The organism is Photorhabdus sp. HUG-39, assembly GCF_963878365.1.
Lineage (GTDB): Bacteria > Pseudomonadota > Gammaproteobacteria > Enterobacterales > Enterobacteriaceae > Photorhabdus > Photorhabdus kayaii.
Window position 1 is genome coordinate 1 of record NZ_CAWNWY010000037.1, and the last position, 56,930, is coordinate 56,930.

The following is a 56,930-nucleotide window of genomic DNA, read 5'->3' on the forward strand; positions in this document are numbered from 1 at the left end:
TCTGAGAAATGTTCAGTAAAAATATCAAAGCACATGGTTTTTGCTCTCAAAAAGAGAGTATGAGATCATAACTATTACCGTCGGTCAAATCTGATTTTTTTAACAAAATATTCACGATCTTGCCCTGATGGTCAAGGTTTTTATAATTACTTATCGGAAATAAAGGATAAATATAAAGAAGAATAAAATGACTCTGATTTAAATCATAAAGTATATTCGGACGCAGCAACTTACATTGAAAAAAATTCAAGGAATTATTTAATTCAGGTAAAATATCATTAGAAGGATTAACACCAAAAAGAGTTTTTGATGAGGATATATCACCATTTAAGTATTCTTTATGCCAAAGATTTAAACAAAATAAATTAAAACCAAATATTAAAAAAGATGAACTTGAATCATTTAAGAGATTTTTAAAAAATGCAAAAATGATCATTACAACAAATTACGATTCATTTATTGAAACACTTTTGTCAGAGAAAAATGTTGAACCTAAAATGTATATTGGCAATGAAGGTTTTTTTGATGATACTATTGGATGGAGTGAGTTATATAAAATACACGGAGATATAGAATTACCTAATTCAATAGTAATTAATAGTTATGATTATGAAAGATATGATAGTAAACCTATACTGATTAGCGCAAAAATATTATCAAGTATGATAAAAAGCTCGATAATTTTTATTGGATATTCATTAACAGATAGAAATGTAAAAAAACTACTGACTGATTTTTCTTCACAACTTCCGAAAGAAGACAAAAGAAAATCTGCTGAAAGAATTATTTTTATTGAATTTAAAAAAGATGAAATGGATATTATAAAAACACATAGAACAGATGATAAATCACAAATAACGTATACATCTATAGAAACAGATAATTATAAAAAGATATATGATGAAATAAGTAATATAGATGAAGGGTTGCCGCCATATGATATCCTTAGATATCAAAGGGTGATAAAGCAACTTATACTAGAAGAGGGGGAAAAAGGAAATCTAGGTAGTATATTAGTCACACCTTCTGATTTGGATGAATTAGAGAAACATGCCAATTCTGGTAAAAATTTAGTTGTTGCCTTAGGTGATAAACAACTTGTTTATATTAGAGTAAAAGAAATGGAATATTTAGAAGATTATATCTTTGATAAAAGTGAAATACCAAATAAATCAGCTATTGAATTTCTTATCGATTGTCCTCCTCATGCCAGAACTCCTTTCTCAAAGTTAATAAAATCTTGTGATTTCCATAATATAAAAATATCAAAAAAAGAAATGAAAAAAATAGAAACAAGAATAAATATGCATGGAAAAATAGATAACTTAGTTAAATCTGTTAATCTGGATAAAAAATACTCAAGTATTGGGTTTAGATCAATTGAAGATATCAAATCCGAGAACTTATTAAAAAACAAAGAATTATTAGTTATAATAAAGAACATAAAATCAATAAGTAAAAATGAATTAAGGAAATATATCCAAGAAGAAGCCTTTCCATTATTTAAAAGAAGTGGAAAGGATGATCATTTAAAATCAAACTTAAGAAAGTTATTTTTAGCTTTTGATTTATTCATACATGGAGATGTAAGTTTAGATTTATTAAAACAAGGCGACCTAACTTCTCTTAACTAAAAGAAAATCTCTAAATAAAAATTAGTGGGGTGCTTAGTACCCCCACAAAAAAATATCCATTTAAATCGAGCCTCTTCTAGTTGAATACTTTTCTAGCCTTTCGCTCAATAAGTTGACCGTACATATCAAAATACCGACTAGGCCAAATTCCAGGTGGATGAATTTCGAGATAGTTAGCAATAATCCATTCGCCTTTAGGTCAAGGCCGACTGAGCGTATTGGCTAATGTAGATGAACTGAGTCCCGCTTCACGAAAAACAGGCGCTAAGGTTGTTCCACGCTTACGTAATGCAGCAATTATATCCGCTTGATGCCAGCCATTTCTAACATTATTTATTCCTGTTATCCCTTCCATTAATTAATATTGATGGTGGCGATTCAGACAGTGTTCGTGGACAGGGTAATTATGACCGGCAAGGCTAAGCCTTTCCTGCCTGAACCACCATTGCAAGCGATGGGATCTTTGTAGTAACAGGTTAATACGTTATCGATTAGATTTGTCGGGGCTAACTTTTGTTTGATGGTAAAAATAGCTTCATAAAAATTCACAATAATTACAATCTGTTGTGGTGTTTAAAACTATTGAAACGCATCAATTTGTGAGCCGAGGAAAGGTGAGATAATGATACAAATGGAAGAGGGAAAAATAGCGTACCAACCATCTAAACGTTAAGGTGTCTAGATGGTTGGTAAGTGGCTTATAATAGCTAGTAGTAGATCGGCTGTTGTATATTAGCTCACACCTATATTTGCCCACCTACCCCTTTAAACTTCTCAACAAATGCAGCAATTTTCTGGAAGACAGCCTGCTTTTTCGTTCTGTATTCTGGGTTAAGTGGACTTAACTTAGGTAGAGTGGAATTGAGCTCTGTGCCGTTTTCACTTGCATATTCTCGTTTTAATGATGCTGTAATATAGCGCTTAGCCGCCTCTTCGTTTAATTTCTCCGAGCTAATTAACTCTTCTGCTTCACGTTTTTGTTCAGCTTGAGCAAATTTGAAAAATTCATCAATAATACTGGCCTTGTCGATAATTTCGTCCAAGTTAGTTTGATTAATGAAATCAACAATTAAACTTTCTTTTGCTCGATTGCCAAGGCTGGAACGAATTAAACGGCGAACTTCATCAATTAATTCTGCCTTATTTTTATTCTTTTTATTGTTTTCAAAAATCAACTCAAGAATGTAATCTAAATTAATTTCCTGCGATTTGAGCAAGTCCACTTCAAAGACGACGTCATCCCAGTCAATAGTAGATTTATCTTTCTCGTTAGACGACTTTTCACGGCGTAACCAATCACGCGTATCATTATAGGTTGAGCGATAATCTTGAATAGTACGCTCAGTTGGCATCTCAATCGATTGCATCACGGCGATATCTTCATCACTCAGGTAATATTTAGCCTTAAATGCCTCAACAGCCTCCGGATTACTAATATCTACATGTTGTAGAGCCTTTAATCCTGCAAATTCATCATAGTTTTGCAGTACATTCTCCGCACGTAAATATTCACCAAATAGTTTGGCAAAATCCTTTTTATCTTGCTCTTTAATAATATCATCAGGATTAGGAAAGCGTCTTTGTAGCTCTGTCACTACCTCTAAAAATCCGCGACGTGCTTCGCCGGTGACTAAATCAGTAAAGCCTTCCATGTATTCTTTATAGCTTTTTTCCAGCACTACGTTTTTGGTGTTCTTATCACCAAATAAAGTGATGGCTTCAACTGTAGACTGTTCTAAATCACGGAAGGTGACGATATTGCCAAAGGTCTTCGTGGCGTCATAAATACGGTTAGTGCGTGAAAAAGCTTGCATTAGTCCGTGGTAACGCAGATTTTTATCGACAAATAAAGTATTCAATGTCGGCGCATCAAATCCTGTTAAGAACATGCCAACAACAATCAGTAAATCTACTTCTTGATTTTTCACTCGCTTAGCGAGGTCTTTATAGTAGTTTTGGAAACCTTTACTATCTACACCAAAATTCATTTTGAACGCTGCATTATAATCATCAATGGCCGCGCTTAAAAATTCTTTGGCACTGCTGTCCATTGCGGTGAGCTCAAAACTTTCATCAATAATCTCACCAATAGCATCTTGCTCTTCATTAGTGGCGAAAGAGAAGATAGTGGCAACATTAAGCGGTTTTTTATTTGCTTTATTTTCTTCAGTCTCTTTTTGTAAATTCTTGAACGCTTCATAATAAGCTTTGGCGGCATCCACGCTACTGACAGCAAACATAGCATTAAACCCCTTGCCACCGGCTTGGAGACGATGCGTTTTTTGCCTGAAGTTATTTAAAATATACTGGGAAATTTCACGAATACGAACAGGATGTAAAAAAGCTTGCTTGTTTTCTGCCGCTGTTAACTTTTTCTCGTCTTGTTCGGTTTCAATGGACTTAAACTGTGGTCTTACATCGTTATAATCAACTTTAAACTTCAATACTTTTTCATCACGAATGGCATCGGTAATCACATACGAATGTAATTCTCGGCCAAATACACTACTGGTGGTGTCTGCTCCTAAAGCATTTTGCGGGAAAATTGGTGTGCCCGTAAAACCAAATTGATAATACTTTTTAAATTTCTTCTTTAGGTTTTTTTGTGCTTCACCAAACTGGCTGCGGTGTGCCTCATCAAAAATAAACACTACTTGCTTATTGTATATTGGTAAATCGCTTTCACTTTTTATTAAGTTATTAAGTTTTTGAATGGTAGTAACAATAATTTTATTGTCATCTTTTTCAATATTCCGTTTTAGCCCTGCGGTACTCTCCGAACCATTAACGCTGTCAGGCGAAAAACGTTGATATTCTTTCATGGTCTGGTAATCCAGATCTTTACGATCGACTACAAAAAACACCTTATCGATAAAATCCAACTCAGTAGCTAAACGCGCCGCTTTGAAACTAGTTAAGGTTTTGCCCGACCCCGTGGTATGCCAAATGTAGCCACCACTTTCAGTATTACTCCAATTTTTAGCCTGATACGCACTTTTAATTTTCCACAAAATACGTTCAGTAGCCGCTATTTGATAGGGGCGCATCACTAATAAAGTATTGCTAACATCAAATACAGAATAATGAATTAACACATTCAGCAAGGTATTTTTCTGAAAAAATGTGGCTGTAAAATCTTTTAAGTCTTTAATCAGCGTATTATCAGATTTGGCCCAATTCATGGTGAAATCAAAACTGTTTTTATCACGCTTGGTAGTATTGGCAAAATAGCGCGTGTCTGTACCGTTTGAAATCACAAAAAGCTGTAAGTATTTAAACAGCGAGTTTTCTGTATTAAAGCTTTCTTTACTATAACGATGCACTTGGTTAAAGGCTTCACGGATAGCAACTCCGCGCTTTTTAAGCTCAACTTGTACTAATGGCAGGCCATTAACCAAAATGGTTACATCGTATCGATTCGCTTGCGCCCCTGTTTGCTTGAATTGCTTAATGACTTGTACTTTATTACGGGCAATGTTTTTCTTATCCACGAGATAGATGTTCTCAATATGCCCATCATCAAAAACAAAGTCGTAGATATAATCGTTATGAATCTTACGAGTTTTGTCTATGCTGTTATCATTGGGCTTATCTAAGTATTGCTCAATAAAGCGTTGCCACTCACTTTCTGAAAAATTAACATTATTCAGTATCTGCAATTGCTCACGCACATTAGCCAGCATTTTTTGGGGCGTGTTTAAGTCAGTAACATATTCATAACCTTGGTTGACTAAATCGTCGATCAATTCCCGTTCTAAATTATCTTCGCTTTGATAGGTTTCATTTAGCTGCAATTCCTTAGTGTATTTATCAAGTACGATAAAGTTATTTGATTCAGCAACAGTTTTGTATTCGTACATACTTCACCTATAAATTCGATTCACTCTAGTCTTCTGCCTGTTGGAAGCGGTACATAGTGTTAATTTCATTAACCAGATAGCGCAAAACACGCTTGTCATCTTCCGTAAGCTCAGCGACCTCTTCACCTGCATGTTTTGAATGACTAGAGATATTAATAATCCTGGCTTCATAAGGGTTAGGTCTGCCATCATCGTTTTTTGGCAATAAATCACCCCACTTTTTATAGCCAAGAAAAGTAGAGGTTTTTTCTAATATATTTCTTAAAAAGTTGAAGTGATATTTGCTCAATTGACCGCTTTCGATGGCTTTTTCGAGTTCTGACTTCAGATAAAGATGATATGAAAATGGTGAATCATTAGGTTGGATTGCTAGCTGATATGTGCCATCTTCATGCTTTGTCAGCCTATATTTCTCAAACCACTTCTTTTTATAGCTTTTATCATCACTGTTTAGCTCATTGTGTAGCACATTATAGAAAAGAGGGTTATGTGTCGTGATGATGAATTTAACGCTAGACTCGTTAGATTTAATAAGTTGCGCAAGATGTACTGCTAACTCAATCAAATGGTTTTCATCTAACGAGCTCACAGGATCATCAATAAAGACGCATTGCAATTGATTAAACTGATCTGTTTCTCGCTCACTGGGTTCAGCAACATTTAGCACGCTTATTACTTGCTCAATCAGTGTGTAAAACATACTCCAGATAAAGTTGCTTTCTTCGCCTTTTGATATTTTAACATTTTCAGTTGGTGCTTCATTACCACGTTCGAAAGAAAATGTGACCTCCGAGCCATTTTCGCTAAAATGTGGAGTTAATTTTTCATCAGTATAGCGTTGGAAGTTAGCAATGATATTTCGGTCTTGCCCCTGATCTTTCAGCACCCAATTTGTAAATGAATTCGGCTGGATTTTGAGTTTAGGCTCGGTATTCTCAGATAAGTCGTTATCCCAGTAAAACAAGTCTTCGGTAAAGGCGTTGTAATACAAAAAATTAGTACGCGTCAATGATAGTTCTTCATTGTTGCTACCTTCATCATTATCATTTTTAGGAGCAACAAGCTGTTTAAATTCCCGCGAAAGCCGGGTTTTACCCGTACCATTAAAGGCATAGATCAACTGCACTTTCTTGTTGGCATCTTTTAGCTGCTGTGCTATTTCCGTTAGCGTTTTGCTCATATTACGCCGCTACCTCTGGCTTGGGGAAACTCAACAGCAGATCGCGATAATATTCGTATTGCTTTTGACGTAGTTCAATTTCACGAGGCAAACCTTCGCTAATGGAGTTAGTTAAAGCGTCGAATTTATCTAATATAGCTACTATGCGGTCTTGTTCGGCAAGTGGGGGGATAGGAATTGGATATTTCTCAAACATTGGTTTTCTAAGTGATGTCACCGAAGCGTGGACGGATACTTTGGTTAAGTAATGAGCAAAATTATTTCTAATATAATAAAATAGAAATTTTGAATTAAAACGGTCGTCTCTAACAACAATACGATATGCTCTTTGATGTAGCGCATACTTTCCTGAAACATAATGAAAAACTTTACCTACACCTACTCCATCTCCGGCAGTAATAATTGCAGTTTCATCAAACTCAAAACTATCTATCGCCCGTGGTTCCTGAGAGCGAACAAAGAAAGGATATTGCCCATCTAAAACAGCTTCATTTGTATTACGACTGCCCGTTCCAATGGTTGCAATTTCCCCCAAAGTCTTCCACTCCACCTCACTTTCTTCAAAACTCAACAACTGGTCGCGATAATAGTTATATTGTTTTTTGCGTGCGGTAAGCTCGGCTGTAAGCTTAGCGGTAAGCTCGGTAAAGGTGTCCAAAATGCGGACGATTTCAGTTTGGAATACAAGCGATTTTTCTAGTTTTTCAGGATATGGAATAGGGATTTGGATTTTCGCCATATCAGATGCAGAAACATCAATAACTTTTGCTCCTTTTGCATATTTCCTTTTTTCATTTGCAAATTCGGTTGTTTGAGTGAAATAAGCAAAATATTTCCCTAAGATAATTGGGCTTGGTTTGAAAATTGTGGCATGCCCCCCGGTAACTGCTTGTTGCTCGCCCAGATAAACCAGAGCCTTACCAACGTCTTCAAGGTTTTCACTTGTGTTTGTGATTACAACATCACCTGTATTAACCTTCCTTAATTTTTTGGCCAGCTCAGGAGAAACAAATGATTTAGTTTTTGTCGTAGACAAACCGTAATAAGTATAAATTTGTCCATAGTGAATTGCAGGCACACCGGTTTCGGTAAAATCTTTTTTTTGTAATCCATTACCACGAACTAACTCACCAATTTCTCCCAAGGCCATCCATTCGACCTCAGCGCATTCAAGCAATTTCTCCATAAAACTCATATTGCTCATGCCTCACTCTCCGTACCTTCAATCTCAGCAATAATGGCATCAATATCCGCCCGCAGCTGGTCGATTTTTTTAACGGTAGTCTTTAGTTCAGCATTGAGTTTTGTAATATCAATCTCTTCACGATTGTTTTTGGCTTCTACATAACTACTCACCGACAGGTTGTAATCGTTAGCGGCGATGGCTTCAAAACTGACTGATTTTGCCAAATGCTCAACATCAGCTTTGCTATCAAACATCTGCATAATTTGTTCGATATGATTGTCGGTGAGTATGTTGTTATTGGTTTCTTTTTTAAACAGAGTGCTTGCATCAATAAACTGGGTGGTGGTGTCGGTTTTGTGTTTAGACAGCACAAGAATGTTTACAGCAATGGTCGTGCCAAAAAACAGGTTAGGTGCCAATGAGATCACGGTTTCAACATAGTTGTTATCTACCAGATATTGGCGGATCTTTTGCTCAGCTCCACCACGGTAAAAAATACCCGGGAAGCAAACAATTGCCGCGCGGCCTTTGCTGGATAAGTAACTCAATGCGTGCAGTACAAAGGCAAAGTCGGCTTTGGACTTCGGCGCTAATACGCCAGCGGGAGCAAAGCGGTCATCATTGATCAGTGTTGGATCATCACTGCCAATCCATTTCACCGAATACGGTGGATTAGAGACGATGGCATCGAACGGTTTGTCATCACCAAAATGCGGTTCGGTTAAGGTATTGCCCAACATAATATTAAACTTGTCGTAATTAATGTTGTGTAAAAACATATTCATACGCGCAAGGTTATAGGTGGTATGGTTAATCTCCTGACCAAAGAAACCGTCTTCAATAATGTGGGCATCGAAGTGTTTTTTGGCTTGTAATAGCAGTGAGCCCGAACCAGCGGCTGGATCATAGATTTTATTCACGCTGGTTTGCCCGTGCATGGCAAGCTGAGCGATTAGCCTAGAAACGTGTTGTGGTGTAAAAAATTCACCGCCTGATTTACCTGCATTAGCAGCGTAGTTAGAGATTAAAAACTCGTAAGCATCACCGAACAGATCAATCTTGTTATTTTCAAACTGACCAAATTGAAGCCCTGCCACGCCTTTTAATACGGCGGCTAAGCGGGTATTTTTATCTTTAACTGTATTACCTAAACGGTTATTGGTGGTGTCAAAATCGGCAAAAAGACCCTTAATCTCGGCTTCAGATGGGTAGCCGTTGGCTGAGTTTTCAATAGCGACGAAAATGGAATTTAAGTCTTTGTTTAAATTGTCATTTTTATTAGCACTTGCGGCAATATTAACAAACAGCTGGCTTGGGTAAATAAAATAGCCTTTGGTTTTAATAGCGTCATCTTTAATATCGTCAGTGATAACATCATCTGGAAGCTCGGCATAGTTAATGCTTTCATCACCGCCTTCAATGTAGTTTGCAAAGTTTTCACTTATAAAGCGATAAAACAGCGTACCTAGTACGTACTGTTTGAAATCCCAGCCATCCACCGAACCTCTCACATCGTTAGCAATTTGCCAGATTTGACGCTGTAGTTCGGCGCGTTGTTGGGTACTTGTCATTGTGAAACTCCACTTTTAATACGTTTTTGAATGGCCATCGGCCCATAATCATCCCAGTATTATAACGAGTAAAGACGTTCTAATCATTTTGAATCGTTACAAGTTTAGTCGTCATCTCTGGGGCATTTTGGACTGCTTCCAACCTGATAGGTAATCCACTTTTTTATATTTCTTTGAAAAATGCCTACATTAAGAAAAAATTACTCTTCTGGCAGGTTATTTCAGCGGATTTTACTCGACTTCTGGAGAACAAGGAGAGCCTAATTCTTTGTATTTACTAGATTTATGGGTTTTGCTAGACGATGAGAGAGGTTGATATGGCACGCCCTACAGGATTCGAACCTGTGACCTACGGCTTAGAAGGCCGTTGCTCTATCCAGCTGAGCTAAGGGCGCATCTTGAGAGATGAGCTGCATCAGTAGTGCTCTGATGCGGGGAGAGATTATACGGTGACAACTCCTTGAGTCAATGGCTTTTCTACTTATAAATCTTCATCTGGCTATTTTCTGATTATCAATAAAACTGACAGCACGTTCATGTTCTGACAAAATAGGTAGTATCCCAATGTTTGATTTATGGATTTATTCGTACATGCCAGCAAAAATTATTGACGGGAAAACGATTGCGCAGACAATCAGAAGTGAAGTCGCAGTGCGTGTTCAACAACGTGTTGCTGCGGGAAGACGTGCTCCTGGTCTTGCCGTTGTTTTAGTCGGCGAAAATCCGGCTTCTCAAATTTATGTCGCAAGCAAACGCCGTGCCTGTGAGGAAGTCGGGTTTGTTTCCCGTTCCTATGACCTGCCAGATACCACCAGTGAAGCCGAGTTGTTGAATCTTATCGATCAGCTTAATAATGATTCAGAAATTGATGGTATTTTGGTTCAGCTCCCTTTACCTGCCGGTATTGATAATGTCAAAGTTCTGGAGCGTATCCAGCCTGATAAGGATGTTGATGGCTTCCATCCCTATAATATTGGTCGTTTGTGTCAACGCGCTCCAAAGCTGCGTCCCTGTACTCCGCGCGGTATCGCAACGTTGCTTGAGCGTTGTGGAATCAATACTTATGGGCTGAATGCCGTCATTATCGGTGCTTCAAATATTGTTGGTCGCCCAATGAGCCTGGAGTTGTTATTGGCTGGCTGTACCACCACGGTGACTCATCGCTTTACTAAAGATTTACGCCACCATGTGGAGCACGCAGATTTGCTCATTGTGGCTGTTGGTAAACCAAACTTTATCCCTGGTGAATGGATTAAACCTGGCGCTATTGTTATTGATGTCGGAATTAATCGTCTGGAAGATGGAAAAGTCATCGGCGATGTTGATTTTGAAACCGCGTCAGAGCGTGCAAGCTGGATCTCTCCGGTTCCAGGGGGGGTTGGCCCAATGACAGTCGCGACACTTATCCAGAATACCTTGCAAGCCTGCGAGGAATACCATGATGTGGAAAAAATTGAAGGTTGTTAATGGAAATTTTTTATTTAGAAGGCCATCCTCATGTGGCGCTGTGTGATCTGTTAAAGTTTCAAGGGTGGAGCGAAAGCGGCGCTAGCGCTAAAGCGGTTATTGCTGAAGGTCTGGTTGAAGTAAACGGTCAGATAGAAACCCGTAAACGTTACAAAGCTATAACCGGGCAGGTTGTTACCTTTGATGGTAAATCTGTTCACATTAAAGAATGATTAAAACGGGCTCCCTTAAAAATGAAGGGAGCCGTAGATTGCGGGTAAAGTATTCGCTTTTTGGTTGGGATTGACCGAAAAAGTGTTTAATCGGTAATGGTTGGAAAGTGAGTTAAAGCACGATTAAGCTTGATTTAGGGACTTATACCCAATGGATTTCAAGATGCATCACGACGGCAAGGGAACGAATCCCCGGGAGCATAGATAACTATGTGACCGGGGTGAGCGAGTGCAGCCAACAAAGAGGCAACTTGAAAGATGACGGGTATATAGGTTGAATACCTTTGGATTAAATCCGATAGGTTATTGTTGTTAGTTAACCGAAGTATCTGTAGTTAAAAAGTACCTCGATGAAAAATAATGAAAATGTAAAAAGGTTATAATGGTAAATAAGAATTAAACCTTAAACTTAATGTACAAGTTAATCTCTGTTAAATGTGAAAAGCACTAATAAGTAGAAAAGGTTTTTTATATCGGAGATAAACGGGATGATGAAAAATATTTTAGCTTCGATATTAGCTTGAATAAACGGATGACCAAAATGGATATTTTTATTAACCTAAGTTGATTTTACTGGAAATTTTTATTTTACCCCGTAATTCTCTATTTATCTTGTCCACGATTATAGGTTTAAGCTGTAGGTAACCAACCTTAGTATAAGCGTGGTTTTAATCATCCAGTTTGACATTCGAGCTTTCTCATAGTGTTCTGTGCAGGTGGTATTTAGGTATTAAAAGGTCACTTATCAAATGGTATAAAATTTTAACCCTGTTTAGTGAATATGCAGTATTTAAGGTGTTGTGCGCTTTTAATACAATACTTATTGAAAAATGTGTAATCTGATGATAATTTAAACTTAATATGCTGATTTTAATGATAAAACAAACCAGTGGAGTAGATAGTTTGGAATTAAATCAAGTAATTAAAGCGCTTAATGAATCTGGTAACAACTGGACCGTAGAGCAAATCGGTGAATGTCTGGCAATGACTAACGAAGACGGAATTAAGGCTCATCTGGCTATTTGTGGAAGGCAAATTACAGTGGAAGCATTACTGTTTTCGGAAGAGAATGTTTTAGATCCTGCCGCCTTAAATCAGTTTATTTTAGAAACGCATAAGATGATTCCTCTGACTTCAGTTGGAATAACTAAAGTAGATGGTCAATCTTACTATACCGCTTTTGGTTCATTGTCATCAGAATCAAAACAAGAAAGCGTTGTCATCGAAGTCTCTACGTTGTTTGCCAACATCACTGAACTTCTTGATGCGTATTCTGAGTTCCTAAAATAACAATATAGAGGCAAATATTAATGAACGTGTGGAAAAAGCTTTTTAAGGCAATCAAAGGAACGGTAAATAACGCGGCAGAAGCTGTTGCTGATGGCAATGCTCTGACGATCCTTGATCAGGAAATTCGAGAAGCAAAAGCAGAAATCCGACGTGCGGATGAAAGCCTGGTTAGCATTATTGCTAAACGAAAAATGGCAGAGAAAAAGGTTGCGGATATCAAAAGCAGTATCTCAGAGTACGAGGGTTATGCTCGCTCTGCCGCAGGTAAAGGTGATAATGGGCTTGCTCTGGAGTGTGCTCAGAAAGTTGCGACCTTGCGTGACGAACAGGAAAAAGAACAAGGGTTGTTTGAATCGTTCCAGAAGGCTGAAACGATGCACCGACACAATGTACAAGAGGCGAAAAAGAAGGTGTCTCAGCTTGAGAACCAAGTTGATTTGGTTAAGGCAACTGAACAGGTGCAGAAAGCCCAAGCAGCGACTCACAGTTCTGTCGTTGGCGCTTCTTCAAAAACATCTACCGCCCTTGATTCTCTTGAGCGTATCAAGTCACGTCAGGCTGAGAAAGCGGCTCAGTTCGAGGCTCAGCAGGAGCTCCACGATAGTATGACTTCTAGCGATCTGGATAAAAAGCTTAAAGAGGCTGGCATAACTTCAAGTTCTATGTCTGCAGAAGATGAACTTGCTCGTATCCTTGGCAAGTAAATACCCAGTTGTTAAATCAAGATCCTGCTTTTTAAAGTGGGATCTTCCTATCAAGAGATATTTCTATGCTTTCCAAAATCGTAGATGCGTTTAAGAGCGCATTCGGGGGTAAGGCGGTTGCGCCTGTTGTTCCAAAGGTGCCGGAAGTATTAGGTTTGCGTATTGGTGGTGCACTTGAGATAGACCCGCTGATGCTAAAACTGATTGAATCTGACCTAACGATCGAAAATGCAGCTTCAACTCAGCTTATATGTTCCGTTGGTGTTGTCGATTTAGGTGATAACGTGCGTTTGGTTCGTTATTACACGGATGATGAAGGTTACCTTCAAGTGCTGCAAGAAGGGGAGGGGGATGACGGCGTGAAGGAAGTGAGCCTGTGGTACTTTTACGAAACTCAACCGATCGATTCACAAGCTCAATGGGATGCGCTGATTGAAAACGGTATCGTTACACCAGGCAGACGATATGATCTCGATGGTACCCAGTTCTCTCAGTTATGGGACAACATTAAGCCTGTGGCTGTTACCGAAAAAACTTACAGTAAAGAGGGACACATAACTGAAACTGATCAGTTTGTGATGGTGTATACGCGTCAGGTTGCTCATAACAGAACAGAAGAACTTCAGGTTGTGGGAGAAGAAAAAGTTGTAGGGAGTCATCTGGATAGATTGATGGTACTGAGCACCGGTATTCAACTTAACCAAACTGATTTTAAAGTGGTGGCATAAATGATCACATTGGAGAATGAAGAACAGGCTTTCACGCAATTTATGCATGGTGTAGGCAATTTTGGTTTATGTTTTGGGCTGGCGCTGGTTTTTTTCATCGTTTTCAAATTCATCTACACAATAATTACTCCGCATGATGAATGGAAACTTATTAAGGAAGAGAAGAATAGTGCCGCTGCGATATCGCTTGGTGGTGCGCTGGTTGGTTACAGCATCGCCATTGCAAGTGCAGCAAGCAACTCTGTGGGGGTTATTGATTTCGTGATGTGGAGTGTTGTTGCGCTGTTGGCTCAGATTGCTGGCTTCTTCATGGTTCGCATATTCATGATGCCAAAGATTGTATCCCGCATTGAGAATAATGAGGTCCCTGCTGCGGTTGTGCTGGCGGCGGTGTCAATTTCTGTTGGTCTTTTAAACGCAGCCTGCATGACTTACTGATTTAGGGATTGTATGACGAACGGGAATAAAAAGCGCAGAATGCGCAGCACAGCCATTAACATTGAGAGTAAGCGTAAATATTGGCGTGGTTTCTCATTCACGTCATTGGCGCTCAGTGTTGGTTCACTCGTTGGTTGTGGTCAATCGGCGGATGAGTTGTCAATTCATGTTTATAAGGATTTGGCGTCTTGTCAGAATAATCCGAAGAATACGATCGCTGCTCAATGTGAAACTACATACCAAGCGGCATTACGCGAAGCGGAGCGTACTTCGCAGAAATTTCGCCGGAAAGCTATGTGTGAGCTGGAGTACGGTGAGTGTGAAGCAATGCCGGGGCAAGTGGGTTATCGACCGAAGATGGCCGCCTTTATGATGGCGGAGGTGAAGCCAGAACAGTTTAGCAAGTACGACGTTGCTGAAAAGTATCGCAACGTGTTTTACCAGCCACTATTTACTTCAACATCAGGCTATAGCGACCTGTACGGTAAGCTTTTTTTCGCTGATGGCAAGGTCATTAGTACTTATTCCGATATTGGCAATATCCAGTACGAAATGAGCCGACGTTATTTGCAGCCGCTGGAGACGGTTCGCTTGCCAATGGAGAAACGAGAAGTTTCTCAAGTTGGAACAAATACAAATGTCGTTGCAGGTATAAACCCTGTACTGAACTCCCTATCAACTGCTTATATCGCATCTGAGATCGGTGATTATTCAGCGCGTAAGCATAAAGAGAGAATGTATCGAGAGCGCTTGATACGTGAAAAGGAACAAAAGTTTAAAAGCAGCGGTTCCCGTTATTCTGGCTATGATAGCAAGCCAATCGTCACGACCAAGTCTTCTGGTGGTTTTGGTTCAACATCTTCCGCTAAATACAGTTGGGGTGGTTAACCAGCGCTGACATTTTATTCTCAGGCCAGTCTCTTGCATGGAGTCATTATTGCCGCATTAAGCATTTGTGAGATGATTTTTTCCAAGATTCAAATAAGTATTATCAAAGGGTTAACGTCATGCTTCAGATCCCAACAACACCTCGTCATGATTGGAAAGTGCGAGCAAAAGAATTTGGGTTTGGTTTCCATACAATCGATAATGAGCCGTACTGGACGGAAGACCGTTATTACCAGTTTACTCTCAAGCAGATTGAAGAACATATTGAAGATCCGACAGCGGAAATCCACCGGTTGAGCCTTCAAGCAGTAGAGCAAGTGGTTAACAGTGATGAGTTGATGACTAGATTCCAAATTCCAGAAGCAATGTGGTCATTGGTTCGTGGATCTTGGAAGCGCAGAGATCCAAGTCTCTATAGTCGCCTTGATTTTGCCTATGATGGTAAAAACCCGGCTAAGTTATTGGAAATTAACTCAGATACGCCGACTTCTATTTATGAACATGGTTTTTTTAGCTGGCTGTGGTTGGAAGATAAGGTTAACCGTGGTGAATTGCCTCATGCTGCTGATCAGTTCAACTTACTACAGGAGTTGCTTGTTAATCGCTTTTGTGAACTGAAACCCTTTTTGCCATTCAACACGCTTCATTTTGCCTGCTGTAAGGGTACGGAAGAAGACAAGGGCTCGGTTGATTACATGGCTGACTGTGCCAAAGATGCCGGTATTCATACCGAGTTTGTCTACATTGAAGACATTGGGCTCAGCGAGTGTGGTCAATTTACGGATAGTAATAACAAGATCATAGACTCTATGTTCAAGTTGTACCCGTGGGAGTTCATGTTTCGTGAAGAATATGCTCAATACCTAGTCAGCGCGGGTGTTAACTGGTTTGAGCCAATGTGGAAATGCATCACTTCGAATAAAGCAATTTTGCCATTGCTTTGGGAGATGTTTCCAGGACACCCAAATCTGCTTGAAGCTTATTTTGCCGATGATCCGCAAGCCAAGTGCCTGACTTATTATGTTATGAAGCCGATATTCAGCCGTGAGGGCGCGAATATTAGTATTCATAAAGATGGCAAAGTAGTTGAAAAGGTAGATGGTCCTTACGGTGAAGAGGGTTACATTGTGCAGCAATACACCCCATTGCCAAAGATCGGTAATAGCCATGTTCTTATCGGTAGTTGGCTCGTTAATGATACGCCTGCGGGTCTATCGGTTAGGGAAGATATTGGCAGGATCACGAAGGATACATCACGATTTGTACCTCATATTATTTTAGGTTAATGATTCTATAACTGTTTATTTCTGGAGCAGGGTGGAATACCCTGCTTTCTGGCTCTTAGTAAACATCCAATTTTATTGCTGAAATGTCATGTTTGTATGATTTTTCATCCATTTTTTAACATGTATTCTCCTTCTTCTTTATTATTATGGTGAAGTACGGTACGCATCAGAAGTAAATCCAATTCAGTATCAGGGAGGTGTTTTTTGTCTTTGAGCTCGCAGCGGGTAACTGAATTATCCAGTTCGCGGCAGATAAAGTTATGAATGCGTTTAAAACGTGGGCTATACTCCGTTTCGTCAGCGTTACGCTTGATGGCAAGCAGAGTCTGTATTTCCTGCATCAGCGCTGCGTCTGTAACAGTTCCGGCCAGTAGGGTGTCGAAGCGCATTGGGGGGATACCTTTACCCGCTTCGATCCAACGTACCGCCAGCAATGGGCGTAGTACATAAAGGTATTTTTTCAGCCGAATTTTCTCGCCTTTTAGGTAACTACGAAAGTTTTTCTTTGCCATTGACAGATAGTGATATCGCGCTCTGTTGTTGGAGAAATAGTCTGGTAATAGGGCACGTAGTGCCGCCATGAACTCCACGTCTTCGTAGTAGATTACCGGTGAGTCTGCCCACTCCATCAGTGTCGGGTTGGCTCGTTTCAGCAGCCCTAAAGTTTTACGCAGTTCCCAACCACAGATATCCAGCTCGTTACTGATCGGTAGTTCAATGACATCCCGAGAGGGATCGACGCGTAAGTACCATGATGGCGTATGTACATAAATAAAACGTACATCGTAATCACTGTTTGTCGAGGCAAATCCCCAACCACGGCTACCTGATTCACAGGCGTAGAGTATTTGTATTTGCAGCTCTGTCTCAAGTTGCGCCAGTTTTTGGCATATGTGTTGCTTCATGATGTCACTGATACCAAATTTTTCTTTCATCTTGATTATCCTTTTACGCAAACCACTTGACGCAGGGTGTGAACGATTTCTACTAGTGAAGACTGAGCGGCCATTACAGCCTCAATGTCTTTGTAGGCCATCGGAATTTCATCGATGACGTCGCTGTCCTTGCGGCATTCCACGTGTGCCGTGGCACGCTTCTGATCCTCTATTGTGAAGCGTTTTTTCGCTGCCGTGCGGCTTACTGTTTGGCGTGGTCATTAACTCGTAATCGTTTGTTATCACATTGTTCTCCTGATTACTTAGCCGCCACCATTATTATATACCCGTCATCTTTCAAGTTGCCTCTTTGTTGGCTGCACTCACTCACCCCGGTCACATAGTTATCTATGTTCCCGGGGATTCGCTCCCTTGCCGTCGCGATCCATCTTGAAATCCATAGGGTATAATTTAAAGTAACGGATATTTTTCCTTTTTAATCAATGCTTCTGAATTTATTTTTTATCTTGGTCTTCTTTTGAACCATTAGGAAAACATTGTAAATAAAAACTTTATTCCACTATTAATATAGTATTATGTTTAATGGTAATTGCAATTATTTGATTTATTATTTTGTTGAGTAATGTTGAAATTGTGATGCTAATCTATATAAAAATGTGTTTGTAAAAGCATATATGAATTTATTATAGTTTTAAATTGTGTTGATAATTGTAAAGGAAATGTAAAACAATTAAATTATTTAATATTATGATACTGTTGTAATAGTATGTTTATATACTATTCAAATGGATGTATATTTGTGCATAATTATCATGTGGATGTGAAGAATTATTAAATGAGTAACATTATCTTTTGATGAAATAATATTTCTATGGTTGGAATAAAATGACAGTCTGAATTTAATATATTTTTTGAAAATATCAATATGTGTAGTGTATAGCCGATAACGTTTTTATTGATTTATTCTTGTGAAATTTTATTTATATCTCATTGATATAAATATTTGTAATCTATTGTTTTTATTGTATTTTTTGTTTGATTTATTTGCATTGTCAAGTGTGGAAAATAAACTTATACACTATTTATAACTGATAATTTATAATGAGTTAATGATTTCTTATTGTTTAAATATGTGTAAAAATAGTCACAAATTATTATTCTATTTGTCATTAACTAGATGAGTATATATGGCTGTTATCACTTTATAAGTGTAGGTAAATTACGGTTTTTTATTCTTTATTTGGTTTTTATATTCTTTTATTTATTATTGATTTTAATAATATCTCAATTTTCAATTGAAAAGCATGATATTAAAAATATTTAGTAAACATTTTTTCGGATAAAAAAAGAGTTTTGTTAATAATTTGTGGAGTACAACAAAATAAACAGGTGTTAAATTGTGTGATGATTTATTTGTCTTATTGTCAATCTTAACGAGATAATTAAAAAACTGCCCTTAATAGTTATTTTTTCCTATTCATAAAGGGGTTAATTATCTTCTTTTTCCCAATATTGCTTGCATTTTAATTTTAATCTCTTCATTAAAATTGTGCGGAAATTATCCGCGCAATTTGATGTTGTATTGGGTAATGTGAATTTATGTGTCAAATTAGCCAATTAATTTTGGCTAATTTGGCGATTATTAATCATCGTTAATACTTGCCAGCACATTTCCTGCCTGTTGATAACCGCCTTCTTCCGCATAGATAACGATTTTCCCAGAACGATGTGCGATAAGTTGCGTTTCCATTTTCATTGCTTCCATGACAGCAATGACATCACCTTGTTTAACTTCATCACCTTCCTGCACATACCAGGATTGTAAAACGCCGGATATTGATGCTAAGACGGGATTTGGTACCGCTATTGTCTCCTCAGCTTCATTACCTTTGCTCTCGGTGATGAAATTTTGCTCAGAATCAGGCAATGAAAGCCCTTTTAATAATTCGTCTGGTAGCCCTAGTTCATGCCGACGGCCGTTAATTTCAATAAAAGTACGTGTTACTTTTTCTTGATAATGGTTTTCCTGACGCGGAGATATTTTTATATCATTGATAAAATCAGTTTCGATCCAACGTGTATGGATGTTAAATGTGTCATCGGAAATAAAATCAGGATGCTCCATTACTGCTCGATGAAAAGGCAATACTGATGCAACGCCTTCAATGCTGAATTCTTGTAATGCACGTCGCGCACGGGCAATAGCTTGTTGTCGGGTTGGTCCGGTGACAATCAATTTAGCCATCAGCGAATCAAAAGTGTCAGGGATGGTGGAACCTGCTGCAACACCAGAATCCAATCTTATGCCTGGGCCGGAAGGAGGAGAAAATACCGTCACGGTTCCGGGCGTCGGTAAAAATCCTTTACCTGCATCTTCGGCGTTAATACGGAACTCAAAAGAATGGCCTAAAGGGATCGGTGTTGTTGTCAATGATAAAGGTTTACCTTCAGCAATCCGGAATTGTTCTATCACAATGTCGATCCCTGTAGTTTCTTCGGTGACAGGATGTTCAACCTGCAAGCGAGTATTCACTTCCAGAAAAGAAATTGTGCCGTCTACACTGAGGAGAAACTCCACAGTACCGGCTCCGATATAACGGGCGGCGGTGCAAATATCTCGTGCCGCTTGATGGATACGCTGGCGCTGATGTTCGGTCAAAAATGGCGCCGGCGCTTCTTCTACCAATTTTTGGTTACGCCGTTGCAGTGAACAATCACGTGTACCAAGTACCACTACATTGCCATGTTTATCAGCCAGAATTTGCGCTTCAATATGACGAGGTTTATCCAGGAACTGTTCAATGAAACATTCTCCACGGCCAAAGGCCGCTGTTGCTTCACGAACAGCTGAATTGTAGAGTTCGGTGACTTCATCAAGCCGCCATGCCACTTTCATGCCACGTCCACCACCGCCATATGCTGCTTTGATTGCAATTGGCAGGCCATATTGTTCGGCAAACGCCAGTGCTTCCTCTGCGTTTTTCACCGGTTCTTCTGTTCCTGAAACCTGTGGTGCGCCTACCTGTTGGGCAATTTTGCGTGCTTTAACTTTGTCACCCAGAATATCAATTGTCTCTGGTTCAGGACCAACCCAGATCAATCCCGCATTAATAACGGCACGGGCAAATTCTGCACGTTCAGCCAGAAATCCGTATCCGGGATGTACCATGTCGGCACCTGAACGTTTCGCAATATCCAATAATTGGGGAATATTAAGATAAGTATCTGCGGGGCTGTTTCCGCCTAAACTGTAAGCCTCATCAGCCAATTGTACATGTTGTGCATTGATGTCCGAATCAGCGTAGACGGCGATAGATGGTAAACCATAATCCCGGCAGGCACGGATAATACGGACGGCGATTTCACCGCGGTTAGCAATCAAAACTTTTTTTATGGGATGGTTTTTAATATTCATAGTCATTGTGATGCTCAGAGCGGCAATCGCTCTCTTTTATTTCGTGAAATTCAGTGATGGGATTGAAGCGAATACGGGCGTTGACAGAAATTTGTCCGGCAAGATCAAGATGATAGCTGGCAACGGAACCAATCACGGGGTAACCGCCGGTCAAAGGGTGATCTGCTAAAAACAAAACCGGTTGACCACTGGCGGGAACCTGAATTGCGCCGGTGGTCGTTCCCTCACTCGGTAACTCTTTATGGTTAAGACGCGACAGTGGTGTGTTGCCATACAGACGAATACCGACTCGATTAGATTGTGGTGTAACCTGCCAAAGTTGGCTTTTTAGCAGGGATAACGCTTCTGTTGTGAACCAGTCAGTACGTGGCCCCAGAATGATATCCAGTGTAATGATATCGTCAGAAGTAGGCATATTAAAAGCCGGCCTTTCATCCATTGATACCGCGCAACCCTGCGTCACAGTAAGAATATCCAAAATATCGCCTATAGCGATTGGCTTGGGGCCAATGTGTGCCAGCGTATCGTAAGAGAGGCTGGAGAGAATAGGTTGCTTGGCAAAGCCGCCACGCACAGCCAAATAAGAACGCACTCCCGCTTTGGGCGTTCCTAGTGTCACTGTATCACCTTCACTCAGATCAATAGGCTGATAGCCATCAACCTGAAACTTTCGGCCAGATGCTGTTTGAACAGTGATTGGGCAGTCAGCACCTGTGACAGCGATAATGACATTGCCATGAGAAATAAAGCTTAATCCTCCTTGCACAATTTCCAGACATGCGTTATCCGAAGGATTACCGACGATCCGGTTGGCACTTTTCAGCGCGGTTTTATCTAGTGCACCGGCAGCGGAAATACCTAAACTAGCTTGCCCTGAACGCCCTAAATCCTGAAAAAGTGTTTGTATTCCAGTGGTTAGGATTTCCAGCGAGGAGCGTTTATCAACCTGTGAAGATAGAACGTTCTCTATGGGGGCAACAGGGGTTTTGGGTTTAGTGATAGAGATTGCTGCGCCTTTGCCTTGATCTCTGAAACGTACCCGGAAACCGGGTTGTAACAGGGAAGAGGGAGAACGCGAGAGATCCCACATGCGCTCTGGCGTGATACCGATGATTTGCCAACCTCCCGGACTGGCTTGAGGGTATATCCCACTGAATTCTCCAGCCAGACCAACTGATCCCGCAGGGATGCGGGCTCTTGGTGCCATTCGCCGAGGAACATGTAAACAGTTTGAATCTGCGACTAAATAGGCGAATCCGGGGGCAAATCCGGTAAAAGCAACAGTGTACTCACTTTCTGTATGTCGCTTGATAACTTCCTGTGTGGTGATGCCGAGAGTTTCCGCCACTTCAATCAGATCTTCACCATTGTAATACACCGGGATTTCAACGAGTTTCCCTGTTGTCCTATCCAGTGTATTCAGGTTGCGCCCATTGATTTCTCTGGCAAGTTTGACGGTGGAAACAACATTGGGACGAAATCGAATCAACAGTGTTCTGGCTGCCGGAATAATTTCTTCTACGCCAGCAATGGGGCAGGCGTTAAGTGAATCAAATAACGCCAGCGTTTCATTCAGATCATGAAGCTCGACAATAATGGCACCTAAATTAACAGGTAAAAAACGCACTAGGTACTCCTGAGCATAATAAGAGAACTGCCACTTGCTTAAATAAAGGAGCGTACGGTGATCCCGGCTTGTTGCAGGGTTATTTTCACCTGACGTGCCATTTCTACCGCATCTGGGCTGTCACCATGAACACAGATGGAATCTGCCTGAATACGGGTAAAGCTACCATCAATGGCTTCAACTCCCCCTTCGGTCACCAATTGCAACATGCGTCGGGCAACGAGATTAGCGTCATGAAGCACAGACCCTTTTTCCCGGCGGGAAACTAGCGTGCCTTGTGGAGTGTAAGCTCTGTCAGCAAAGGCTTCCGCAACGGTACGCAAGCCTTTTTCCCTCGCTAAATCCAATAGTTTTGAGCCGGCTAATCCAACCAGCGCTAAATTGTCATCCACTTCGCGAATCGCTGTAATAACGGCAAGGGCTTGGTATTCATCATGGGCAATGGTGTTATACAGTGCACCGTGCGGTTTAACATAACTTACGGTGGTTCCTGCCGCCGCTGCCAAACCTTTCAACGCGCCAATCTGGTAAATAACATCCGCGATCAGCTCATTACTGGAGATATCCATATTACGGCGACCAAATCCGACAAGGTCTGGATAAGACACATGAGCACCAATAATCACTTGATTTTCACGGGCAGCTTTTAAAGTTTGAAGTATCCCGGCGGGATCACCGGCATGAAATCCACACGCTACATTGGCACTGGTGACAATGCTCAGCATGGTATTATCGTCACCCATTTTCCATTGACCAAAGCCTTCACCAAGATCGCTGTTTAAATCAATAACGTTCATAGTCGTAACCTTAATAAAATGATATTCAAAAAAGCAGTGAAAAATTTAGAGTGCTTATAACTCTATAGATGGTAATTTCCGCTACCCCAATGGGCGTTGAATTAATGTGTTGTACCTCCACCAATAACCATGTCCTCACTGTTATTTAATGCTTGCTTGATAGCAATTTTCAGTGCTGTTGTTATTGTTTCCAGAGCCATACTTGGCGTACCGGGGTGTTTTACCGCCTGTTCAGGCAGGTAGGGAATATGGATAAATCCACCACGTACTTTGGGATAAGTCAGTGCCAGATGGTGTAGTAGGCCGTACATGACATGGTTGCAGACATATGTCCCGGCACTCTGTGAAATCGAAGCAGGAATCCCTGCGGCTTGCAGGCCACTGACGATCGCTTTGATCGGTAGGGTGGAGAAGTAGGCCGCAGGGCCTGCTGCCACGATAGGGGTATCAATGGGTTGATTGCCCTGATTATCGGGAATACGTGCATCGTTGATGTTAATCGCTATGCGTTCCAGCGTGATATCTGGTCTGCCGCCTGCTTGTCCCACTGCAATGACGAGTTCAGGTTGTATCTCATCAATAGCTGCGTACAGATAAGTTAGAGAAGTGTTGAATACACATGGGAGCTGGCGTGTCTCAATATGTGCTCCAGATAGCTGTTGGTTTTGCAATTGTCTGACCGACTCCCACGATGGATTGATGGCTTCACCGTCAAAAGGTTCAAAAGCGGTAATCAGAACGGTTTTCATGGGATCTCTCCTTACAAAAACATCAAAAAATAGAGCAGAAAAACATTGGCAATCAGCAGCGCTATTCCCGTGGGAATTTGTGCTTTAATGACCGCATTGCGATTTGGTAATTCCAACAGAGCGGCAGGAACGATATTGAAGTTTGCGGCCATTGGGGTCATCAGTGTACCGCAATAGCCTGAGAACATGCCGATAGCGGCCATGACCGCTGGATTACCGCCATGTTGCAGTACCAGAATGGGAATGCCGATCCCGGCGGTAACAATCGGGAACGCGGCGAAAGCGTTGCCCATTATCATTGTCAATAACGCCATGCCGAGTACGTATGTCGTTACCGCGATCAATCGATTATCCACCGCTAAATAATGTTCAGTCAGGTGAGAAATTGCGGTACCGACACCGGCTACGGTAAATAATAGCCCTAGCGTCGCTAATATCTGTGGCAGGATAAACGCCCAACCGATAGCATCCAGTAGGCGACGTGCTTCTTGGGTTGATTGAGCTACGCCTTCACGGGTCATTCTCAATGCAACGCCATATCCGACTAAACAGCCTACCGTCATGGAAAACAGTGTTACCAGCGTGGCATGGTTGCCGCTACCGAACAGTGCTTGTTGTAACCCAGGGACGTGGTTAAACAGTAATACGCCGATCACGGTGACGATAGGTATCGCCAGTGCGGGAAGAAAGAGACGATTACCCAAACGGGAGGCACTTTCCTGCCGTTGCTGAGGTGTGCGTTGATGGTAGCTGCCCAATCGCACACCGCCAAAACCTGCCGTCAGTGCCATCAATACGACGATTAGCCCGACACCGATATGTAGCATCTTTTGGGCCTCGGCTTCGTTGTCTGCCCATAGTGCTATTACGCGATAGCTCCAGTCGCCTACTAGAAACACGATGCCATATAGCGCCCAGAACAGGCTGGTGGTCAAGCGGCGAGGGTTGGCGTGATCACGCCAGGACATCACCGCTACGGCCAGCAGAACTGTGCCGGCCAGCCAATAAAGATACTGTTGCTGAAACATTACTCCACCTTACTTCGATTTTTGTCCATACCATTCAGTGCTGCCAGTTTGGTTGCGATGTGGTGGTCAAGACGAGACAAGCGGAAAGCGTGGATCAGGAAGGCACAGATGGCGGTAGGGAGCCCCCACATAGCGATATGTAGCGGTTCCGTTTGGATGCCGCCAGACTCCAGCATAAAGTTATGCATAAAGATGATTGCACCAAAAGCGACGAAAATATCCTCCCCGAAGAAAAGGCCAACATTGTCGGTTGCTGCTGACATGGCCCGCAGGCGATAACGTACATCGTCAGGCAGGTCATGATGACGGTTTTCCGTAGCCCCTTCTACCATTGGCGCCAGTAATGGACGCACCATTTGTGGGTGTCCTCCTAAACTGGTCAGCCCTAGCGCAGCGGTTATTTCACGAATGAACAAATAGATGATTAGCAAACGTCCGGCGGTTGCTGTTTTAATATTGCTAATCCAGGTTTGAGCTCGTTCTTTTAAACCGTGCCGTTCTAAAAGGCCGATAGTTGCCAGCGGCAACAGCAAAATCAATGGCAAATTTCGGGTATTAAGGAAGCCGGAACCTAGCTTTTCCAGAATCGCTGTGATCGGCATATGTGCGGCCAGCCCGGTGATGATCCCTGCGACAATCACCACCAATACCGGGTTAAACCTGAGTAAAAAACCCACGACAATAACCGCTATGCCAATCAACGGCCATAGATTCACCATCTGTTGCATGTTGTGTCACCTCTGTACATGAAAATAGCTGTCGCCTGCTGTGTCGTCATAGGCTGAATTCCTGTGTGATAGATAAATGTATATCTAAGCAATATGCGTACCATCGTTGGATAATTTGTATTTATTGTTAAATAATTGTTTTTGTATTGTTGAGCAATAAATAGAGTGAGGCGAAAGAATAGGCAAATGAAATTATTTTTTAGTCATAAAAATAAAACGTAGATCACTTTTTACAATAGTGATGCTCTATGGTGGTGCGCTGAATGCACCATCATGAGGCAAGTTTAATTAACCTCAGCTTCGTTTAAAAATAGCGATATCACAATCCCGTAAATTCAAGCTCGGTTTTTTAGGTTGGAATGTATAAGCAATTAGGCCAGCGACGATTTCCAATAAAAAACCGAGCTGACTGCGGTGTCTTGAATGCGCTATCTGCGAAATATTTTTAAGCTGATCCACGACCGTTTCTATCAAAAATCTCCTTCTTAGCATCAGTTTATCCCAGAGAGATAACGCTTTTGCCTTCATGTTACTACGGACATGAGTGATTAACGTTATTCCTTCTGCTTCCAGTTCATCGCACAAAGCCTGCGACAAATACCCTTTATCGCCATATAAACATCCGGTTAATCCTTGTACCAGCGCTTTGACGGGATGGCGATCATCCTTATTTCCTGAGGTCAACTTCACTGCCAGAAGTTCACCACAATCATTGATAACCCGATGAAGTTTAAAGCCATAAAACCAGCAGATACTGGTTTTCCCTCGCTGTGCGACGCCCTGAAATACGCGATGACGGGGAATACGGAGATTGTGGCAAACGGCAATTTTGGTTGAATCAATAAAAGCGATCCCCTGGGTTTCAGCCTTGCGTGACGAAAGAAAAGCACAGAGGGGAATGAGCGCCCTTTGCTTCAAGGTTAACATCCGGGTGTAGCTGACCAATTTGGGAAAATCGGCCTGAAGATAGTGTTTAACATGCTGAATATAAAACGTTTTAAAATCACGATAATGGCTCATGTGGAATAAAATGAGGATCGTCATGACTTCACTGAGAGAAAGGGAAGCTTCGCGGCGACGTTTGAGCAAGCCATTTTCAATTAACTGTTGATGCCAGAGAGGAATAAATTTTTGGCAAAAGTCATCGACGCAGCAGTAAAGTTCTTCTAAATTAACCATGCCTGAGGATCTCCACGATTTTGTTTTCTTTGACAAAAACTTTGATCGTGTCTCAGGCACTTAGTTCCCTTCTTAAGCAAACCTCAGGTTAATTATGGCGCTGAAAACAGTGGATAGGGAGGGTTATCGTTTTTCCACCTTTCGCGTGCGTGCAGATAGCCGCCGGGGCCTGATAATGCCAGCATCTCTGACGGTCGGTTGTGGTATAAATCCGTTTTTCTCCCTGCGGGCAGACATAACAATTCTGCAACTTGTCATAGGTAAAATGTTTCTTCTGAAAGGTATTCGGCCAACGATAACCCATGATGGGGATAATGCCAGACATTTCCGTCAGGTAACAAACCGGAATTAAATGTTAATATTTTTAACAAGTTATATTGACAATGAATGATACCAAAGCTACTGTGTGTTTCGAGTTTAGGTAGATAAAAATATTTAATATAATCACCGCTGTAAAAGGAAATCATAAAAACTCTCAATCCATTATAAGGAAGATAGTAAACATGTCTTTTAAAGCAAAGCCCGATGGTCATCGAGTTATTCTTGATGGCGCGGATGTCGGTAACTTTTGCCCGGAAACCTCGTTACTAGAAAATTTTGATAAATACAACATCGATATTCCCAGTTTATGTCGAGCAGGAAAATGCGGCTGTTGCAAAATGATGTTAATAAAAGGTCAGGTGCGTCATGGGAAACAGAGCGCATTAAGCGAAGATGAACTAGAAGAAAATATAATTCTGGCTTGCTGTGCCTATTCAGAATCAGATATCGAAATCGAACTTTATTGAGTAAGGACTATTCTATGAGTCTTATTGAAACTACATTAAAGAAATGGGATCGCTCTGCTATTGTCCGTTCCCGTCCTCGCCGATTACTTAACGAACAAGACCATCATTCTACCCTTTTCTTTCCTCTTGAACGTCTTCCTCTGTGTACGCACCCGCAAGTCGACATATTAGGTGATGAAGCGCTGCGATATATCCAAGTACAAATGCTTTATCACTACTTGAGTGGCATAGCTAACATTGAACTGGATATTATTAACGATTCCAGTTACAAGCTTTACAAAAATGTTGTCGGTGTTTATTTCCCCACCGAGATGCGTCTAGATGCTCTAACTGTAGTAGTGGATGAGTCATATCACGCACTTGTCGCTCTGGATCTGATTAACCAAGTCGAACAGATGACAGGCGTTGTCCCTCTGCCTATGCCCAAAGATACGGAAGCTTCATACGCGCTTGCGATGGCGCTTGAACAATCAAGCGATCAGCTACGTGAATTGCTGCGGCTGGTATGCGTGTCTCTTTCTGAACAAGCGCTAACGACCGACCTGATCGATGTTATCAATAATGAAGATATTTTCCCGTCATTCTATTTGGTGATGAAAGATCATGTTGCCGATGAGGGCCGTCATGCACGATTCTTTCAACAGGTTCTAGGCCATATCTGGTGTCACAGTGACTCGAAAATGAAACAAGCGATGAAAACGCCAATTATAACATTTATTGAAAGCTATACGACAGATGTCATCGCTAAGGATTTTGGTACGCAAATTTTGCGACATTTAAATATGGAAGAAGCAGTCATTGCCGCAGTTATTAACGATACCTATCCTGAAACCACAGCCAAACCTTGGGAAACAAATAATATCGTCACAGAACAAATGTTATTGGCATTGGAAAAATCAGGTATCCTTGCCGAACTACCAATAGCTAAAGCAACACACGCGTAATCTTAACGCATAAATTGAATTAATGCTGAGGGTCATTTTTATGCTCCCAAGGGAATTTATTGTTCATAGGAAGTAGGGATGGAATTGCTGAATATTGGATATATTGGCGATAGCGCTAGTGGAAAAATAATTACCGAAGAAATCCGTGAGTATGGTCATAAAGTCATTATACTTGACTCAATAAACAAATCTGAAAAAAAATTAAATTTAATTATCACAACAGAAAATCAGGCATCCGTAATACAATTACTTGAAAAGCAATCAGAATATCTGATAATCATAGCCTCAAATAAAGAAATTATTAAAGACTTTGATACCCTACAAGCTCAAGAACGTTTATCTCTGTACTTTACATCGCCGGGCAGATCCGGTTATTTGTGTGGACATATTTCTCGTGAAAGCCATAGCGCGGTGGAGAGCTACCTTGAGAATATTAGGAACAAAATTACTGATATTGTTGTAGGGCTATCGCGTGGTGAACTTCCCATAATTCAAGATACACCGTATTGCCTCGGACGAAAATTCTATGCTGAAGCGCCAACCCGTATTCGTAGCCTGATTTCCCTCTTATTACAGCGATTGGGTGACCAGATGCAAGGGATGTGCGCGAGCGATCTCAGTCATATGATCTGGTATCCCAATGCTGATTTTCATATAATCCCGGCAACGGAGGTCACATCTGACAATCGGTATCTGACTCACTTTTTCTTTAACGAAACTGGGGTACTTAAACATCATAAGTATGCTAAATCCGGCGTAATGATAAGTGTCGTGGCAAACGAGGACGGAACACAGCTCACCGTTTGTGGTGACGATATACGTTTTAGCCATTTTACGGATTATTTGGATGCATTAGTGTCGCCGACCATTGACCCTATTAGTGCCCCTTTCGTAACTCAGCCTGATGAATTATATCGTCTGAGTGGGTTTAACGAAACCGATGATCCGAGCCTCTTGTCCCAAGATATTACCACGCTGTTTAATCACCATGCCAAGATACATCCAGAACTCACCGCGCTGCATGCAGACAATCGCAACTATAGTTACGGCGAACTTAATCAAGCATCAGATCAAATGGCGTGTTGGCTACTTGAGCAGGACAGTAATAATGGTACGTTGGTTGCGGTTGCGATGCAAAAATCAGCGCTATTGCTGATTGTCTTATTGGGTATTCTGAAAAGCAATAAAACTTACGTTTTGCTTGATCCCCTAGCGCCGAAAACACGCAATCAAAACATCCTAGATGACGTGCAGCCAACACTTATTTTGGCAGATTCATCGCTAAAAGCAGGTAATGCCCCTTGCATATTACCATCGGCTATCAATTATCAAGAACTGCATGTTTCTGTAAGTGACCTTCCTGCAGCAAATAAAGATTCATTGGCTTATGTGTGTTACACCTCTGGCACGACTGGCAAACCGAAAGGCGCTATGATTACCCGAGAGGGACTAAGTAACGTTGCACAAAACCACCGTGATTTTATGCGGCTAGGTATAGGCAGCCGTGTGTTGGCTATTGCATCACTTGGTTTCGATGCATTCGGTTGGGATGTTTATGGTGCACTCGTCAGTGGTGCCACATTGTATTTAGCTTCAGCAGAGCTGCATACTAACATTGGTGCACTGCATCATTATTTGGCGCAGCATGAGGTTGAGCATGTCACCATTACTCCGGCCATACTGGAACTTTTACCACGTGATGTCTGGCAAGGCTTACGAAGCATGATCGTTATGGGAGATGCCCCCCCATCAGACGTAGTTGCCTGGTGGAGTGATCGCACACGTTTGTGCAATGGCTACGGACCCACAGAGGCTACTATCGCCACCTCATTGTGTGAATACCGTCCTGGAGTTGTATGGAACTGTATTGGTACACCATTGAAAAACTACCGTTGTCATATTTTGGATGCATACCATAATCCAATGCCCGTGGGCTTTGAAGGTGAGCTATACATCGCTGGTAACGGTTTGGCACAAGGTTATTTGCACCAGCCCACGCTGAGTGCTGAAAAATTTGTCACTATGTGCCTGCCATATATGCCAAATGAAGAGCGTATGTATAAAACGGGGGATATCGCCAAGTGGGATGAGCAAGGTAATATCATTTTCATAGGACGCAGAGATCATCAGGTTAAAATTCGTGGTGTGCGTATTGAAATCGGTGAGGTGGAAAGCGCCCTACGCAGCCATCCACAGGTAGAAAGTGTTTGTGTTGTGGTCAGAACGCAATCTGTCGATAAAGGTAAAATTTTGGTCGCCTTCGTGCAATCGACTTCGACAGAATTAACGTCAGATACTCTTCGCCACGCAATGGTGACATTACTGCATCCCGCAGCTATTCCAACCTCATTTGTTTTCTTATCTTCGCTACCACTGACAATTAACGGTAAAGTTGCCCGCCAACTGTTAGAAAACTGGCCGCTTGACGATCTAATTCATCGTATCGCCCAGCCGGAAACCGAAACGGAAACCATTCTCGAACGGATTGTGGCAAATGCTATTGGGTGCTCACATGCTGATGTTAACCATGAGTTTATCAATCTTGGTGCTCATTCGTTGACTATGAGCAAAATTGTAGCTCTTACTGCGCGTGATCTCTGTTGCCGCTTGAATATCGCCGATATTTTTCAGCACAATACAATTCGTAAACTGGCTGAATATATTGAGAACAAGGCCGTCGCAGCAGAACGCTCCATTGTAATTACAGAGGAACGACGCGCATTGCTGAACCCACAACAAAACCTATTGTGGTACCTGAGTGCGCTTAACCCCGATGATTGTAGCTACAATCTCCCAATTGCCGTGGAAATTCGCGGTCATTTAGACCTCATAAATTTTGAACATGCGGTCAACTTAGTCTATGAAAAACATGAAAGCTTACGAACCCAATTTACCGAGGTGAACGGCTTATCCTATCAGTATGCACAGCCGCATATTCCAATAAACCTAGCCGACCATCGCGTAGATGGGCAAAAAATGCCGCTTGAAAAGCTAGTGAAATCACTGTGTGAGATGCCTTTCAATATTATGCAACGGCCTCCCGTCACACTACGCTTGGTGCATTACCATGACCAACACCATGTACTGATCTGGGTGAAACACAACATTTTGACCGACGCTTGGAGCGAACAACTGATCCTCAACGATCTGTGGCAACATTACAACGATTTGTGCCTTGGCGTACAACATGCACCTCTATTGCCGCAGATACAGACCATCGATATCGTCAACAATAGTGCGGAGTTTTGTACTCAAAACGAGATCACTTATTGGCAACAGCATCTGGAATGCTGTCGTGAACTCGATTTTCCCTTGGATAAGCTTCGCCCGCTGATGCCGACACACGCTGGCGATCGCATACGCTATCCACTGCAAGCCGACATTGCCATACGACTGGAACAACAGGCTAAAACATTAGGTGCTACGCCTTTTGTCTTGCTTATGGCCGCATTAGCTTATTTACTGAGCAAATATACTCAGCAGCAAGATATTGTGATCGGCACCGCTATTGCCGCGCGCGATAACTTGGATCTGGCACAGGTCAGTGGATTCCACGTTAATACTGTTCCATTACGCACCATGTTGTGCCCACAAGACACCATCGCCAACCTGATCAACAAAATGGCGGAAACCTGTATCGGTGCCTATCAGCACCAGCAACTATCTTTTGACCGCATTCTACACCTGATCGACTATGAACGGGTGTCGAATAAAAACCCACTATTCCAGATTATGGCGATCTTGCAAAACGCTGGCGACGTGTGCCAAACGGGCCTGTATGGCTGTACGCTACAGAGGCTTCCTGTGGCATCTGGTTTCTCAATGTTCGATATGACGTGGAACTTCAATCTGACTGAGGGAAACATCACTATAGAACTCGATTACGCCAGTGAGCTTTTCTACCCTGCGACCATGCAGATGATACTGGATAACTATGAACAGGTTTTGGAACAACTGCTCACCCTGCCCAATTCTGCCGTCCTTTCTACCGTTAACCCGCTCTGTGCTGCTGAACAGCGCTGGTTGTTACAACTGGCTAGCAATCCGGTAGCAAGCCAACGCGGTTCGTTGATTGAACAAATCCACAAACTGGCGCAAACACAACCGCATAATATCGCCGTTAGTTGTGAACAACAGCAGTACAATTATGGTCAGCTATGGGATGTGTCTGAACGTATCGCCAACGTGTTGCAGTCCATTGATAGCCAGGCGTTCTCTGTTGGCATCATGATGGAGAAAAATTGCCGCGTTGCCGCCCTGATACTTGGCGTGCTTAAGGCAGGCAAACATTATGTGCCAATTGACGTTCATTATCCGGCTGATCGCGTAAGTTACATGGTTGAAAACGCACAGACCCGGATATTGGTCACAGATGGTCATCCCGAACGAGCATTGAGTCATATTAAAACCCTCAACTTTGAGACGCTGACAACATGCCCTGTAACTGATAACCCGCTGCCAACGCTTTCTGACGAGCTGCTAGCCTATATCATGTATACATCTGGTTCGACCGGGAATCCCAAAGGGGTGATGATCACCCAAGGTAACCTGAATAACTTCACTAATGACTTTGTCGAACGCCTGGCATTGGAGAGCCAAGATAAGGTGCTCAGTCTGACCAGCATCAGTTTTGACATCTTTGGTCTAGAACTGTTTTGTTCATTGGCCAGCGGTGCACATGTAGTTCTATGTCCACGTGAGACAGCGATGGATCCCGTGAAGTTGTACCACCTTATTGAGCAACAGCAGCCTCGTGTTATTCAGGCCACGCCTACCGTATGGAGCACCATTGTTAACCATCTTTCCCCATCCACAGAGCGTCCGCTGACGGTGTTGTGTGGCGGCGAGAAAATGCCTGCAGCCCTGCTGGCGCAGCTGCGGCGTATCGCTACCCAGGTACTGCAAGTTTATGGCCCAACGGAAACCACTATTTGGTCTACCTGTGCCGATCTGACACACCACGGTGATAGTGCATGTATTGGTATGCCAATCAACATGACGGATGCTTTTGTTATGGATGAAACTGGCAACCTGATACCAAGTGGCGCTTTCGGCGAACTTTGTCTCGGTGGAGCGGGTGTTTCGCCAGGTTATTGGAACAACCAGACGCTGACTGACAAGGTATTCTCGCAGAGTCAAGTGCTTGGCACCAGACATTACTTGTACCGCACTGGCGATATTGTTCGCTTTACCCGACAGGGACAGTTGGAGTATCTCGGCCGTAACGATCATCAGGTGAAAATCCGCGGTCACCGTATCGAACTGACAGAAATAGATTTATGTTTGTCTGCTATCGGAACCATTGAACAGGCGTTGAGTCTGATTGTTGGTGAAGGGCAACATGCCCGGATTGTTAGTTATCTGCAGTTGGCTCCCGGGGCAACACTAAATGAAAAAATGGTGCGTACAGCATTGAAGGCCAAATTGCCGAATATCATGATCCCTTCCGGTTTTGTGGTATTGCAGACATTCCCATTAACTAATAACAACAAGATCGACATACGCAAGCTACCTGCACCAGAAATGAACTATTCGGCTTCAGAGGACGATTATACTCCTCCAGCTAACGAAGCAGAACACAAGATGCAGCAGATTTGGCAACAGGTGCTAGCGTTGGCACAAGTCAGTGTCACGGACAGTTTCTTCAGTCTTGGTGGTAACTCATTACAAATTCCGCAATTGCTGCACGCGATCCGCCTAGAGATGGGGATCACCTTAACGATCAGGGAGTTTATTCTACACAGCCAGATCCGCGAATTGACGGTGTTGGCGCAGAGCAAGTCCGGAGAAACCGCCCATGGAACGCATTGAAATACACTACCAAGGGCGTATGCACCATATCCATCACAGAGAGCCAATTCGGCTCTCTATACGGCTATGTTTTGCGGATAACCCTGTAAACCTTTATGGTGTCACGCCGGTCAGTGATGAGCCACTCCGCTATGGCAATGCCGTAGCCAGTGTGCAATTTGGGGGGGCATGCAATGCCTCCCGTATTAGCCTAGTACCACACTGTCATGGCACCCATACTGAGTGCATTGGGCACATTTTACCTGATGTACACAATGTAGCCGACCTCAACTTTGCCCCTTTTATTGCCGCCACCCTGATCCGAGTGCCGTTACAGCGAGCCTCGGCAATGAAGGATAGCTATAACGCCAGCGCTGAAGATGATGATTGGGTGATCACCAGAGAAGCTGTTGATGATGAACTGACTCTGCTGACTTCAGATTATCTGCAAGCATTAGTTATTGCAACCGATGAACTCCCTTGGCTCCCTGATGGCGGTGGTGCCCCCTACTTTAGTCATCAGGCGATGGTACGCATAACAGAGCTGGGCGTGCAGCACCTACTGGTGGATATTCCGTCCATTGACAGGCTAAACGACGGTGGGCGGATGGATAACCACCGCTGTTTTTGGGGGATGACCGATCCCGCTTCGCCCATTGCTGAACGCCAGTGTACTTCTGTGACGGAATTGATCCACATTCCATCGCATATTTCACCCGGCCACTATTTTCTTTCCATACAGTTACCGAATCTATCAGGGGATGCCCTTCCCAGCCAGCCGGTACTATTCCCGTTTTCATAAGGTAAGAACGCGTCATGGACTACTCAAGTTATCTGCAATTAAACCAGTTGTTGGCACTCCAGCAACCTGCCTCACCTTGCAGTGAGCACCGCAATGAAAATCTGTTCATTATCACGCATCAAACGTATGAGTTGTGGTTTAAACAGTTGATCGATGAGATCCATCAAGCAATTGATCTGATTGGTGCCGGTGAAATACCAGCAGCCATCGAAGTCATGATCCGCGTTAATGCCATTGCACAAACCGTGGTAAACCAGATTACGGTCATTTGTACATTGAAATTTCATGAGTTCCAACGTTTTCGCGGTTATTTGGGAACCGCTAGCGGTTTTCAGTCTTACCAATTTGCTGGTATTGAGGCGCTTCTGGGTAAGGCAAACAGCAAAAAATTTCAGCAATACTTAGATGATGATGTTATCCAGCAAAGGCTGGCAGCAATAGTACGGCCTATTTCGCTCTGGGAGACTGTACGAGTTCAACTCATGCAGATGGGCGACCCAGCACAAAGTGAGAAAGATATCATCAAGAGTATGTTAGAACGCCCTTCCTGCGAGTCACTATTACTTAATCAGTTGCTGGATCTGGATTCGTTGTTACAGGAGTGGCGCTATCGACATGTAAAACTGGTTGAACGCACGATTGGTCAACGTAAAGGTTCAGGTGGTTCTGCGGGCTCAGACTATCTAAAGTCCACGCTTTTTAACCCAGTATTTGATGAACTGTGGGATGCAATCAACTGAATCATAACACGAAATCCAATGCACAATGGGATCGCAAGATCCCTTTTTCAAGATCACCATTATTATAATGGCAGGTAAGCCTTATGCACACTGTACACTTCCCTTTACCACGGCGTTGTCTGAAAAAACTGACCCCAGAACGTCAGGGAAAACTGCGGATAATTGCTTTCCCACATGTGGGCGGTAGTGCCATGGTATTTCAACGTTGGGGCAAACTACTGTCTCAGGATATTGAGCTATTTGCCGTACAGTATCTGGGCCGAGCAGATTTGTTACTTTACTCCCAATTGTTGTTTCCGCAAAGCACCTGTTATTGGGCACCGTTGGCTGCTTCTCAGGGGGACCGTGATAACTGGATTTATGAGCAAGATTTATCTGATTGGTGCCAGATCGCAAGCAGAGAATTTCAACAACACAGCTTTGACAGTGGGCAGTATCTGGAAGAGCAATGTAACTCCGTAGTAGCAAGACTCCATCGGTTGTTGGCCGGCCATTTAGCACCGACCAACGTTTAAATACTCAGGCGCGTTTTTTTTCACCTTTTGGCAAGGTGAGTTGCCGTTCGCTACGTACGATACTCCCTGCCAGCATCAGTGCACAAATGCTGCTAATTGTCAGTACCACGCCAAGGCGTTGCGTCAACCCTGCCAGAACCAAACCGCCCCCTAACATCAGGTAATACATCAAACCAAGGATCGCCCCCGCCGTTCCCATGCAATCTTTATAGCGCCGCAGGGCACGCGCCAGAATATTGGGAATAGCAATCCCATATGCCATCACAACCAGCATCATTGGTAAGACAAACCATACCGTTTCTTCCAGTAAGAACACTAAGATACCGCCAGAAAGCAGCAGAACACACGCCAGTGTTAGCAAAGCGGTAAATAACCAGTGCTTGGTGATCAAAAGCTTGTTAATGGCTGCGCCAAGGGCCACACCTGCTGCCAACACCAGCCCGGTATAGCCAAACCATTGCGCAGGAAGACCCAGTGTTTCAAAACGGAACGGTGCTAATTGGTAATAACTGAACATGCAGATATTGAATAGAGCGACCAACAGCGCACTGTGCCAGATGTCACCATCTTTAGTCATACGCTCCAGAGTACCGAAGAAGAAGCTTTTCACGACCTCTTGCGGGCGCGTTTCTGGCAGTTGCCATGCAGCATAAGCCAGCAACGCCGCCGCTAATATCGCCAGACCGCTAAAGACGCCCTGATAGCCCCAATAATGGGTCAGTAACGCACCGCTCAGCACGCCGATCGCCGGGCTAACCGCCATCGCTATCCCCATCACCGAAAACACTCGCGCCAATTCGTAGCCGCTGAACTGATCACGAATGGCAGTCTGGGTGCCCACCGATCCCACCGCTGCACCAAAGGCGGCCAATACCCTCGCCACCAATAATATGGTAAAACTATCGCAGAAGATCGCTAAGATCGATGCCAACATATATAACGCGAGTCCGGTAAGGATCGTAGGGCGCCGTCCAATCACATCACACATCCGCCCCCACACCACAACGCCGAGGGCAAAAGCAAAGAAGTAACAGGACAAAGTTTGCGCGGCCATTTCTGCGCTGACATGAAACCCTTCAGCGATATGAGTAAGCGCTGGGCTGTAGATCGTTTCCACCACTTGGGGAAACATCATCATAGATGTTGCTAGTGTGAGGGTAAGTTTGCGTTGCATAGCAAGTCCTGTGACTAAAGGTAAAATAGGGACACCAAGGTACCACCTTCGCTCTGTTGTCTGTTACAATATAAAAGACAAAAAATTTACATAATCGGACAGAGTATGACATGGCTTAACGCTCAGGATGCCTTTGATCCGGATTCATTCGACAATAGCGTATTGGGCATCGCAGCCGAATTAGCTCAGCATGACTCTGGCCCACACTGGCATAGGATGGGGCAACTACTGTTTAGTCAGCGAGGCTGTATGCGAATTACGCTCAATGAGAGCATCTGCATGCTCCCGCCGGGTCGTATCGCTTGGATTCCACCGCGGCTGGAGCATCGGGTGCAAGTTAGCGGTGTAGTAGGTTATCGCTCGGTGTATCTCGATCGCTCCCATTACCCTAGTCTGCCTGAATGCTTAGAAGTCCTGACTGCTTCACCTCTGCTACGCGAAGTGCTGGAGCGCATTGCCATCGCTGAGTTCGACACCAACTGGCAGCACGGTGCTACCGCTAATATTCTAGCGGTATGCCTGGATGAGATACAACTGGCTCCACGCGAATTAACCCTGCTGCCCCTACCCAGTGACCGCCGCCTGAGAAATTTAGCCGATATGGTCACAATACCGCCGCTGTACGAGCTGGCTAGTTATATCGGCGCATCGGAAAAAACCATTAGCCGCATCTTCCTGCGTGAAACTGGGCTGAACTATCAACAGTGGCGGCAACAGTGGCGGCTAATCAAAGCAATAGAGCTGCTAGCAGAGGGATACAGCCAATCTGACGTCGCTAGCCAACTAGCTTTTTCCAGCGATAGCGCTTTCGCCACCTTTTTTAAAAATATGGCAGGCAATCCTCCACGGGCATATATGGCAATGCGCGGTTAAGTTTGCCATTTGTCATAGGTAATCAATCCGACACGCTGTGTTATCCGCAGTTAGAACGGAATGTGCATTGCTCACAGAATCGCCTTGAGTAATTATCAGTTACGCTCGGCTATCACTCGGGTTGATGGTAAAAAAGAATTTACTGGGCGAACCGATATTGAAACGGTGTGGCCAATTGATTGCCAACGTTATCATCTACCACCATAACTCGATCATTTTATTGCAGCTGCTGAATAAATTAACACCAAGGCAGTGACACTGCTGACCAAATGTTGCTGGTAGCTTGGCAGTATATATTACTGAACGGTCATTATTCTTTTCAGAGTAATGGTAAAATTATTGACCTTGATGAAGTTGTGGCAGGACTGGATTTAGTGTGACGAGAATTTCGTCAGCTCTGGTTTATAACCCCAGGATAATTTATTAAAACAAAATGTTACATAGTTAGTCATTTTCGAGGGGGGCCTCCACTGGCTTCCATAATGAATCAAATCTAATTATGGCGTAGAAAACAGTCAGTGGGGAGGAATCTCTATGCTTGCTGGCAGTAGATGAATGTGTGAATATGCCTGCCATTCTTATCTTTAGCAACCGGGAGCTTGTGGTCAGGTTTGCTACATTTGGTCCGTTCTTTCAATTAATTATTATGAAAAAAGATAATTCCTCTCCTAAGACGTTAAGTGAAAAAGTAACAAATATTATCCGGCAAAAACTGATTATTGGGGAGTTATCACCCGGTCAACGACTATCAGAAGCGGCTCTGAGCGAACAACTTAAAATATCGCGTAATACATTACGTGAGGTTTTTCGTGTACTGACGCAGGAAGGGTTACTGCGATATGAACCTAACCGTGGTGTTTTTGTCGCCACACCGAGTATTGCTTCTATTATCGATATTTACCGGGTCCGGCGGTTTATTGAATGTCAGGCATTAGCGCAATCTTATCCTCTGCATCCTGCGGTTGAACATATGCGCAGTGCAATCGAAATGGCTAAACAGTGCCGTAATACTCAGGACTGGCTTGGTGTTGGAACCGCAAATATGGCATTTCATTCAGCTATTGTTGAACTGACTGACAGTGAACGGTTGATAACATTCTATGGGCATATTTCTGCGGAATTGCGTCTGGCTTTTGGTTATCTGAACGATCCTGAACTTTTTTATGTTCCCTATATTGATCAGAATGCCCATATTTTGGCGTTACTTGAGAAAGGTGAACCAGAAAGTGCGGCCTCCGAGTTAAAAAGCTATCTGGAGCAGTCAGAGCGTACGGTATTAGCGGCTTATATGCGCAAAAATCGTGCTTAATAAATGTTAAGAAAAGATAATATCTGCGACTAGATTGGCAAGTTTATTGATAAAATAAATTAATTTAATTAATATGTTTAAAATTTTTTCATATTTTGGTTTGTAACGTTATGTTTGTTTGGTACCTCTCCAGACAAAGGCGGTAGTGTCTATAAGGATCAAGGAAGTGAATGATAAGAGAAGCTATATATGCCCTTTGTGCCATGATGTTGAACTTTTTAATCCTCCCAATTACAGATCACTTGGTTATTAAAAACATAATTCATCGTATTTTTGCGGTAAGTCATATTAGTAACACGAGTTACAGGAAAACGTGACTTATAGTCCGTGGTTTGATAAGTAACATCGTTCGATACTTATCGAATGAAAAAACCTAACACTATAAAATCCCTTTTTGGACAAAGAGTTAGATATATCAGAATGGCATCTGGTATGTCTCAGGAAGCTTTTGCCGATAAATGTGGGCTTGATCGTACTTATATCAGTGGCATTGAACGTGGCGTCAGGAATCCCACGCTTGAAGTTATCAATGTCATAGCAAGTGGTTTGCAGATCGAATTAAAAGATCTGTTTGACTTTGACGCGGAGAAAAAGAGTTAGTCGACTTTAATTCGTGCATCAGTGATTTTCTCTCCAATTACGCTTTCTGAGACACTTGAAAGTTCTGTTGTTAAAAGTCGGTAATTTTCATCTCTGATTTGCACTATAGGAAATAGATGACGACTCACCTTGCTTGAAAAATGATGCGCTTCAACCAAAGGAATAACCATACGTCTTCCTGGTGTTTCAATGATGTCACTTTGTACATCAACAAACATACTGTATTTGCTTTCGCTCCGTTTGTATTGATAAACAACAAATTGCATTTACCAGTTCCTGTTTTCATCAGCAAATGAACCATATTGTTCAATAAATTGAGCAACTTCTTCCATTCCTTTGCGATTATCTGCTTTCCAGCTTTCAGCTTTGATTCGTTGAGCTTCTCTGGTCATGACTTCATTAACAAAACCTGAAATGTTTACACCGGCTGAACTCATGATCAGATAATTTTCTTTATCAACTGTTATGTTAACTCTATGCTTCATAGCACACCTCAAAAACACACTTTAAGTACATATTAAAAGTATGTATTTCGTGAAAACAAAAGGCAACCTGATTTTTTACGTTCGCATGAAGAAATGGATTGCGAACAGGAAAAGATAAATGCAAGTAATCATTATTCTTACCGAGTGGTATAAAGTAGATCGGAGCAGCTTATCTTATTGATAAACTGCTCCATTTTTATCTACAGCCACTTACTTTGTGTACCTTGAAGGCCATATTTCAGCGGGATCGCGATCCAAAGCCGTGGCAATAAGCCGTTGACCTTTGGGCCAGCGGCGTTGCAGGGTATTAGCAAGGGTAGATGATGCTAACCCTGCTTCCCTTGAAACGGCTGCTAATGATGTTCCCCGTTTTTTCAGCTCGGCGATAATGTCTGCTGGGTGCCAGTCCTGATTTTTCATTATTAATCCTCCACGTTACGGATAACTTTGATATGAAAAGGTAAATCGTTACATAGTAGACTATAAGTCACATATGATAACATAACTTACCGCAAAAAGTGACTCATAGTCCGTGGTCTGATAAGTAACATAATTCGATACTTATCGGATGAAAAAGCCAAATGCTGTAAAATTCCTTTTTGGACAAAGAGTTAGGTATTTCAGGCAATCGTCTGGCATGTCTCAGGAGGCTTTTGCCGATAAATGTGGAATTGACCGGACGTATATCAGTGGTATTGAGCGTGGGGTTAGAAATCCTACGCTTGAAATCATCAATATTATTGCGAGTGGTTTGCAGATTGAGCTGACAGACTTGTTTGATTTCAGTGCAAAGCCAAAAGGCTAAAATAGTCTCTTTCCCCTTTATTTCTTGGAAATTTTCTTATCTTTTTGTTGGAATGAATTACTGTGCTAGCCTTGATAAAGGTTGAGAAAATGGGTTGGTGGTAACTGATAAATACGATTAAGGAAATGTTATTGTGAGTAAATTGCATAAAGGCATGAATCAGGAAGCGTTTGAGAATAGTTATTTTTACGTAACTGAACTTCGGCAGTTTGCTAAATCTTTAGGAATTGCAACAAGTCACTTAAAAAAGAATGAGCTTGAGCTGCATATTCGATCACGGCTATTTGGCTATTCAGGCGATTTGCCTATTGCTATTCCTAACAAAAGAGATTGTGCTAGTCGGGATTTACTCACCCTAGAAAGTTTGGTAATAAATTATGTGAGTGACAAGCAAACTAAAAATTTCTTATTAGAACAAGTGAACCGCCAATATGGGCCATTAGCGGATAAATCCGGCCAATGGTATTGGTTAAATCATTGGCGTAAAGCGCAAATTGCCAATAATAACAAAATTACCTATGGTGATTTGGTCGAGCACTTGGCTTCTTTGAAACAGCAGGAAGGAAGGCTTCCACAGATCCCTTCCGCTCGTTTGAATAATTTTATTAGTGATTTCATTGCTGATCCTGAAAATAAAGGTAAAGGGAAAAAACAGGCACTGGAAATATGGCAGGTGTTGAAAGAAAAAAATTTACCTAAAACGTATCTTGCTTATAAACATAATAAATACCAAATTGAAGAATAAGTTTATACCCAATGGATTTCAAGATGGATCGCGACGAAGAGGCAACTTGAAAGATGACGGGTATATTGAGGGAGAACCTATATCTCCCCCAATAAATGGCTTTATTAAATGGTAATAATTTTCTGGATGTTATTTCGTTCAATTTTTATTGTCAATTTACCTGATGGTGTTTCTGACAACTGATTACGAAGATAGGTGATATCCTTAGGAAGGGCTTGTTGACCATTAACTTCCAGGACAATATCACCGTTCTTTAATCCAAATTTTTCAATATATTTCGGATCGTTGTAAAATATCTCTACTTTGTTATTAAAATAACGGATTGCAATCGTGCGGAGTAATGGACTGTCATAACGGGTAAAGTTTTTGGCGTTAAAACAGAGCAGCATTTTATTTGGAATAAACAGATAATCATCAAAACGTGAGAAGAAATTCATACCAAGATTGTAGAGATCATTTTTATTTTCGCCAATTCTCAGACGACCTACCGGCAGTTGCTGTAAATAAAAGCCATCAATCAGATACTCTTTACTACTATCAAGCCCACTAGCGGACGCGTATTTGACATTGATTCCTTCAGAAATTTTATCTTTGTGCTCTTTTTTCAGATATTCAATAAATTCCTGAGAAACATAGCTGTAATCGGCTCCGGTATCTATATTAAAAACGACATTAGAAACCTGGATTGCGGGAGATCTACCGTAGCTATCACTGTAAGGTTCACATTGTTGATAATTTAGGATTGAAGGCGCATGTCGCCATACTGTCAATGTGTGGTTCAGATTATTTATTTCCCAGTTTAACTGACGAAAAGTGTCAATGCCGAGAATACCATCCAGATCCTGACCAATGGACTGATTAAAGAGGCTTATGTCAATGCCAATCCAGGGATCAGAGCCCGGCACCGTATGGTTACCGAGGGTAATCGCCAGGGGTTGCCATAACGTTAGGTCAGCTTTGTGTAAGCGTTTTTCACTGGTTGTAACCAGTCCATCGGACAGCATACGATGGAATGTAACCGGTATTTTTGATTCTGGTGTGGTTTGTGTCAGCGTTTTTGCCAGCTTATTATCGATGAAGGTATAACTGGCGCCAGTATCCAGTAAGAATTGATATTTTTTACCGGAGATAGTGACAGGAACAATGATCGATGTTGGCTGATGGATGTCCAGCTTAGTAGAAAGGATGGGTTTATTTTCTTCTGGCATATGGATTTTTTCCATATGGCTACAGCCCGTTATCAGTGTCAGCAAGCTGGCGGTAATAATTGCCCGTGTGGCTATCTTTTCCTGTTTTTTCATAATATTAGATTCCTTTTCTAGGGGATGGAAGATAAAAATCTGGGGTCCGGTAAAACCCAACATAATGCACTGGAAGCAATAAAATGTTGTGTATGACCTAGGATAGTACGCGTTACCAGTACAGCTCAGCTTCATTGCAAATATTATTATCTGCTTTTTGCTAAAACCAAAGATAAACAATAACATCATTACATTAGTTGATGTGAAATGTAGTGAGTAATTGTTTAACTGCGGTTGAACTATTATTAATTTCAGCGGTAATGTTGGTGAAAATGTCGGCTATTAATAAATTATCTGGATGTGTTTGATTATATAGTGTATATCAATGATAACAATTTTAAATAAAAATCACTATATACCCGTCATCTTTCAAGTTGCCTCTTTGTTGGCTGCACTCACTCACCCCGGTCACATCGTTATCTATGCTCCCGGGGATTCGCTCCCTTGCCGCCGCGATCCATCTTGAAATCCATAGGGTATAAATCATTAATATTTTATTTTTAGGTATAATGTAAAGGTAATAAATATTTATTGGGTTTATATTTATATGTGTAAATTATTTTTCTGATAAATATCCAGATGATCTCAATATAAGAAAATAACACCTTTGGGCTAAAGGAATATATTGATTTTATGTCTATATCACTAAAACTCAGCATTGTCGTAGCTATTTATAATGGAAAGCGGTTTTTACCGCAGTTTTTTGTCAATTTATCTCGGCAAAAGCTAACTGATTTTGAATTAATTTTGGTTGATGATGGTTCAACGGATAATAGTCGCCAGATTATTGAGCAATATGCCGAAAAATTCCCAAAGACAGAAATTATCACTCAGAAGAATCAAGGGGTTTCTGTTGCCCGTAACACGGGGTTAGCGAAAGCCAGAGGTGATTATGTGGCTTTCCCTGATATTGATGATGTCATTTATCCGGGTATGTATAACCGGCTGTTAGAGATTGCTCAGAATAATGATTTGGATATTGCTACTTGCAACGGTCATTATGTTTATGATGATGGTCGGCCTGCTCGAAAGATTTTTCCTTCCGAGCGCCTCTCTTCTACCGTGGTTCTGAGCGGGCCAGAATGGTTGCAACAAGCACTGAGTTCACGCAAATTCCTGCATGTAACTTGGCTGAATATCTATAAACGGGCTTTTCTGACAAAACATCATTATCAGTTTGAACCGGGGTTGCATCATCAGGATATTCCGTGGACAACAGAACTCTTGTTGACGGCAAATCGGGTGCAATATATTGATGAATCTTTTTATGATTATCTGATTCACACCGCTTCGGTGTCCCATGTTCCTGCGGATGATCGTATTAAGGTAAGAACAGCACATCACTATATGAAAATCTTGGAGATGCTGAATAAGATTAATCAGCGTTATCCACAACAAGTCAAGCAGGTGCCGGCGTGTCATTGGCAGATCGCGAAAGAGGGGCTAGGGATTTTGCATACGATTAATGAGATAGAATCCTCTACGATAAAACAACAAATCGTTCATGAATTGTTTGAGCGCGGTATTTGGTCAATGATCTGGAAAAATGCCCGTGGATTTAGATTGCGTTGGCGTTTGGCTCGTCGATATCCGCGACTTAGGGCGGTGTTAAAAGCCGTTTAATAGTGAAAATAACGGCTTTAATGATCGATCGCTCCTTACCTGTGGTTATTTTCCATCTTAATCGCAGGTATCGCCGATGTTTTTCAACGCATCAATAATCAATTGCCAGAATCGCTGTTGATCGAGTTTGACTGCAACTTGGGTATGGCAATCTTCTGATGGTGGATAACGGAAATCCGCTACGGTCATTCCCACAGTTAAGGTACCATTCAGTTCAATATTGACGGGGACTTTTTGCGTTGTCATCACGGTAGGGTCGATCACATAGGCGACGGCACAAGGATCATGTATTGGAGGGCAGTTGAAACCATGTCTCTTCTGATAACTTTCACCATAGTACTCCAGTAGCTCTACGACAAACCGAGACGCTTTGGTATTGATACGTGAAATTGCTTTGATGATTTCGGATGTGGCGCGTGCTTGATGTGTCAGATCCAGACCGACCATCGTCAGTGGCCATTTTTCATTGAAAACAATATGTGCCGCTTCTGGATCGGTTTTGATGTTGAATTCTGCCACTGCGCTTCTGTTAGCCGTGTGATATCCACCACCCATTAATACCACTTCTTTTACCCGTTCAACGATCTTCGGTGCTTTACGGACGGCGAGAGCAATATTGGTTAAGCTGCCAACGGGAACCAAAGTCACCGTTTTGGGCGGATGAGACATAATAGTATCAATGATCAGATCAGTGGCGTGGCGAGGATCTAGAGTTCGAGAGTGTTTAGGCAACTTCACGCCACCCAGACCAGATTCGCCGTGAATATCCGATGCCGTTTCGAGCTCGCGAACTAATGGCCGATGACAGCCTGCGGCAAAGGGTACGCCGGTAATACCGGCAATATGCGCTATCGCCAGCGCATTGTGAGTGACTTTATCCAGTGTCTGATTCCCGACAACCGTCGTGACGGCTAATAGCTCAATATGAGGGTTACCATGCGCCAATAACATCGCAATGGCGTCATCGTGTCCCGGATCGCAATCAAGAATAATTTTTTTGGTGGTCATTTTTACTCCTTGCCAGAGAAAGTGATATAAAAAATGAGCATAATCCAGTTAAAACGTCTATTCCGTGACAAAATCTTAGATCTGAGTGGGTGCTCTCATAAATAATTAGTAAAATGCTTCATAATTGTGATTTGATTAACACATAAACGATAATTGAGTTGTAGATCCAGTTTAAGTGTGATTTTTATATAGTTTCGCTATGGAATTGGCGGGCAATATCTGCTTCGGATTTATTATTAATTTATGAATAATTGCGAGGGATTGAATGGATATTCATGTAGATAGATTATCAACAGTGATTGAATCGGTGGCAACCAGTGAATTTTATCCTAATTTACTGACTTGGCTGGAACAATTTATTATTTTTGATAACGCCATTGTTTATGCCTTTGAACAAGGTTCTTCTCCGCGTTGTTTGAGTAAAACCGAGAAGAAAAACAGTGATGCAATAAATCAGATTTATCAACAGGGTGCTTATCTGCAAGATCCGTTCTATCAAGCCTTGATAGATGGGGCTGACACTGATCTATTTACCTTACGGGAACTCGTCCCTTCAGGGTTTTATCATACTGATTATTATCTGAATTTTTATCGTAAGACCGGTTGGCAGGATGAAACGGGGGTTTTACTGAAGCTCTCTTCCCAAAGGCAACTTGGCCTGTTTTTTGGTAAGGAAAATCAGCCATTTTTCATCCAGAAACAGCATCGGAAAAACCTGAAAACGACACTGGAAATTATCCGCAGTGTAGCGCGATTACATGATGATATGACGCAGCAAACACCTGCTGCTGAAATGGCTTATCTGGATACTCAGACTCGTTATTCCTTGACTCCGAGAGAATGTGAGATTGTGGAGTTGATATTGCAAGGTAAAGGCTCACCACAGATTGCTGAGAAACTTTTTATCAGTACGGGGACGGTGAAAAACCATCGGAAAAATATTTATCAAAAACTACAAATCAGATCACAAGCAGAGCTTTTTAGCCTGTTTATGGTGCCACCTACCCGTTATTTTGCCTGAGTCACAAATGTTAAAACTGTGTTGCAAATATCCCTAAAGGGACATGGTGATGTGACTCTGCGCTACAGATAATCCGGTGATTATGTTGGATGCTAATCGGGCTATCACATGAGCAATCATCTTGATTCATTAACTTATTACGCTGCGACCAAGAAATATGATCTTCGTTTTCCTGCATTACAAGAAGATCTGGATGTAGACGTCGTGATTATCGGCGGTGGATTTTCCGGTATTAATACTGCGCTTGAACTGGCGGAAAAAGGTATCACTAATATTGCGATCTTGGAAAGCCGTCATCTTGGCTATGGCAGTACAGGTCGTAATGGTGGTCAGGTTATGGCGGGTATCGGTCATGATTTGGAGGTGATCAAACGCCATATTGGTGAGCGAGGGTTGGAAACGATCTTTCAGATCAGTAACCTGGGTGCCGGCATCATTCGTGATCGTATCGCTAAATATAATATTGATGCTGATCTCTGCCGTGGTTATGGCTATCTTGGCATGAATAAGAGGCAGGAAAAGACGTTACGTAGTTGGTTGCAAGATTTTAAGGCGGTTTCTCCTGATGAAGAGATTGAGCTTTACACTGGCTCCGATGTGAAAAAGGTGATTGGTTCTGATGTTTATACTTGCGCGTTGAAGCATATGGGGGGTGGGCATGTCCATTCCCTAAACCTGTTGCTAGGTGAGGCAAAAGCGGCGACAGACCTTGGCGTAAAACTCTTTGAGAACAGCCAAGTACTGAATATTGAATATGGTCCCAGAGTAACGGTTCGTACCGCGATGGGATCGGTTCGTGCTAATAAAATGTTGTGGGCCTGTAACGCCTTTCTTAATAGTGGTCTTGAGCCATATATTTATAAAAAGGTGGTCAACACTTATGCCTTCCAATTAATGACGGAAGTGTTGCCGGATGATTTGATTGAGAAAATCAGCCCGATTCGCGGTGCATACAGTGATATTCGTCCGGTTATTGATTACTTCCGTGTGACGAGAGAAAACCGTCTCTTATTCGGTAGCGCAACCCCCTTCATTGAGCATATCCCATCTGATTTGAAAGCCTGGAACCGCCACTTGATGCTGAAAGTTTTCCCTTATTTGAAAGATGTGAAAGTTGAACTGGCATGGGGAGGGCCGTTGTGTTGCAGTGCAAACTTGTTCCCACAGATTGGCTCTTTGCCGCAGCACAATAATGTGTTCTATGTGCAGGGATATTCAGGTTTTGGGGTCACGCCAAGCCATATCGTTTGTAAAGTGTTGGCGGAAGGGATGAGTGAAGGATCTGAACGTTATGACCTGATGAGTTCAATTCCTCATGTGAATATTATTGGCAAAGATAAGTTGCGACATCTGATGGTATCAGCGGGAAAAATTTGGCATCAGACGTCAGGGTATTGGAAAGGTCGCCGTTAATTTATTGATCTCAATAGTATTCATTGGACAATTCATAAATTATTTTATTTGGAACGAGAACATTATGATTAAATCATTTTTACTGAACAAATCCCTGCCTGAATTATTGGACATTGGTAGCGTAAGCAATCTGGGAGCGACTGTGTTGGAAGGCGATCCGCAGGCCAGTATGGCAATGATATTTGGTGAACCAACGGATAGCCTGACATGTGGTATTTTCGCTTGTACTCGTGGCAAGTTTAGTATGGTGTATCCGTTTGATGAGCACGCAACCGTGACAGAAGGTTCGGTAAAATTGACCGATGTGAAGAGCGGTGAAACCGTTGAATATCATCCGGGGGATTCCTGGTTTGCGCCGAAAGGAACGGAAGTACTGTGGGAAATCACCGCTGACCGTTTTGTGAAGCATTATCTGGCTTGTATTAGAGGTTAAAAAAACTTATACCCTACGGATTTCAAGATGCATCGCGACGGCAAGGGAGCGAATCCCCGGGAGCATAGCGAACTATGTGACCGGGGTGAGCGAGTGCGGCCAACAAAGAGGCAACTTGAAAGATAACGGGTATATTTGATAGAGGTAAATAATGAGTGATATTAACTTATTACCGTCAGTTACGGCCTTTTTGCAGCATAATCATGGACATTATATTAATGGTCAGCCGGTCATTGGTCAGGGGAGTGAAACATTTTCTGTCATAAACCCTGCGACTGATGAAATCATTGCAACGGTTAATCAAGGCGGTGAAGCGGAAGTTAATGCGGCTATGCAAGCGGCACATGAGGCATTTCATGGGGTATGGGCCCAAACTTCACCGATGGAGCGCGGTCATTGCTTGAATCGTCTGGCAGATCTATTGCTGGCACATCGGGAAGAGTTGGCGCAGTTAGAAACCCTTTGTTCCGGTAAAACCATCCAATTATCCCGTATGCTAGAAATTGATTCTTCTGCTCAATTCCTGCGTTATTTTGCCGGATGGTCAAGTAAGATCAGCGGTGAAACCCTGAATGTCTCTTTGCCCTCTTTTAAGGGTGAACAATACACGGCGTTTACCCGTCGCGAGCCGATTGGTGTTGTGGTAGGGATTATTCCGTGGAATTTCTCCATCATGATTGCCATCTGGAAAATGGCGGCTGCACTGACTTGCGGCTGTACCATTGTGTTGAAACCCAGTGAATACACCCCGTTGACCATGCTCAGAGTGGCTGAATTAGCCAAACAAGCGGGTATTCCTGATGGTGTCATTAATGTGATTAATGGTTCAGGTTCGGTGCTTGGTCCTGCGCTGATAGGTCATCCATTATGTGCTAAGGTCACTTTCACTGGATCGGTGCCAACGGGTATTGCTGTTGGTAAATCAGCAATGGAACAGGGATTGACTCGTACCACGTTGGAATTGGGTGGCAAGAACGGTGCAGCGTTTTTAGCGGATATGCCTGTTGAAAAAATTGTCGATGGTGTTTTAGAGGCTGGTTATCTCAATCAAGGGCAGATTTGTGCGGCGGCGGAACGTTTCTATATTCCTGCAAGCCATATGGATGATGTGCTGAAATTGTTGTCTGAAAGACTCTCGGCAATGAAGATTGGCTTGCCTCTGGATGAATCAACAGAAATGGGGCCGTTGGCAAACAAAGCACACTATGACAAGATCCTGTCCCTGTTTGAGCAAGCTCGTCAAGAAGGCAGTGAGATTGTTTACGGTGGTCATGCTCTGGCCGGGCCGGGTTTCTTTGTGGCGCCAACAGTGATTCGTGCTAACAGCCCAGAAGATTCATTGATGAAGGAAGAGACATTCGGCCCTGTTGGGACTTTCCTCAGCTATAACGATGAAGAAGAACTCATTGGATTGATGAACAATACTCCATTTGGTTTAGCGGCGAGTTTGTGGACCAATGATCTCAGCAAAGCTATGCGCATGATCCCGCGTATCGAAGCGGGGACTGTTTGGATCAATATGCATACATTCCTTGATCCGGCATTACCATTTGGTGGTACCAAATCCTCAGGTATTGGTCGTGAATTCGGTAGCGCCTTTATTGAGCACTATACTGAATTGAAATCCGTGATGGTTCGCTATTGATTTGATATTCGGATCAAAATAAGCAAGGCCCCTTGATTGACGGGGCCATTTCAAACCTAAGGTCATCACTGGCATTTTATCCAAGAGAGGGCTACTCAGGGCAGCAGGTTGATTGTGTACTACTCACACTATAATTCAATACTCGTGATTAATAAGGTAACGAGTGCTACGACCACCAGCACCAGTACTTTCTAAACAACCTAGCTCAACCAAATGTGTCAGGTGTCTGGTTGCAGTGGCGCGACTTACCTTCGCTACCTTTTGATATTGGCTGCTGCTAATGCCTTGCTCAAAATTGCCATCCAGCATACGGTTTAGCACCTTCGTTTGCTCTGCTGTAAGTTGAGTCTGGTCTATCCGGCGCCAAAATTTAGCTTTTTGTACAACCTGATTAATTTCTTTCAATTTATTTGTTAAGGTCTCATTCAGTATTTTCAAAAACCAAACCAACCAATCAGTAATATCCAAACCGCCATGTTGAGTATTTTCAAGGATTTCGTAATACGCTTTACGATGATGACAAATACTTACCGACATTGCATAGAAACGAATTGAACGGTTTTCGGCTTGAGCAAGTGCAAGGTCTGTTAAAAATCGGGTAATGCGCCCGTTTCCGTCTTCTAAAGGATGGATTGTTACAAACCATAAATGGACAATTGCTGCTCTGATGATGGGATCGAGCCTAGTATCTGTTCGGGATTGATTGAACCACGTTATAAATTGGGGTACTTCATCGACCATTTTTTCTGGTGGTGGCGCCTCAAGGTGAACAGTTGGCTTATCCAAACGACCGGATACCACTTCTATCATCCTTTCGCGTAATTTGCCTCCTTGTATCGGATTGAACATGGTATAGCCTTCGGGGAATATCAACTGATGCCACTTGAGTATGCGTTCAAGGGTTAAATCGGAGTGGCTATTTTCTATCACATCAAGAGCAACCTTTGTAATGCCGTCACTCTTTTCTACGATTGGATAAGGTTTTTCTTCCGTAATACCTAATCTGTTTGCCAATGATGAACGTATCGAAGCTGCATTCAGTCTTTCTCCTTCAATTTCACTTGAATAGAGTATGCTAGATAGAAGGCTATCAAGCGTTGCCTGCTTGGTGTCTTCATAATCAGATTTGCCTAATAACAGTCCCTGATTGAAATGCACATCTCGCAGTAATGGTGCAATAGTATTGACATTCCAATGGAATTCCGGCCAGTTCGGTTGTTCCCATATCCACATTTGCTTCACCCGTGAGTCAAATAAGGCTTCTATTCTACTCACCAAATGAGGCGAATAGTAATATTATTTGACTCATTCTGGGTTTTTCACTTGGTATTTTGTCAACATGAGGTGAAATCACCAATATCGGGAAATAATTAAGTCTCTGTGTGCTTGTTCTTTAGCGATCAGAATAAGCATCAAGCGTGAGAATTGTTTAATTAAAGATGACTGTTAATGGTTAATGACGATATAACTATTTAATTTGTTTTATAGTTATTGATATGTTAAAAAGATTGATAGATTTTTATTCGTAAATTAGCTTGTTGATTAATAGGAATTAACAACTCTGGTGCTTCCAATAAGGATATTTCATTTATACGAGAATACTTAATCATGGTGGTTTTAACTAATAATACTATGGTGATGACGGAGGTAAAAATAGATGGATAATCATCTCCGTTGTCGGTTTAGTGAAGGCAGCATTACCCTACCAGAAGGTTATCAAGAGCAAACCGTTAATATCATTACAGCCCCTAATGCCCCTGCATTGAACATTTCCCGTGATAGTTTGGATGAAGGTGAAAGCCTGACCGACTACTTGGTTCGTCAAAAAGAGTTACTAAAAAAAGGATTGCGAGATTGGCAATTACTTGACGAACAGCCTGCGGTTCTTGGTGACAACCTGTTATCCGGCACTGCGCTGTTTTCCCGTTATCGTCCCAAAAAAGAGCAACAAGTTTATCAATATCAGGCGGTGTTTCTATTAGATGACCGTAAGGCGCTGATTTTCACTCTGTCGGCACATCAGGCCCTATCTGAGTCAGAGCGCCAATGGCTGGATGGTTGTCTGAAGAGTTTTCAATTACCACACTGATTTTTTTGATAAGGGGATATCGCCATGCCAGAAGCTGCACGGTTGGGTGATACAATAGGCCATTCTGGCGCTTTAGCTGGATTGATTGGTGGAACGATTTTAGGAGCAGCTATCTCTGCAATTGGCGGTATTGTAGGTGGAGCGCTGTTTGCTGCGGGTATTGCGTCCTCCTGCTTGGGGGTAGGTATTCTACTTATTGGCCTGTCTGTTGCGGTTGGGATGTTGGCAAGCCATCTGGGGGAAATGGCCCGAGATGACTGTACCAAATCGGGGGCAGCGTCGCGAAGTCCCTGTGGAACAATTACCCGTGGTTCCTCTAATGTATTTATCAATGGCAAACCGGCGGCTATCGCAACCTATAGTCAGGTTGGGTGTGACAAGGATGGCATACGCCAGATGGCTGAAGGCTCCAGTTCTGTTTTTGTTAATGGTTACCCATTAGCACGGGTCGGGGATAAGACTACGTGTGATGCGGTAGTCATGACCGGTTCTCCGAATGTTTTTATCGGCGGCGGCACGAAGACTACCGAAGCGGTGACGCCAGAAGTGCCGCATTGGGCGTATCAGGTGTCTGACCTCACGATATTGGCGGCTGGGCTTATTAGTTTTGGCGGGGCAGCGGCTAACGGCCCCAGTGCTGTAAAGAAATTGTTTAGTAAAATCCCTGGCGCGGGGAAAATTGGCAGGATACTGTGCCGCCTGAGTCCGTTGGCTATTGGTGCGTCAGTAGTGGGTATCCTGATGAATCCAGTAGAAGTGGTAGCCGGACAGAAATTTCTTAATGACGACGACGAACTGGACTTTATCATTGAAGGAGAATTGCCGCTGTATTGGCAGCGTTCGTACCTGAGTAGTTATGACTATGACAGTGTGTTAGGGTGTAGCTGGAGCCTGTCTTGGGAAAGTACGCTTACGTCTATTGAAGAGGGAATATTATGGCGTTCACCACTGGGTGAAATTATCCCTTTTCCTGATGTGCCCATCGGCTATCGTTGTTTCTGCCCGGAAGCACAAAGCTGGCTGATGCATACCCCAGAAGACACTTGGGAAATTCGTGATGCCAGTGAACATATTTATCATTATCCTGAATTTGGAGCTGATAGTACCAGCCGGCTGAGCCGTATTAGTGATAACGTCGGTAATGAACAGGTATTCCATTACAACGAATTGCAGCAGATGGTGAATATTACTGGCAGTGGTAAATTAAACCTGCATTGTGACTATCTTCCCATTGAACTTGGCGGCAAATCCGTTTCCCGCCTGACCGCCGTCTGGCAGGCATTGTATAACGGCAGCCGTGTACTGCTCTGTCGCTATCACTACAATGAACATGCTCAACTGGTGGGTGTCAGCCATCGGGATGACCATCTTAAGCGCCAGTTTGGCTGGCATGAAGGGGGATTACTGGCATGGCATCAGGATGCACGTGGGTTACGCTGTGACTACCAATGGGAGCAAACGGAAGAAGCGCTGTGGCGGGTGATTTCACAGCAGACCAGCGAGGGAGCGGGTTACCGTCTGCATTATGATGAGGAACACCGTGTTCGTACTGCGCAATGGTATGACGGTACAACGACGGTCTGGACACTCAACGAAGAGCATCAGATTATTCACTGTATGGACCGTGCGGGCGTGGAGCACCATCTGTTATGGGATGAATTTGGCTTACCGACAGGCTATCGAGATGCCGATGGTAACACGCGACGGTGTGAGTGGGATAATCTGGGGCGACGGTTGAGTTTTACTGATGGCAATGGTCATCAGACGGGCTGGCAGTATCAAAATGACACTGATCGGGTGACGTTTATTTTGTGGCCGGATGGCTGCCAGAGTGTTTTTGAGTATGATGACCGTGGTCGATTAGTGAGTGAAACCACGCCACTGAAACAGACTACCCGTTACTGTTATGGTCACAATCAGACCTTGCGTCCTTACCTGCGCATCGATGCCCGGGGCGGAGAGAGCCGTTTTATGTGGAACGATCAGGGGCAGCTTATTCGGCGAACCGACTGTTCGGGCCAGGCCAGTGAGTGGGGTTATGATACGCAATACCGTGTCAGTCGCTTTACCAATGCCTTGCTGGAAACGACCCGCTATCATTATCACGATGATGGACAACTAACACAGGTTACCTATCCTGATGATTCTACTGAACGAATGACTTGGGATAGCGCCGGTCAACTGTTGAGTTACCAGCGTAACGAAAACGAAGCCCGTTACTGGGAATATAATGTATTGGGGCAGGTGGTTTGTACTACCGACCGTTTACAGCGGCAAATCCGTTATCATTACACTCCCGAAGGATATTTGGTCAAAATTGACAATGCCAATGGTGACAGTTACATCCTGACCCGTGATGCTGAAGGTCGGTTAACGGAAGAAATTCGGCCGGATGAAACCCTGATTTATTATGAATACAACGCCGCTGGATTACTCAGTACCGAAAGACGCATGGGTGATAGAGTGTTTAAGTACCCGGAGCGTCGGGTACACCACCGTTATGATGGCGCTGGAAATCTTATTCAGCGGGAAACGTATACTGATAACTATCAATATCAATGGGACAGCTTGGGGCGGCTGCGACAGGCAGAGCGCCAGCCCAATGAAGTTGGAAAAAAACTGGATATTCTGCCGAATACGGTGTGTTTTGAATACGATGCTTTGGGGCGGATAACCCGGGAACAAAATGGTGAAAATATCCTCCAGTTTGGTTATGACGAATTAGATAACCTGACGGAACTGACCTTACCGCAGGGAGAGACGTTGCACTGGCTCTATTATGGTTCCGGTCATCTCAGCGCTGTTCGTTACAACCAGCAACTGATAACGGAATTTGAACGTGATGCCTTGCACCGGGAAACCTGTCGCACACAGGGGGCCTTATTCCAGTATCGCCGCTATGATCCGTTGAGTCGTTGTATCAGCCAGTACAGTGTGCCGCAGGCTAACGTTCAGACGGATATAAAACCGGAAATCTGGCAGGGTAAACCCTGGCGGGCGTGGCATTATGACACTCAGGATGAGCTGTTCCTAAGGGAAGATCATTACCTAGGGAGGGTGAATTACTCCTATGATTTAGAAGGCCGTTTGAAAAGCGTAGATAGCACGGATAGTTATCAGGAAATGTTCTGGTATGACGGGGCGGATAATCTGCTTGAACACCCGCAATCACAGAGAGAGAGGCAGCCGGTAGGGAGCCTTACTCCCCCGGGAGACAGATTAAGTCAATGGAACAACTGGCAGTACGAGCATGATGAACATGGCAACGTGATTAGCCGTAAAAATATGCAGGGGCAGCGTTACCGGTACGATGGCGACAACCGACTGACGACAGTGGAAGAGCTGAGTATGAAGGTTGTCTATCACTATGATGCGCTTGGACGCCGTATCAGTAAGGTGGTGAAAACCGGGATTGGTGGACAGGCACGTTATGAACAAACGGATTTTGTCTGGCATGGTTTGAGGTTGTTGCAGGATCATGAGTTAAAAACCGGTAAGAGGCAAACCTACTGTTATGAATCTCATGACAGCTACACCCCGCTGGCGTGTATTGAATCAAGAGGGACCGTGCGTGAGTATTTTTGGTATCACACCGATATTAATGGTGCGCCACTGGAAGTCACGAATGAGGCGGGAAAAATCGTGTGGTCGGGGAAATACGATGCCTTGGGTAAAATTAGTGGTCTGGCGCTGGCCTATTTTGTCGATACTGATCGTTCATTCCATGATTTCAAGCAAAACCTGCGTTATGCAGGGCAATATTTTGACAAAGAGACGGGGCTGCATTTTAATACGTATCGGTATTACGCCCCGGAGATTGGCCGGTTTATCACACCTGACCCGATAGGATTAGCAGGGGGTCTGAACCTGTATGCGTACGTGCCTAATCCGGTGTCGTGGATCGACCCATTAGGGTTAGCAGGTAAAAATTGCCAAGATGTTGGTAATAAGTCTAAGAATGCTC

At 42.8% G+C, this 56,930-nt stretch carries 46 protein-coding genes, 1 tRNA gene and 5 pseudogenes; 28 read left to right on the top strand and 24 right to left on the bottom strand.

Annotated elements, in window-relative coordinates; genetic code table 11:
- Positions 1–138 precede the first annotated feature (138 nt).
- Positions 139–1,634: pseudogene (locus tag AAC155_RS19650) on the top strand (SIR2 family protein); the annotation flags it as partial.
- Positions 1,635–1,710: 76 nt separating this feature from the next.
- Here the strand turns inward: AAC155_RS19650 and AAC155_RS19655 are convergent.
- The 6 genes and pseudogenes from AAC155_RS19655 to AAC155_RS19680 all read right to left on the bottom strand — a co-directional run bounded on the left by AAC155_RS19655 (position 1,711) and on the right by AAC155_RS19680 (position 9,826).
- Positions 1,711–1,989 (bottom strand): annotated as a pseudogene (locus AAC155_RS19655) (helix-turn-helix domain-containing protein).
- A gap of 388 nt (positions 1,990–2,377) precedes the next feature.
- Positions 2,378–5,494, bottom strand: coding sequence for a type I restriction endonuclease subunit R (locus tag AAC155_RS19660; protein WP_113043817.1), 3,117 nt, complete (start codon positions 5,492–5,494; stop codon positions 2,378–2,380).
- Between the two features lie 25 nt (positions 5,495–5,519).
- Positions 5,520–6,674, bottom strand: a complete 1,155-nt coding sequence (locus AAC155_RS19665; RefSeq protein ID WP_113043818.1) for an AAA family ATPase — start codon at positions 6,672–6,674, stop codon at positions 5,520–5,522.
- Position 6,675: 1 nt separating this feature from the next.
- On the bottom strand, positions 6,676–7,878 hold the full coding sequence (locus AAC155_RS19670; RefSeq protein WP_113043819.1) for a restriction endonuclease subunit S: 1,203 nt from the start codon (positions 7,876–7,878) through the stop codon (positions 6,676–6,678).
- Positions 7,875–9,431 carry a type I restriction-modification system subunit M gene (locus AAC155_RS19675; RefSeq protein WP_113043820.1) on the bottom strand — a complete coding sequence of 519 codons (1,557 nt, stop codon included), beginning with the start codon at positions 9,429–9,431 and terminating at the stop codon, positions 7,875–7,877. Before AAC155_RS19675 ends, AAC155_RS19670 begins: the two co-directional genes overlap by 4 nt.
- A gap of 318 nt (positions 9,432–9,749) precedes the next feature.
- Positions 9,750–9,826: transfer RNA gene (locus tag AAC155_RS19680), tRNA-Arg, on the bottom strand.
- A gap of 196 nt (positions 9,827–10,022) precedes the next feature.
- On the opposite strand from AAC155_RS19680, the gene folD reads away from it, so the two are divergent.
- The 8 genes from folD to AAC155_RS19720 all read left to right on the top strand — a co-directional run bounded on the left by folD (position 10,023) and on the right by AAC155_RS19720 (position 16,444).
- Positions 10,023–10,898: a bifunctional methylenetetrahydrofolate dehydrogenase/methenyltetrahydrofolate cyclohydrolase FolD gene (folD, locus tag AAC155_RS19685; protein WP_113043821.1), complete on the top strand. Its 876-nt coding sequence runs from the start codon at positions 10,023–10,025 to the stop codon at positions 10,896–10,898.
- The gene (ybcJ, locus tag AAC155_RS19690) at positions 10,898–11,110 is read left to right on the top strand and encodes a ribosome-associated protein YbcJ (protein ID WP_113043822.1); all 213 of its coding nucleotides are present in this window, start codon (positions 10,898–10,900) and stop codon (positions 11,108–11,110) included. The genes folD and ybcJ overlap by 1 nt, the downstream gene beginning before the upstream one ends.
- A gap of 873 nt (positions 11,111–11,983) precedes the next feature.
- Complete coding sequence (locus AAC155_RS19695) at positions 11,984–12,400, top strand: DUF2170 family protein (RefSeq protein ID WP_191214888.1); 417 nt, start codon at positions 11,984–11,986, stop codon at positions 12,398–12,400.
- A gap of 20 nt (positions 12,401–12,420) precedes the next feature.
- Positions 12,421–13,104, top strand: coding sequence for a PspA/IM30 family protein (locus tag AAC155_RS19700; RefSeq protein ID WP_113043823.1), 684 nt, complete (start codon positions 12,421–12,423; stop codon positions 13,102–13,104).
- Between the two features lie 65 nt (positions 13,105–13,169).
- Positions 13,170–13,832, top strand: a complete 663-nt coding sequence (locus AAC155_RS19705; RefSeq protein ID WP_113043824.1) for a YjfK family protein — start codon at positions 13,170–13,172, stop codon at positions 13,830–13,832.
- On the top strand, positions 13,833–14,270 hold the full coding sequence (locus tag AAC155_RS19710) for a DUF350 domain-containing protein (RefSeq protein ID WP_112879697.1): 438 nt from the start codon (positions 13,833–13,835) through the stop codon (positions 14,268–14,270).
- Between the two features lie 12 nt (positions 14,271–14,282).
- Positions 14,283–15,158 carry a DUF1190 domain-containing protein gene (locus tag AAC155_RS19715; protein WP_113043825.1) on the top strand — a complete coding sequence of 292 codons (876 nt, stop codon included), beginning with the start codon at positions 14,283–14,285 and terminating at the stop codon, positions 15,156–15,158.
- 119 nt (positions 15,159–15,277) lie between these two features.
- Complete coding sequence (locus AAC155_RS19720) at positions 15,278–16,444, top strand: glutathionylspermidine synthase family protein (RefSeq protein WP_113043826.1); 1,167 nt, start codon at positions 15,278–15,280, stop codon at positions 16,442–16,444.
- A gap of 104 nt (positions 16,445–16,548) precedes the next feature.
- On the opposite strand, the gene AAC155_RS19725 is transcribed toward AAC155_RS19720, so the two are convergent.
- From AAC155_RS19725 to AAC155_RS19770, 10 genes and pseudogenes are all read right to left on the bottom strand, one after another.
- Positions 16,549–17,379: a nucleotidyltransferase domain-containing protein gene (locus AAC155_RS19725; RefSeq protein ID WP_113043827.1), complete on the bottom strand. Its 831-nt coding sequence runs from the start codon at positions 17,377–17,379 to the stop codon at positions 16,549–16,551.
- A gap of 5 nt (positions 17,380–17,384) precedes the next feature.
- Positions 17,385–17,591: pseudogene (locus AAC155_RS19730) on the bottom strand (RtcB family protein); the annotation flags it as partial.
- Between the two features lie 1,391 nt (positions 17,592–18,982).
- On the bottom strand, positions 18,983–20,755 hold the full coding sequence (locus tag AAC155_RS19735) for an acetyl/propionyl/methylcrotonyl-CoA carboxylase subunit alpha (protein ID WP_229015661.1): 1,773 nt from the start codon (positions 20,753–20,755) through the stop codon (positions 18,983–18,985).
- Positions 20,745–22,382 (bottom strand): 5-oxoprolinase subunit B/C family protein, encoded by a 1,638-nt coding sequence (locus tag AAC155_RS19740; RefSeq protein WP_113043829.1) that lies wholly within the window; start codon positions 22,380–22,382, stop codon positions 20,745–20,747. Before AAC155_RS19740 ends, AAC155_RS19735 begins: the two co-directional genes overlap by 11 nt.
- Positions 22,383–22,420: 38 nt before the next feature.
- Positions 22,421–23,179 (bottom strand): LamB/YcsF family protein, encoded by a 759-nt coding sequence (locus tag AAC155_RS19745; protein WP_113043830.1) that lies wholly within the window; start codon positions 23,177–23,179, stop codon positions 22,421–22,423.
- A 101-nt stretch (positions 23,180–23,280) separates the two neighbouring features.
- Positions 23,281–23,928, bottom strand: coding sequence for a pyroglutamyl-peptidase I (gene pcp, locus AAC155_RS19750; RefSeq protein WP_113043831.1), 648 nt, complete (start codon positions 23,926–23,928; stop codon positions 23,281–23,283).
- An 11-nt stretch (positions 23,929–23,939) separates the two neighbouring features.
- Positions 23,940–24,956, bottom strand: coding sequence for a DUF979 domain-containing protein (locus AAC155_RS19755; protein WP_113043832.1), 1,017 nt, complete (start codon positions 24,954–24,956; stop codon positions 23,940–23,942).
- Entirely contained in the window at positions 24,956–25,684 is a 729-nt protein-coding gene (locus AAC155_RS19760; protein WP_113043833.1) for a DUF969 domain-containing protein, read from the bottom strand. Before AAC155_RS19760 ends, AAC155_RS19755 begins: the two co-directional genes overlap by 1 nt.
- Before the next feature lie 294 nt (positions 25,685–25,978).
- Positions 25,979–26,863, bottom strand: coding sequence for an IS982 family transposase (locus tag AAC155_RS19765; RefSeq protein ID WP_113043834.1), 885 nt, complete (start codon positions 26,861–26,863; stop codon positions 25,979–25,981).
- A gap of 121 nt (positions 26,864–26,984) precedes the next feature.
- Positions 26,985–27,209 (bottom strand): annotated as a pseudogene (locus AAC155_RS19770) (IS5/IS1182 family transposase); the annotation flags it as partial.
- Positions 27,210–27,366: 157 nt separating this feature from the next.
- On the opposite strand from AAC155_RS19770, the gene AAC155_RS19775 reads away from it, so the two are divergent.
- From AAC155_RS19775 to AAC155_RS19800, 6 genes are all read left to right on the top strand, one after another.
- Positions 27,367–27,651 carry a 2Fe-2S iron-sulfur cluster-binding protein gene (locus AAC155_RS19775; protein ID WP_113043835.1) on the top strand — a complete coding sequence of 95 codons (285 nt, stop codon included), beginning with the start codon at positions 27,367–27,369 and terminating at the stop codon, positions 27,649–27,651.
- A 14-nt stretch (positions 27,652–27,665) separates the two neighbouring features.
- Complete coding sequence (locus AAC155_RS19780; RefSeq protein ID WP_113043836.1) at positions 27,666–28,595, top strand: diiron oxygenase; 930 nt, start codon at positions 27,666–27,668, stop codon at positions 28,593–28,595.
- A gap of 78 nt (positions 28,596–28,673) precedes the next feature.
- A complete protein-coding gene (locus tag AAC155_RS19785) occupies positions 28,674–34,406 on the top strand; it encodes a non-ribosomal peptide synthetase (protein ID WP_113043837.1) in 5,733 nt (1,910 codons plus the stop codon).
- On the top strand, positions 34,393–35,187 hold the full coding sequence (locus tag AAC155_RS19790) for a cyclase family protein (protein WP_113043838.1): 795 nt from the start codon (positions 34,393–34,395) through the stop codon (positions 35,185–35,187). The genes AAC155_RS19785 and AAC155_RS19790 overlap by 14 nt, the downstream gene beginning before the upstream one ends.
- 14 nt (positions 35,188–35,201) lie before the next feature.
- Positions 35,202–35,927 (top strand): tryptophan 2,3-dioxygenase family protein, encoded by a 726-nt coding sequence (locus AAC155_RS19795; protein WP_113043839.1) that lies wholly within the window; start codon positions 35,202–35,204, stop codon positions 35,925–35,927.
- An 83-nt stretch (positions 35,928–36,010) separates the two neighbouring features.
- Positions 36,011–36,442, top strand: coding sequence for a hypothetical protein (locus AAC155_RS19800; protein ID WP_113043840.1), 432 nt, complete (start codon positions 36,011–36,013; stop codon positions 36,440–36,442).
- 4 nt (positions 36,443–36,446) lie between these two features.
- Here the strand turns inward: AAC155_RS19800 and AAC155_RS19805 are convergent, their stop codons facing one another.
- Positions 36,447–37,616: an MFS transporter gene (locus AAC155_RS19805; protein WP_113043841.1), complete on the bottom strand. Its 1,170-nt coding sequence runs from the start codon at positions 37,614–37,616 to the stop codon at positions 36,447–36,449.
- A gap of 105 nt (positions 37,617–37,721) precedes the next feature.
- On the opposite strand from AAC155_RS19805, the gene AAC155_RS19810 reads away from it, so the two are divergent.
- The 4 genes and pseudogenes from AAC155_RS19810 (at position 37,722) to xreR1 (AAC155_RS19825) (ending at position 40,398) form a co-directional block, all read left to right on the top strand.
- Entirely contained in the window at positions 37,722–38,489 is a 768-nt protein-coding gene (locus tag AAC155_RS19810; protein ID WP_113043842.1) for an AraC family transcriptional regulator, read from the top strand.
- A 44-nt stretch (positions 38,490–38,533) separates the two neighbouring features.
- Positions 38,534–38,869, top strand: a pseudogene (locus AAC155_RS19815) (Tn3 family transposase); the annotation flags it as partial.
- A gap of 266 nt (positions 38,870–39,135) precedes the next feature.
- Positions 39,136–39,798, top strand: a complete 663-nt coding sequence (locus AAC155_RS19820) for a GntR family transcriptional regulator (RefSeq protein ID WP_191214893.1) — start codon at positions 39,136–39,138, stop codon at positions 39,796–39,798.
- A gap of 363 nt (positions 39,799–40,161) precedes the next feature.
- On the top strand, positions 40,162–40,398 hold the full coding sequence (gene xreR1, locus AAC155_RS19825) for a cell morphology transcriptional regulator XreR1 (RefSeq protein ID WP_113026271.1): 237 nt from the start codon (positions 40,162–40,164) through the stop codon (positions 40,396–40,398).
- On the opposite strand, the gene AAC155_RS19830 is transcribed toward xreR1 (AAC155_RS19825), so the two are convergent.
- The 3 genes from AAC155_RS19830 to xreR2 all read right to left on the bottom strand — a co-directional run bounded on the left by AAC155_RS19830 (position 40,395) and on the right by xreR2 (position 41,303).
- The gene (locus AAC155_RS19830; RefSeq protein WP_113043844.1) at positions 40,395–40,664 is read right to left on the bottom strand and encodes a CcdB family protein; all 270 of its coding nucleotides are present in this window, start codon (positions 40,662–40,664) and stop codon (positions 40,395–40,397) included. The two genes, xreR1 (AAC155_RS19825) and AAC155_RS19830, sit on opposite strands and share 4 nt — an antisense overlap.
- The gene (gene ccdA, locus AAC155_RS19835; RefSeq protein ID WP_113026269.1) at positions 40,665–40,883 is read right to left on the bottom strand and encodes a type II toxin-antitoxin system antitoxin CcdA; all 219 of its coding nucleotides are present in this window, start codon (positions 40,881–40,883) and stop codon (positions 40,665–40,667) included.
- A 210-nt stretch (positions 40,884–41,093) separates the two neighbouring features.
- Complete coding sequence (gene xreR2 / locus AAC155_RS19840) at positions 41,094–41,303, bottom strand: cell morphology transcriptional regulator XreR2 (protein ID WP_113026268.1); 210 nt, start codon at positions 41,301–41,303, stop codon at positions 41,094–41,096.
- A gap of 148 nt (positions 41,304–41,451) precedes the next feature.
- Here xreR2 and xreR1 (AAC155_RS19845) point away from each other — a divergent pair, with 148 nt between their 5' ends.
- Both xreR1 (AAC155_RS19845) and AAC155_RS19850 read left to right on the top strand, forming a co-directional pair.
- Positions 41,452–41,688, top strand: a complete 237-nt coding sequence (gene xreR1 / locus AAC155_RS19845; protein ID WP_011148388.1) for a cell morphology transcriptional regulator XreR1 — start codon at positions 41,452–41,454, stop codon at positions 41,686–41,688.
- Between the two features lie 154 nt (positions 41,689–41,842).
- Positions 41,843–42,433, top strand: a complete 591-nt coding sequence (locus AAC155_RS19850; protein ID WP_223121453.1) for a hypothetical protein — start codon at positions 41,843–41,845, stop codon at positions 42,431–42,433.
- Positions 42,434–42,537: 104 nt separating this feature from the next.
- On the opposite strand, the gene AAC155_RS19855 is transcribed toward AAC155_RS19850, so the two are convergent.
- Together AAC155_RS19855 and AAC155_RS19860 are read right to left on the bottom strand one after the other, a co-directional pair.
- On the bottom strand, positions 42,538–43,734 hold the full coding sequence (locus tag AAC155_RS19855; RefSeq protein WP_113043846.1) for an aspartyl protease family protein: 1,197 nt from the start codon (positions 43,732–43,734) through the stop codon (positions 42,538–42,540).
- A gap of 337 nt (positions 43,735–44,071) precedes the next feature.
- Positions 44,072–44,221 carry a hypothetical protein gene (locus AAC155_RS19860; RefSeq protein ID WP_158536607.1) on the bottom strand — a complete coding sequence of 50 codons (150 nt, stop codon included), beginning with the start codon at positions 44,219–44,221 and terminating at the stop codon, positions 44,072–44,074.
- A 146-nt stretch (positions 44,222–44,367) separates the two neighbouring features.
- Here AAC155_RS19860 and AAC155_RS19865 point away from each other — a divergent pair, with 146 nt between their 5' ends.
- Positions 44,368–45,357 (top strand): glycosyltransferase, encoded by a 990-nt coding sequence (locus tag AAC155_RS19865; RefSeq protein WP_113043847.1) that lies wholly within the window; start codon positions 44,368–44,370, stop codon positions 45,355–45,357.
- A 57-nt stretch (positions 45,358–45,414) separates the two neighbouring features.
- Here AAC155_RS19865 and uriH read toward each other — a convergent pair whose 3' ends face one another.
- Positions 45,415–46,365 (bottom strand): uridine-preferring nucleoside hydrolase UriH, encoded by a 951-nt coding sequence (gene uriH / locus AAC155_RS19870; protein ID WP_113043848.1) that lies wholly within the window; start codon positions 46,363–46,365, stop codon positions 45,415–45,417.
- A gap of 265 nt (positions 46,366–46,630) precedes the next feature.
- On the opposite strand from uriH, the gene AAC155_RS19875 reads away from it, so the two are divergent.
- From AAC155_RS19875 to AAC155_RS19890, 4 genes are all read left to right on the top strand, one after another.
- Positions 46,631–47,386: a response regulator transcription factor gene (locus AAC155_RS19875; protein WP_113043849.1), complete on the top strand. Its 756-nt coding sequence runs from the start codon at positions 46,631–46,633 to the stop codon at positions 47,384–47,386.
- Between the two features lie 108 nt (positions 47,387–47,494).
- On the top strand, positions 47,495–48,799 hold the full coding sequence (locus tag AAC155_RS19880) for an NAD(P)/FAD-dependent oxidoreductase (RefSeq protein WP_113043850.1): 1,305 nt from the start codon (positions 47,495–47,497) through the stop codon (positions 48,797–48,799).
- Between the two features lie 64 nt (positions 48,800–48,863).
- A complete protein-coding gene (locus AAC155_RS19885; RefSeq protein ID WP_113043851.1) occupies positions 48,864–49,232 on the top strand; it encodes a cupin domain-containing protein in 369 nt (122 codons plus the stop codon).
- Positions 49,233–49,383: 151 nt separating this feature from the next.
- Positions 49,384–50,877, top strand: coding sequence for an aldehyde dehydrogenase family protein (locus AAC155_RS19890; protein ID WP_113043852.1), 1,494 nt, complete (start codon positions 49,384–49,386; stop codon positions 50,875–50,877).
- Positions 50,878–51,012: 135 nt separating this feature from the next.
- Here AAC155_RS19890 and AAC155_RS19895 read toward each other — a convergent pair whose 3' ends face one another.
- On the bottom strand, positions 51,013–52,110 hold the full coding sequence (locus AAC155_RS19895; protein WP_113043853.1) for a Fic family protein: 1,098 nt from the start codon (positions 52,108–52,110) through the stop codon (positions 51,013–51,015).
- Between the two features lie 424 nt (positions 52,111–52,534).
- Between AAC155_RS19895 and AAC155_RS19900 the strand changes: the two genes are divergently transcribed.
- Complete coding sequence (locus AAC155_RS19900) at positions 52,535–52,966, top strand: DcrB-related protein (protein WP_011148376.1); 432 nt, start codon at positions 52,535–52,537, stop codon at positions 52,964–52,966.
- Between the two features lie 24 nt (positions 52,967–52,990).
- On the top strand, positions 52,991–56,930 hold a 3,940-nt coding region (locus AAC155_RS19905), incomplete at its 3' end, for an RHS repeat-associated core domain-containing protein (RefSeq protein WP_113043854.1).

Coding starts and splice junctions, on each gene's coding strand:
- AAC155_RS19760 (WP_113043833.1), bottom strand. CDS start 25,684: ATGCAACAGATGGTGAATCTATGGCCGTTGATTGGCATAGCGGTTATT.
- AAC155_RS19775 (WP_113043835.1), top strand. CDS start 27,367: ATGTCTTTTAAAGCAAAGCCCGATGGTCATCGAGTTATTCTTGATGGC.
- AAC155_RS19795 (WP_113043839.1), top strand. CDS start 35,202: ATGGACTACTCAAGTTATCTGCAATTAAACCAGTTGTTGGCACTCCAG.
- AAC155_RS19895 (WP_113043853.1), bottom strand. CDS start 52,110: ATGTGGATATGGGAACAACCGAACTGGCCGGAATTCCATTGGAATGTC.
- AAC155_RS19865 (WP_113043847.1), top strand. CDS start 44,368: ATGTCTATATCACTAAAACTCAGCATTGTCGTAGCTATTTATAATGGA.
- AAC155_RS19850 (WP_223121453.1), top strand. CDS start 41,843: ATGAATCAGGAAGCGTTTGAGAATAGTTATTTTTACGTAACTGAACTT.
- folD (WP_113043821.1), top strand. CDS start 10,023: ATGCCAGCAAAAATTATTGACGGGAAAACGATTGCGCAGACAATCAGA.
- AAC155_RS19810 (WP_113043842.1), top strand. CDS start 37,722: ATGACATGGCTTAACGCTCAGGATGCCTTTGATCCGGATTCATTCGAC.
- AAC155_RS19720 (WP_113043826.1), top strand. CDS start 15,278: ATGCTTCAGATCCCAACAACACCTCGTCATGATTGGAAAGTGCGAGCA.
- AAC155_RS19780 (WP_113043836.1), top strand. CDS start 27,666: ATGAGTCTTATTGAAACTACATTAAAGAAATGGGATCGCTCTGCTATT.
- AAC155_RS19805 (WP_113043841.1), bottom strand. CDS start 37,616: ATGCAACGCAAACTTACCCTCACACTAGCAACATCTATGATGATGTTT.
- ybcJ (WP_113043822.1), top strand. CDS start 10,898: ATGGAAATTTTTTATTTAGAAGGCCATCCTCATGTGGCGCTGTGTGAT.
- AAC155_RS19885 (WP_113043851.1), top strand. CDS start 48,864: ATGATTAAATCATTTTTACTGAACAAATCCCTGCCTGAATTATTGGAC.
- AAC155_RS19695 (WP_191214888.1), top strand. CDS start 11,984: ATGATAAAACAAACCAGTGGAGTAGATAGTTTGGAATTAAATCAAGTA.
- xreR1 (WP_011148388.1), top strand. CDS start 41,452: ATGAAAAAGCCAAATGCTGTAAAATTCCTTTTTGGACAAAGAGTTAGG.
- AAC155_RS19765 (WP_113043834.1), bottom strand. CDS start 26,863: ATGGTTAATTTAGAAGAACTTTACTGCTGCGTCGATGACTTTTGCCAA.
- AAC155_RS19710 (WP_112879697.1), top strand. CDS start 13,833: ATGATCACATTGGAGAATGAAGAACAGGCTTTCACGCAATTTATGCAT.
- AAC155_RS19890 (WP_113043852.1), top strand. CDS start 49,384: ATGAGTGATATTAACTTATTACCGTCAGTTACGGCCTTTTTGCAGCAT.
- AAC155_RS19670 (WP_113043819.1), bottom strand. CDS start 7,878: ATGAGCAATATGAGTTTTATGGAGAAATTGCTTGAATGCGCTGAGGTC.
- AAC155_RS19875 (WP_113043849.1), top strand. CDS start 46,631: ATGGATATTCATGTAGATAGATTATCAACAGTGATTGAATCGGTGGCA.
- AAC155_RS19660 (WP_113043817.1), bottom strand. CDS start 5,494: ATGTACGAATACAAAACTGTTGCTGAATCAAATAACTTTATCGTACTT.
- AAC155_RS19745 (WP_113043830.1), bottom strand. CDS start 23,179: ATGAACGTTATTGATTTAAACAGCGATCTTGGTGAAGGCTTTGGTCAA.
- AAC155_RS19785 (WP_113043837.1), top strand. CDS start 28,674: ATGGAATTGCTGAATATTGGATATATTGGCGATAGCGCTAGTGGAAAA.
- AAC155_RS19755 (WP_113043832.1), bottom strand. CDS start 24,956: ATGTTTCAGCAACAGTATCTTTATTGGCTGGCCGGCACAGTTCTGCTG.
- xreR2 (WP_113026268.1), bottom strand. CDS start 41,303: ATGAAAAATCAGGACTGGCACCCAGCAGACATTATCGCCGAGCTGAAA.
- AAC155_RS19725 (WP_113043827.1), bottom strand. CDS start 17,379: ATGAAAGAAAAATTTGGTATCAGTGACATCATGAAGCAACACATATGC.
- AAC155_RS19855 (WP_113043846.1), bottom strand. CDS start 43,734: ATGAAAAAACAGGAAAAGATAGCCACACGGGCAATTATTACCGCCAGC.
- AAC155_RS19675 (WP_113043820.1), bottom strand. CDS start 9,431: ATGACAAGTACCCAACAACGCGCCGAACTACAGCGTCAAATCTGGCAA.
- AAC155_RS19900 (WP_011148376.1), top strand. CDS start 52,535: ATGGATAATCATCTCCGTTGTCGGTTTAGTGAAGGCAGCATTACCCTA.
- xreR1 (WP_113026271.1), top strand. CDS start 40,162: ATGAAAAAACCTAACACTATAAAATCCCTTTTTGGACAAAGAGTTAGA.
- AAC155_RS19790 (WP_113043838.1), top strand. CDS start 34,393: ATGGAACGCATTGAAATACACTACCAAGGGCGTATGCACCATATCCAT.
- uriH (WP_113043848.1), bottom strand. CDS start 46,365: ATGACCACCAAAAAAATTATTCTTGATTGCGATCCGGGACACGATGAC.
- AAC155_RS19830 (WP_113043844.1), bottom strand. CDS start 40,664: ATGCAATTTGTTGTTTATCAATACAAACGGAGCGAAAGCAAATACAGT.
- AAC155_RS19860 (WP_158536607.1), bottom strand. CDS start 44,221: ATGATTTATACCCTATGGATTTCAAGATGGATCGCGGCGGCAAGGGAG.
- AAC155_RS19715 (WP_113043825.1), top strand. CDS start 14,283: ATGACGAACGGGAATAAAAAGCGCAGAATGCGCAGCACAGCCATTAAC.
- pcp (WP_113043831.1), bottom strand. CDS start 23,928: ATGAAAACCGTTCTGATTACCGCTTTTGAACCTTTTGACGGTGAAGCC.
- AAC155_RS19820 (WP_191214893.1), top strand. CDS start 39,136: ATGAAAAAAGATAATTCCTCTCCTAAGACGTTAAGTGAAAAAGTAACA.
- AAC155_RS19800 (WP_113043840.1), top strand. CDS start 36,011: ATGCACACTGTACACTTCCCTTTACCACGGCGTTGTCTGAAAAAACTG.
- AAC155_RS19700 (WP_113043823.1), top strand. CDS start 12,421: ATGAACGTGTGGAAAAAGCTTTTTAAGGCAATCAAAGGAACGGTAAAT.
- ccdA (WP_113026269.1), bottom strand. CDS start 40,883: ATGAAGCATAGAGTTAACATAACAGTTGATAAAGAAAATTATCTGATC.
- AAC155_RS19705 (WP_113043824.1), top strand. CDS start 13,170: ATGCTTTCCAAAATCGTAGATGCGTTTAAGAGCGCATTCGGGGGTAAG.
- AAC155_RS19880 (WP_113043850.1), top strand. CDS start 47,495: ATGAGCAATCATCTTGATTCATTAACTTATTACGCTGCGACCAAGAAA.
- AAC155_RS19735 (WP_229015661.1), bottom strand. CDS start 20,755: ATGAATATTAAAAACCATCCCATAAAAAAAGTTTTGATTGCTAACCGC.
- AAC155_RS19665 (WP_113043818.1), bottom strand. CDS start 6,674: ATGAGCAAAACGCTAACGGAAATAGCACAGCAGCTAAAAGATGCCAAC.